40 protein-coding genes and 1 pseudogene (1 of these 41 running past the window's edge) are annotated in these 41,194 nt (G+C 72.6%); 10 read left to right on the top strand and 31 right to left on the bottom strand.

Features of this window, described 5'->3' with window-relative positions:
• Positions 1 to 212: 212 nt before the first annotated feature.
• The 4 genes from ilvN to ACH4LD_RS38910 all read right to left on the bottom strand — a co-directional run bounded on the left by ilvN (position 213) and on the right by ACH4LD_RS38910 (position 7,233).
• Positions 213 to 737 (bottom strand): acetolactate synthase small subunit, encoded by a 525-nt coding sequence (gene ilvN / locus ACH4LD_RS38925; RefSeq protein WP_103811242.1) that lies wholly within the window; start codon positions 735 to 737, stop codon positions 213 to 215.
• Between the two features lie 20 nt (positions 738 to 757).
• Positions 758 to 2,608, bottom strand: coding sequence for an acetolactate synthase large subunit (locus ACH4LD_RS38920; RefSeq protein ID WP_398059030.1), 1,851 nt, complete (start codon positions 2,606 to 2,608; stop codon positions 758 to 760).
• A 243-nt stretch (positions 2,609 to 2,851) separates the two neighbouring features.
• Entirely contained in the window at positions 2,852 to 5,869 is a 3,018-nt protein-coding gene (locus ACH4LD_RS38915) for a putative bifunctional diguanylate cyclase/phosphodiesterase (protein ID WP_398059029.1), read from the bottom strand.
• 386 nt (positions 5,870 to 6,255) lie between these two features.
• Positions 6,256 to 7,233, bottom strand: a complete 978-nt coding sequence (locus tag ACH4LD_RS38910; RefSeq protein ID WP_398059028.1) for a 2-hydroxyacid dehydrogenase — start codon at positions 7,231 to 7,233, stop codon at positions 6,256 to 6,258.
• Positions 7,234 to 7,308: 75 nt separating this feature from the next.
• Between ACH4LD_RS38910 and ACH4LD_RS38905 the strand changes: the two genes are divergently transcribed.
• Together ACH4LD_RS38905 and ACH4LD_RS38900 are read left to right on the top strand one after the other, a co-directional pair.
• Entirely contained in the window at positions 7,309 to 8,307 is a 999-nt protein-coding gene (locus ACH4LD_RS38905; RefSeq protein WP_132791206.1) for an aldo/keto reductase, read from the top strand.
• Positions 8,308 to 8,664: 357 nt separating this feature from the next.
• Positions 8,665 to 9,831 carry a PQQ-dependent sugar dehydrogenase gene (locus ACH4LD_RS38900; RefSeq protein WP_398059027.1) on the top strand — a complete coding sequence of 389 codons (1,167 nt, stop codon included), beginning with the start codon at positions 8,665 to 8,667 and terminating at the stop codon, positions 9,829 to 9,831.
• A gap of 35 nt (positions 9,832 to 9,866) precedes the next feature.
• On the opposite strand, the gene ACH4LD_RS38895 is transcribed toward ACH4LD_RS38900, so the two are convergent.
• From ACH4LD_RS38895 to ACH4LD_RS38865, 7 genes and pseudogenes are all read right to left on the bottom strand, one after another.
• A complete protein-coding gene (locus tag ACH4LD_RS38895) occupies positions 9,867 to 10,073 on the bottom strand; it encodes a DUF6191 domain-containing protein (protein WP_103811248.1) in 207 nt (68 codons plus the stop codon).
• Positions 10,074 to 10,110: 37 nt separating this feature from the next.
• The gene (locus tag ACH4LD_RS38890; RefSeq protein WP_398059035.1) at positions 10,111 to 13,149 is read right to left on the bottom strand and encodes an AAA family ATPase; all 3,039 of its coding nucleotides are present in this window, start codon (positions 13,147 to 13,149) and stop codon (positions 10,111 to 10,113) included.
• A gap of 116 nt (positions 13,150 to 13,265) precedes the next feature.
• On the bottom strand, positions 13,266 to 13,457 hold the full coding sequence (locus ACH4LD_RS38885; RefSeq protein ID WP_398059025.1) for a hypothetical protein: 192 nt from the start codon (positions 13,455 to 13,457) through the stop codon (positions 13,266 to 13,268).
• A 243-nt stretch (positions 13,458 to 13,700) separates the two neighbouring features.
• Positions 13,701 to 14,330: a hypothetical protein gene (locus ACH4LD_RS38880; protein WP_398059024.1), complete on the bottom strand. Its 630-nt coding sequence runs from the start codon at positions 14,328 to 14,330 to the stop codon at positions 13,701 to 13,703.
• Between the two features lie 35 nt (positions 14,331 to 14,365).
• Complete coding sequence (locus ACH4LD_RS38875; protein ID WP_398059022.1) at positions 14,366 to 14,938, bottom strand: GNAT family N-acetyltransferase; 573 nt, start codon at positions 14,936 to 14,938, stop codon at positions 14,366 to 14,368.
• Positions 14,916 to 15,218: pseudogene (locus ACH4LD_RS38870) on the bottom strand (MMPL family transporter); the annotation flags it as partial. The pseudogene ACH4LD_RS38870 and the gene ACH4LD_RS38875, both read right to left, overlap by 23 nt.
• 22 nt (positions 15,219 to 15,240) lie before the next feature.
• The gene (locus ACH4LD_RS38865) at positions 15,241 to 15,549 is read right to left on the bottom strand and encodes a hypothetical protein (protein WP_132791215.1); all 309 of its coding nucleotides are present in this window, start codon (positions 15,547 to 15,549) and stop codon (positions 15,241 to 15,243) included.
• 76 nt (positions 15,550 to 15,625) lie between these two features.
• Between ACH4LD_RS38865 and ACH4LD_RS38860 the strand changes: the two genes are divergently transcribed.
• The gene (locus ACH4LD_RS38860; protein WP_398059020.1) at positions 15,626 to 16,423 is read left to right on the top strand and encodes a methyltransferase domain-containing protein; all 798 of its coding nucleotides are present in this window, start codon (positions 15,626 to 15,628) and stop codon (positions 16,421 to 16,423) included.
• A 48-nt stretch (positions 16,424 to 16,471) separates the two neighbouring features.
• Here ACH4LD_RS38860 and gatB read toward each other — a convergent pair whose 3' ends face one another.
• The 6 genes from gatB to ACH4LD_RS38830 all read right to left on the bottom strand — a co-directional run bounded on the left by gatB (position 16,472) and on the right by ACH4LD_RS38830 (position 21,053).
• Positions 16,472 to 17,986 carry an Asp-tRNA(Asn)/Glu-tRNA(Gln) amidotransferase subunit GatB gene (gatB, locus tag ACH4LD_RS38855; RefSeq protein ID WP_398059019.1) on the bottom strand — a complete coding sequence of 505 codons (1,515 nt, stop codon included), beginning with the start codon at positions 17,984 to 17,986 and terminating at the stop codon, positions 16,472 to 16,474.
• Positions 17,987 to 18,002: 16 nt separating this feature from the next.
• Positions 18,003 to 18,242 (bottom strand): hypothetical protein, encoded by a 240-nt coding sequence (locus ACH4LD_RS38850; protein WP_103811255.1) that lies wholly within the window; start codon positions 18,240 to 18,242, stop codon positions 18,003 to 18,005.
• Positions 18,239 to 19,741, bottom strand: a complete 1,503-nt coding sequence (gene gatA, locus ACH4LD_RS38845; protein WP_398059017.1) for an Asp-tRNA(Asn)/Glu-tRNA(Gln) amidotransferase subunit GatA — start codon at positions 19,739 to 19,741, stop codon at positions 18,239 to 18,241. Before gatA ends, ACH4LD_RS38850 begins: the two co-directional genes overlap by 4 nt.
• 5 nt (positions 19,742 to 19,746) lie before the next feature.
• Complete coding sequence (gatC, locus tag ACH4LD_RS38840; protein ID WP_004925108.1) at positions 19,747 to 20,043, bottom strand: Asp-tRNA(Asn)/Glu-tRNA(Gln) amidotransferase subunit GatC; 297 nt, start codon at positions 20,041 to 20,043, stop codon at positions 19,747 to 19,749.
• A gap of 93 nt (positions 20,044 to 20,136) precedes the next feature.
• Positions 20,137 to 20,631 carry a cupin domain-containing protein gene (locus tag ACH4LD_RS38835; protein WP_398059015.1) on the bottom strand — a complete coding sequence of 165 codons (495 nt, stop codon included), beginning with the start codon at positions 20,629 to 20,631 and terminating at the stop codon, positions 20,137 to 20,139.
• A gap of 50 nt (positions 20,632 to 20,681) precedes the next feature.
• Positions 20,682 to 21,053: a DUF4267 domain-containing protein gene (locus ACH4LD_RS38830; RefSeq protein ID WP_132791227.1), complete on the bottom strand. Its 372-nt coding sequence runs from the start codon at positions 21,051 to 21,053 to the stop codon at positions 20,682 to 20,684.
• 95 nt (positions 21,054 to 21,148) lie between these two features.
• Here ACH4LD_RS38830 and ACH4LD_RS38825 point away from each other — a divergent pair, with 95 nt between their 5' ends.
• Positions 21,149 to 21,727: a TetR/AcrR family transcriptional regulator gene (locus tag ACH4LD_RS38825; RefSeq protein WP_398059014.1), complete on the top strand. Its 579-nt coding sequence runs from the start codon at positions 21,149 to 21,151 to the stop codon at positions 21,725 to 21,727.
• 50 nt (positions 21,728 to 21,777) lie between these two features.
• Here the strand turns inward: ACH4LD_RS38825 and ACH4LD_RS38820 are convergent, their stop codons facing one another.
• From ACH4LD_RS38820 to ACH4LD_RS38800, 5 genes are all read right to left on the bottom strand, one after another.
• Positions 21,778 to 24,015 (bottom strand): putative bifunctional diguanylate cyclase/phosphodiesterase, encoded by a 2,238-nt coding sequence (locus ACH4LD_RS38820; RefSeq protein ID WP_398059013.1) that lies wholly within the window; start codon positions 24,013 to 24,015, stop codon positions 21,778 to 21,780.
• 259 nt (positions 24,016 to 24,274) lie between these two features.
• The gene (ligA, locus tag ACH4LD_RS38815) at positions 24,275 to 26,470 is read right to left on the bottom strand and encodes an NAD-dependent DNA ligase LigA (RefSeq protein ID WP_398059012.1); all 2,196 of its coding nucleotides are present in this window, start codon (positions 26,468 to 26,470) and stop codon (positions 24,275 to 24,277) included.
• A gap of 15 nt (positions 26,471 to 26,485) precedes the next feature.
• Positions 26,486 to 27,493: a methionine synthase gene (locus ACH4LD_RS38810; protein WP_398059011.1), complete on the bottom strand. Its 1,008-nt coding sequence runs from the start codon at positions 27,491 to 27,493 to the stop codon at positions 26,486 to 26,488.
• A 31-nt stretch (positions 27,494 to 27,524) separates the two neighbouring features.
• On the bottom strand, positions 27,525 to 28,223 hold the full coding sequence (locus tag ACH4LD_RS38805; RefSeq protein ID WP_132791240.1) for an SDR family oxidoreductase: 699 nt from the start codon (positions 28,221 to 28,223) through the stop codon (positions 27,525 to 27,527).
• Positions 28,224 to 28,263: 40 nt separating this feature from the next.
• Positions 28,264 to 28,794: a TIGR00730 family Rossman fold protein gene (locus tag ACH4LD_RS38800; RefSeq protein WP_132791243.1), complete on the bottom strand. Its 531-nt coding sequence runs from the start codon at positions 28,792 to 28,794 to the stop codon at positions 28,264 to 28,266.
• A gap of 66 nt (positions 28,795 to 28,860) precedes the next feature.
• Between ACH4LD_RS38800 and ACH4LD_RS38795 the strand changes: the two genes are divergently transcribed.
• Both ACH4LD_RS38795 and ACH4LD_RS38790 read left to right on the top strand, forming a co-directional pair.
• Positions 28,861 to 29,184 carry a DUF427 domain-containing protein gene (locus ACH4LD_RS38795; protein WP_171152588.1) on the top strand — a complete coding sequence of 108 codons (324 nt, stop codon included), beginning with the start codon at positions 28,861 to 28,863 and terminating at the stop codon, positions 29,182 to 29,184.
• 63 nt (positions 29,185 to 29,247) lie between these two features.
• Positions 29,248 to 30,030: an alpha/beta fold hydrolase gene (locus tag ACH4LD_RS38790; RefSeq protein ID WP_398059010.1), complete on the top strand. Its 783-nt coding sequence runs from the start codon at positions 29,248 to 29,250 to the stop codon at positions 30,028 to 30,030.
• 30 nt (positions 30,031 to 30,060) lie between these two features.
• Here ACH4LD_RS38790 and mnmA read toward each other — a convergent pair whose 3' ends face one another.
• Positions 30,061 to 31,191 carry a tRNA 2-thiouridine(34) synthase MnmA gene (gene mnmA / locus ACH4LD_RS38785; RefSeq protein ID WP_398059009.1) on the bottom strand — a complete coding sequence of 377 codons (1,131 nt, stop codon included), beginning with the start codon at positions 31,189 to 31,191 and terminating at the stop codon, positions 30,061 to 30,063.
• A 106-nt stretch (positions 31,192 to 31,297) separates the two neighbouring features.
• Between mnmA and ACH4LD_RS38780 the strand changes: the two genes are divergently transcribed.
• Positions 31,298 to 31,984, top strand: a complete 687-nt coding sequence (locus ACH4LD_RS38780; protein WP_398059034.1) for an N-acetylmuramoyl-L-alanine amidase — start codon at positions 31,298 to 31,300, stop codon at positions 31,982 to 31,984.
• On the opposite strand, the gene ACH4LD_RS38775 is transcribed toward ACH4LD_RS38780, so the two are convergent.
• From ACH4LD_RS38775 to ACH4LD_RS38765, 3 genes are all read right to left on the bottom strand, one after another.
• Positions 31,977 to 33,146 carry a cysteine desulfurase family protein gene (locus ACH4LD_RS38775; RefSeq protein WP_398059007.1) on the bottom strand — a complete coding sequence of 390 codons (1,170 nt, stop codon included), beginning with the start codon at positions 33,144 to 33,146 and terminating at the stop codon, positions 31,977 to 31,979. The two genes, ACH4LD_RS38780 and ACH4LD_RS38775, sit on opposite strands and share 8 nt — an antisense overlap.
• A gap of 420 nt (positions 33,147 to 33,566) precedes the next feature.
• Positions 33,567 to 33,851 (bottom strand): DUF4190 domain-containing protein, encoded by a 285-nt coding sequence (locus ACH4LD_RS38770; RefSeq protein ID WP_103811269.1) that lies wholly within the window; start codon positions 33,849 to 33,851, stop codon positions 33,567 to 33,569.
• Positions 33,852 to 33,903: 52 nt separating this feature from the next.
• Positions 33,904 to 34,071, bottom strand: a complete 168-nt coding sequence (locus ACH4LD_RS38765; protein ID WP_014675136.1) for a hypothetical protein — start codon at positions 34,069 to 34,071, stop codon at positions 33,904 to 33,906.
• Positions 34,072 to 34,216: 145 nt separating this feature from the next.
• Between ACH4LD_RS38765 and ACH4LD_RS38760 the strand changes: the two genes are divergently transcribed.
• On the top strand, positions 34,217 to 34,843 hold the full coding sequence (locus ACH4LD_RS38760; RefSeq protein WP_132791255.1) for a TetR family transcriptional regulator: 627 nt from the start codon (positions 34,217 to 34,219) through the stop codon (positions 34,841 to 34,843).
• 27 nt (positions 34,844 to 34,870) lie between these two features.
• Here ACH4LD_RS38760 and ACH4LD_RS38755 read toward each other — a convergent pair whose 3' ends face one another.
• Entirely contained in the window at positions 34,871 to 35,833 is a 963-nt protein-coding gene (locus ACH4LD_RS38755; RefSeq protein WP_398059006.1) for a helix-turn-helix transcriptional regulator, read from the bottom strand.
• A 101-nt stretch (positions 35,834 to 35,934) separates the two neighbouring features.
• Here ACH4LD_RS38755 and ACH4LD_RS38750 point away from each other — a divergent pair, with 101 nt between their 5' ends.
• Entirely contained in the window at positions 35,935 to 36,534 is a 600-nt protein-coding gene (locus ACH4LD_RS38750) for a TIGR03086 family metal-binding protein (protein WP_398059005.1), read from the top strand.
• On the opposite strand, the gene ACH4LD_RS38745 is transcribed toward ACH4LD_RS38750, so the two are convergent.
• Positions 36,521 to 37,384 (bottom strand): thioesterase family protein, encoded by an 864-nt coding sequence (locus ACH4LD_RS38745; protein ID WP_132791264.1) that lies wholly within the window; start codon positions 37,382 to 37,384, stop codon positions 36,521 to 36,523. The two genes, ACH4LD_RS38750 and ACH4LD_RS38745, sit on opposite strands and share 14 nt — an antisense overlap.
• A gap of 165 nt (positions 37,385 to 37,549) precedes the next feature.
• On the opposite strand from ACH4LD_RS38745, the gene ACH4LD_RS38740 reads away from it, so the two are divergent.
• Positions 37,550 to 38,809 carry an alpha/beta hydrolase gene (locus tag ACH4LD_RS38740; RefSeq protein WP_398059004.1) on the top strand — a complete coding sequence of 420 codons (1,260 nt, stop codon included), beginning with the start codon at positions 37,550 to 37,552 and terminating at the stop codon, positions 38,807 to 38,809.
• Here ACH4LD_RS38740 and ACH4LD_RS38735 read toward each other — a convergent pair.
• From ACH4LD_RS38735 to ACH4LD_RS38725, 3 genes are all read right to left on the bottom strand, one after another.
• Positions 38,718 to 39,377 (bottom strand): trimeric intracellular cation channel family protein, encoded by a 660-nt coding sequence (locus tag ACH4LD_RS38735; protein WP_103811275.1) that lies wholly within the window; start codon positions 39,375 to 39,377, stop codon positions 38,718 to 38,720. The genes ACH4LD_RS38740 and ACH4LD_RS38735 overlap by 92 nt on opposite strands.
• 47 nt (positions 39,378 to 39,424) lie before the next feature.
• Positions 39,425 to 40,816 carry a M1 family metallopeptidase gene (locus tag ACH4LD_RS38730; RefSeq protein ID WP_132791270.1) on the bottom strand — a complete coding sequence of 464 codons (1,392 nt, stop codon included), beginning with the start codon at positions 40,814 to 40,816 and terminating at the stop codon, positions 39,425 to 39,427.
• Between the two features lie 98 nt (positions 40,817 to 40,914).
• A protein-coding gene (locus ACH4LD_RS38725; RefSeq protein ID WP_398059003.1) for an ABC transporter ATP-binding protein crosses the window boundary here: on the bottom strand, positions 40,915 to 41,194 show its final stretch. Its footprint extends 1,535 nt past the window's final position; the window shows 280 of its 1,815 coding nt (coding positions 1,536-1,815); its start codon lies beyond the right edge, outside the window; it ends in the stop codon at positions 40,915 to 40,917.

Here is a 41,194-nt window from a genome sequence, read left to right as displayed (position 1 = left end):
GGGCGTGGCCCTGGCTGCCGTAGCCGATGACCGCGACCTTGCGGCCCTGGATGATGGACAGGTCGGCATCGGCGTCGTAGAACAGCTCGGCCACTTTGGGTTCTCTCCTTGTGTGCAGGTGGTGCGTCCCACCGTATGACGGCGGGCGGGAAGGAAGTTCGGGGGTCTCGGCATACGGGCGGCCGTTGATCGCCGGCCGCCCGTTCCCAGTCTTACGCCGTCCGGTCGAGAGCGCGCAGCGAGCGGTCCGTGATCGAACGGGCGCCACGGCCGATCGCGATCGTGCCGGACTGGACCAGCTCCTTGATGCCGTACGGCTCCAGCATCTTCAGCATGGCGGACAGCTTCTCGCCGGAACCGGTGGCCTCGATGGTCACGGCCTCCGGGGAGACGTCGACGGTCTTGGCGCGGAACAGCTGGACGATCTCCACGATCTGCGAGCGGGTCTCGTTGTCGGCGCGGACCTTCACCAGAACGAGTTCACGCTGCACGGCCTGACCGGGCTCCAGCTCCACGATCTTCAGCACGTTGACGAGCTTGTTGAGCTGCTTGGTCACCTGCTCCAGCGGCAGGTCCTCGACGCCCACCACGATGGTGATGCGGGAGATGTCGGGGTGCTCGGTGACACCGACCGCGAGCGAGTCGATGTTGAACCCGCGCCGGGAGAACAGTGCGGCGATGCGGGCGAGGATGCCCGGCGTGTTCTCCACCAGGACGGAGAGCGTGTGCTTGGACATGTCTTCTTGCTCTTCCTCGCTCAGTCGTCTTCGTTGTCGCCGAAGTCGGGGCGGACGTCCCGGGCGGCCATGATCTCGTCGTTGGAGGTGCCGGCGGCGACCATCGGCCAGACCATCGCGTCCTCGTGGACGATGAAGTCCACGACGACCGGGCGGTCGTTGATGGAGTTGGCCTCCGCGATGACCTTGTCCAGGTCCTCCGGGCGCTCGCAGCGCAGGCCCACGCAGCCCATCGCCTCGGACAGCTTCACGAAGTCCGGCACGCGCGTGCCCTTGGCCTCCGGGTTGATGTCGTCGGGGCCGCTGTGCAGCACGGTGTTGGAGTAGCGCTGGTTGTAGAACAGGGTCTGCCACTGGCGGACCATCCCGAGGGCGCCGTTGTTGATGATGGCGACCTTGATCGGGATGTTGTTCAGGGCGCAGGTGGTCAGCTCTTGATTGGTCATCTGGAAGCAGCCGTCGCCGTCGATCGCCCAGACGGTACGGCCGGGCTGCCCGGTCTTCGCGCCCATCGCGGCCGGCACCGCGTAGCCCATCGTCCCGGCGCCGCCGGAGTTCAGCCAGGTGGCGGGGGTGTCGTACTGGATGAAGTGCGCGGCCCACATCTGGTGCTGGCCGACGCCCGCCGCGAAGATCGTGCCCTCGGGGGCGAGCTGCCCGATGCGCTCGATGACCGCCTGCGGGGAGAGCGAGCCGTCCTCGGGCTGGTCGTAGCCGAGCGGGTAGGTCTCGCGCCACCGGTTCAGGTCGCTCCACCAGGCGGTGTAGTCGCCCCGGTGGCCCTCGCTGTGCTCCTTCTGGACGGCCTGGACCAGGTCGGCGATGACCTCGCGGGCGTCGCCGACGATCGGCACGTCGGCTTCGCGGTTCTTGCCGATCTCGGCCGGGTCGATGTCCGCGTGGACGATCTTGGCGTAGGGGGCGAAGCTGTCCAGCTTGCCGGTGACGCGGTCGTCGAAGCGGGCACCGAGGGCCACGATCAGGTCCGCCTTCTGCAGCGCGGTGACGGCGGCGACGCTGCCGTGCATGCCGGGCATGCCCAGGTGCTGCGGGTGGCTGTCGGGGAACGCGCCGAGCGCCATCAGCGTGGTGGTGACCGGGGCACCGGTCAGCTCGGCGAGGACCTTCAGCTCGGCGGTGGCGCGCGCCTTGAGGACGCCGCCGCCGACGTACAGGACGGGCCGCCGGGCGGCGGTGATCAGCTTGGCGGCCTCGCGGATCTGCTTGGCGTGCGGCTTGGTCACCGGACGGTAACCGGGCAGGTCCAGGACGGGCGGCCAGGAGAAGGTGGTCTTCTTCTGGAGGATGTCCTTGGGGATGTCGACCAGGACAGGTCCGGGGCGGCCGGTGGAGGCGATGTGGAACGCCTGCGCGATCACCCGCGGGATGTCCTCGCCCTTGGTGACCAGGAAGCTGTGCTTGGTGATCGGCATCGTGATGCCGACGATGTCCGCCTCCTGGAAGGCGTCCGTGCCGATCGCGGAGGACACCACCTGCCCGGTGATCGCGACCAGCGGCACGGAGTCCATGTTGGCGTCGGCGATCGGGGTGACCAGGTTGGTGGCGCCGGGACCCGAGGTGGCCATGCAGACGCCCACCTTGCCGGTGGCCTGCGCGTAGCCGGTGGCGGCGTGGCCGGCGCCCTGCTCGTGCCGGACCAGGACGTGCCGCACCCGGGTGGAGTCCATCAGCGGGTCGTACGCCGGCAGGATCGTGCCGCCCGGAATGCCGAATACCGTGTCCGCGCCGACCTCCTCAAGGGAGCGGATGAGGGACTGCGCACCCGTGACGTGCTCGACGGGGGCGGACTGCTGTCCTCCGGAACGGGGCCGCGGCTGCGGATGGTGGGCCCCGGTGGCCTGCTCGGTCATCGGCATTCTCTTCTCGATGCTGAGGGTTTTTGCGAGGTTCGGGCGGATTTCGAGCGCTGCACGAAAGGCACTCGTGCAACAAAAAACCCCTCGTGCCGCAAGGCAAGCGAGGGGAGCGCGCCGGTGAGGTCGCTGGGGATTCCGGATCGTCCTCCGGTGGGTCCCAGCTCAGCCGACGCGCTGTCCAAGTACGAGAATTCGGGTGCGCATGGCACTGACCCTCCCCCCGGCACGCACCACGTGTCAAGTGGGTGGGACGGGAGTCTCAGAATGTGAGCGAAGGGCACCGCCGCCTCCGAAGACAGCCGGGACACCTCCGGTGTACACCCTCTCGGGCTCCCTCGCGCTGCCCGCGAACGCCGGTTCGGCCGGGGCGTGCGGCACCGGGTAGTGGCCGGATCCGAGCGCCCGGCGCAGCCGGTACTCGTCCAGCGGACCGGCGAACGCCATGCCCTGCCCGTGGGTGCAGCCCATCGCGCGCAACGCGACCACCTGCTCGGGCAGGTCCACACCCTCGGCGACCGACTGGAGCCCGAGATCCCCGGCGATCCGCAGCAGACCACTGGTGATCTTGTGCAGGCGCGCCGACTCCACCACGCCCTCGACCAGACCGCGGTCGAGCTTGAGGATGTCCACCGGCAGCCTTCTGAGGGCCGTGATGGCCGCGTAGCCGCTGCCGAAGCCGTCCAGCGCGATCCGCACCCCGAGCCGGCTCAGCGCGGTCAGCCGCCGCTCCAGCTCGTCCAGGGAGACCCGGGGATCGGTCTCGCACAACTCGATGACCAGCGCCCCGGGCGGCAGCCCGTGCCGGGTCAGCAGCGCCTCCACCGAGCCCAGCGGCATCGAGCGGTCCAGCAGCCGCCGGGCGCTCATCCGGACCGCCACGGGGACGACGATCCCGGTCGCGGCCCGCTCGGCCGCCTGCTCCACGGCCTCCCGCAGGATCCAGCGGTCCAGCTCGGCGGTCTTGTCACCGTCCTCGGTCACCCGCAGGAACTCGGCCGGTGTGAACAGCACCCCCTGCGAGGAGCGCCAGCGGGCCTGTGCCGAGACCGCCGTGATCCGGCCGTTCTGCAGGCACACCACGGGCTGGTGCAGCAGCGCGAACTCGCCGTCGTGCAGCGCGGCACGCAACCGCGTGGCCAGCTCCGCCTTGCGGACGACGTCCTGCTGCATCTGCGGCTTGTACAGCTCGACCCGGCCCTTCCCGGCCGACTTCGCGCGGTACATCGCCAGGTCGGCGTTGCGCAGCAACTCGCCCGCCCCGAGGCCCGGTTCGGCGAAGGCGACGCCGATGGAGGCGTTGACCCTGACGTCGTTGCCGTCGATGGCGTACGGGTGGGAGAGGGTCATCCTGAGGCGGTCGGCGAGCTCCAGGATGTTCCGCTCCCGGGCGGCCCGGTCCCGGGTGCCGTCCCCGACGATCAGGGCCGCGAACTCGTCGCCGCCCAGCCGGGACGCCGTGTCCCCCTGCCGGACCGCGTCCTGGAGTCTGCGGGCGGCCTGGATGAGCAGTTCGTCCCCGGCCTGGTGCCCGATCGTGTCGTTGACGGCCTTGAAGCCGTCCAGGTCGATGAAGAGCACCGCCGTACCCCGCAGGGCGGCGCCCCGGTCGGTGGCCCGGCGGCCGGACAGGGCCTGCTGCACCCGCTTGGTGAACAGCGCGCGGTTGGGCAGGTCGGTCAGCGGGTCGTGCTCGGCGTTGTGCTGCAGCTGGGCCTGCAGCCGCACCCTCTCGGTCACGTCCCGGCTGTTGAAGATCAGCCCGCCGTGGTGCCGGTTGACGGTCGACTCGACGTTGAGCCAGCCGCCGTCGCCGGAGCGGAACCGGCACTCGATGCGGGTGGTGGGCTCCTCCAGCGGGCTGGCGGCGAGGAAACGGCGCACCTCGTGCACCACGCAGCCCAGGTCCTCCGGGTGGATGAGCCCGGCGAGCTCGGTGCCCACCAGCTCCTCGGCGGGTCTGCCGTACACCCCGGCGGCGGCCGGGGAGACGTACCGGAGGATGCCGTTGGGCGCTGCGATCATGATGACGTCGCTGGAGCCCTGCACCAGGGAACGGAAGTGGTTCTCCTTCTGCGCCAGTTCCTGGGTGAGGGTGATGTTGTCCAGCAGCATGATCCCCTGCCGGATGACGAGCGCCAGCACCACGGCGCCCGCGGTGATCAGCACCACGTGATCGGGCCTGCGGCCGTTCAGGACGTTGTACAGGATGCCCAGGGTGCACACGGCGGCGGCGAGGTACGGGGTGAGGGCGGCGAGGGAGCCGGTGAGCGGCCGGCCGGACGGGTACCGGGAGTGCTCGCCGCCCGGCGCGGACAGGGGCAGGTTCCGGCCCGTGCTCCGCCGGCCCGGCATGTGCTCGTGGACCACGCGCGTGTGCCCGTCCGCCGCGCGCGCCTCCCGCGCGCGCCGGCGCCGGGGCGCGGCCCAGGGCGCGTAGGCGAGCAGCAGTGAACCGGCGAACCAGCCCGCGTCCAGCAGTTGCCCGGAGCGGTAGCTGCTGTGCAGCAGCGGCGAGGTGAACAGGGCGTCGCACATCACGGTCAGCGCGAGCGCGCCGATCGCGGTGTTCACCGCCGTACGGTTGCCCGGGGCACGGCGGAAGTGCAGGGCGAGGACCATGCTGACGAGCGCGATGTCGAGCAGTGGGTACGCCAGGGACAGCGCGGCGTGCGCCACGCTGGAGCCTTCGATCCGGGCCGCCTGGGCGAGGGCGAGGCTCCACGAGAGGGTGAGCAGCGAGCCGCCGATCAGCCAGGCGTCCAGCCCCAGGCAGATCCACCCCGCCTTCGTCACCGGCCGCTTGGCGAGGACCAGCAGGCCGACGATGGCGGGCGGTGCGAAGCAGAGGAAGAACAGGTCGGCGTAGCTGGGGCTGGGCACGGGGCGGTCCAGCACGACCTCGTACCAGCCCCAGACCGCGTTGCCCAGCGCGGCCATGAGCGAGGAGAGGGCGAACAGCAGCCAGGCCGAGCGGAAGCGCACGCGCCGGCTGCGCGCGTACAGGAAGCAGGAGACGGCGGCGGTGCCCGCCGCCGCGCTCAGACCGAAGTCGCCCATGATCAGCGCGACTTGACTCGCACCCCAGTCGAACGCGGCTCCGACGGCGTAGGCCGCGCAGATCAGGGCGAGGACGAGTTGTTCCATCAGCCGGGTGTTGTCGCCGATGGACGGCCGGCGGGGCGGCGGCACCTCGTGCGGGTGCGGTGCGCGCGCCGCTCCGTCGAGGGTGGTCGTCACGGAGGGCGGGGCGCTCACCGGGGCCTCCCGGTGAGCGCCGCTCCCGTGTCCCGACGGTCCCGGTGCGCTGGGTGCGCATGCCTGCGACGACCGCTGTGCCTGCGCTGGTGGTGGCTGTGGTGGCTGGTGTGGTGGCCGCGCCTGCGCGCGGCCGTGCGCCAGGGTCGCCGTCGGCGGCTCCGCCGCGTCGGATCGTTCGTCCATAGGCCGTGCATCGCCCGTCGCCCCCCTCACGAATCTGAAATGTCCATCCCCGGCGCCGAGTGGTCAGCGGCGCAGCCCCTGTCGGGGACGATACACCAGTATCGTCACTCAGGGACATAGCCTCTCTACGCTCCGTGACGACCAGCGGCGATACGGGCACGGGCCGCGTCCGAAAGGTTGCGGAGGGTGCCGGAAGCGGCCTAGCGCCCGTTTGCTCCCCTGGTTTCGGGTCCGGTCGTAAGGATCACGTTCCGCAGGGGCCGCCGGTTCACGAACCGGGTCAACTGGTCCGCGAGCAGCCTCCCGGCGCGGGGCAGGAAGGCCGAGGAGGGTCCGCCGACATGCGGGCTGATCAGCACTCCGGGCGCCTGCCACAGGGGGTGGCCGGGGGGCAGCGGCTCGGGATCGGTGACGTCCAGGGCGGCGGTGATCCGGCCCCGCTCCAGCTCGGCGAGGAGCGCCTTGGTGTCCACGACGGGCCCGCGCGCGACGTTGACGAGCAGCGCGCCGTCCTTCATCCGGGCGAGGAAGTCGGCGTCGACGAGCCCCCGGGTCTCCTCCGTCAGCGGGGTGCAGAGGATCACGACATCCGCGTCTGGAAGCAGAGGAAGCACATCGGCGATCGGATGCACTGGACCGCGCGCGGTTGTGCGACCGGAGCGCGCAACGCGCGCCACCCGCGCGACCTCGAACGGCACGAGCCGGTCCTCGATGGCGGCACCGATGGCCCCGTACCCGACGATCAGCACGCTCTTGTCGGCGAGGGCGGGGTGGAAACCGCCCTCCCAGCGCTCCTGTTGCTGGGCACGGACGAAGCCGGGGACGCCGCGCAGCGCGGCGAGGGTGAGGGTGAGCGCCAGCTCGGCCGTGCTCGTCTCGTGCACCCCGCGCGCGTTGCACAACCGCACGCCCGGCGGAATCACCGAGAGCTGCCCGGTGATGTCGTCGACGCCGGCGGTGAGCGTCTGGATGAGCCGCACGTTCGTCAGGTGCTCCAGGGGACCCACCCGGACCGACAGCCGCTTCATGTACGGCACCACGTACACGGCGCACTCCGCCGGGTCGCCGGGGTACGGCTGCGCGCCGTCCTCTCCCCCGTCCCAGAACAGGTACCGGGGCCCCTCGGGCAGCCCCTCGATCTCCTCGGGCGGAATGGGAAGCCACACGTCTGCACTCATGCCAGGAGGCTATGTCAGGCACGTCCGCGCGCAGAGGTTAGGTTGGGGGCCGGGCTGAGGGAGGTTCACGAGCAGGTGGAGCGCAGGACGATCGGCGCGGGGGCGCTCGCGGTGGGGGCCGTCGGACTCGGATGCATGCCGATGAGCTGGGCGTACAGCGGATCGCGACAGCGGGGTGACGAGTCGGTCAGAGCGGTGCACCGGGCGCTGGACCTGGGCTGCGACCTCCTGGACACCGCGGACATGTACGGCCCGTTCACCAATGAGCTGCTGCTGGGCCGGGTGCTCAGGGAGCGGCGCCGGGACGCCTTCGTGTCCACGAAGGTGGGACTGCTGGTGGGCGATCAGCACATCGTGGCCAACGGTCGCCCCGGCTATGTGCGGCGGGCCTGCGACGCCTCGCTGCGGCGGCTCCAGACCGATGTGATCGACCTGTACCAGCTGCACCGCGCCGACCCGGAGATACCCGTCGAGGAGACCTGGGGCGCGATGGCGGACCTGGTGCGGGCCGGCAAGGTGCGGGCCCTCGGTCTGTGCGCGGTGGGGGCGCGCGGGGGGCGCCGCCACGGCGCCGGGCTGTACGACACGACGCTGCGCCAGTTGCAGCGGGTGCAGCAGGTGTTCCCGGTGGCCGCGGTACAGGCGGAGCTGTCGGTGTGGTCGCCGGAGGCGCTGCGGGAGCTGCTGCCGTGGTGCGAGGCGCGCGGTGTGGGCTTCCTGGCGGCGATGCCGCTGGGCAACGGCTTCCTGACCGGCACGCTGACGCCGGGCGAGGGCTTCGAACCGGACGACGTACGCGCCCGGCACCCCCGGTTCACCGCCGAGATGATGGCGGCCAACCAGCCGATCGTCGCGGGCCTGCGACGCATAGCCCGCCGGCACGGCGAGGACATGACCCCGGCCCAGGTGGCCCTGGCCTGGGTGCTGGCGCAGGGCCGGCACGTGATCGCCCTGCCGGGCACCAAGCGGGAGCGCTGGGCGGCGCAGAACGCGGCGGCCGCCGGGCTGCGGCTGACCGCGGAGGACCTGGCGGAGGTGTCCGGCCTGCCGGCCGCCCAGGGCTCGTGGGACTGAGCCACGGTGTCGGAGCCACCGGCCGCCCAGGAGCCGCGGGCCGAATGTCCGGGGCGCCGGCCGCCCAAGGGATGCGGGAGCGAAGTGCCCCGCCAACGGCCACCTGGTGGCCATAGGACCGATGCCCGGCCAACGGCCACCTGACGGCCATGGGACCGATGCCCGGGCTCACGGTCACCCGACGGCCGTGGACCGAAATGCCCGGGCTGCCCACCGCCCGAGGGACGCCGGCCGAGGTTTCCGTGGTCGGTCGTCGGGGATCGGGAACCCGAGGGGGTGCGGCCGGTGTATGAGAGGGGGAGCGTGCCGTCGGGCCCGCCTGTGGAGCGCCACCGGACCGCCGCGGCGAAGGGAACCATGATCGTGCGACGTAGAGCTGTGCCTGCCGGGCTGGCCGTGGCCGCCCTCCTGCTGACGGCCGGCTGTTCCTCCGGCGGCGGGGACGCCCCGGGCGGTGCGCCGGGTGCGACGACCTCCGGGGCCACCGCTTCCGGGCGCGGATCCGCCCCGGCCGCGCCGGTACCTCCGGCCAAGGGCTCGGTGAAGGTGCTGCGCACGGTGGCCGAGGGTCTGAAGACGCCGTGGGGGCTGGCTCCGCTGCCCGGCGGCGGTCTGCTGGTCTCCTCCCGGAACGAGGGCACGATCAGCCGGATCGACGAGCAGACCGGCCGGACGACCGAGCTGGGCACGGTCTCCGGGGTGTCACCGGCCGGCGAGGGCGGCCTGCTGGGCATCGCCCTCTCCCCCGGCTTCGCCTCGGACCACATGATCTACGCCTACTTCACCTCGGCCTCGGACAACCGCATCGTCCGCATGCTGTACGACGAGCGGAAGCCGGCCGGTGAGCAACTGGGCGCTCCCGACACGGTGTTCAAGGGCATCCCCAAGGGCTTCATCCACAACGGCGGCCGGATCGCGTTCGGCCCCGACCGCATGCTGTACGCGGGCACCGGGGAGAGCGGGGAGAAGGGCCTGGCGCAGGACAGGAAGTCGCTGGGCGGCAAGATCCTTCGGCTGACCCCGGACGGCGAACCGGCTCCGGGCAACCCGTTCCCCGGCTCGCCCGTGTACTCGTACGGCCACCGGAACGTCCAGGGTCTGGCCTGGGACGACAGACAGCGGCTGTTCGCCTCGGAGTTCGGGCAGGACACCTGGGACGAGCTGAACGCGATCAAGCCCGGTGACGACTACGGCTGGCCCCGGGCCGAGGGCAGGTCCTCCGGCACCGGCTTCCACAACCCGGTGGCCCAGTGGCACACCGACGACGCCTCCCCCAGCGGCATCGCCTACGTGAACGGCGTGATCTGGATGGCGGGCCTGAAGGGCGCGCGCCTGTGGCGCGTGCCGCTGAACGGCACGTCGGCCTCGGCCGCCCCGCAGGCGTTCCTGACGGGCGCCTACGGCCGCCTCCGTACCGTCGTCCCGGCGGGCGGTGACAGGCTCTGGCTGGTGACGAGCAACACGGACGGCCGCGGCCATCCGAAGAAGGGGGACGACCGGGTGCTGGAGGTGCGGGTGCGGTGAGCCGCGCGCCCGCTCGCCTTCGATGAGCCGTGCGGCTACTCGTCCTCGGTGAGCGCTTCTGGCTCCGGCTCGGCCGGCGCCGTTCCCGGTAGGCGTATCACCGCCTTCCCGGAGGTCAGGTCTATGGGGCCGCGGCCGGGGTCGTTGTCGCCCACGTCCTCGCGGGTCAGTTCCAGCCGGTTCTGCTCGTCCCGGGTGTGCTTGCGGCCGGGCGCGAACAGTTCCTCGAAGGCGTTGAACACGGCTCCCCCTCACTGCCGGTTTTCTCCAGCGTAGGTCTCAGCCCGGTGTTTCGGCAGTGAGCGTCCCGGCGGCGAACAGCCCCAGCCGGTGGGCCACCGCCGCCGCCTCGCCCCGGCCCGAGACGCCGAGCTTGCCGAGGATGTTGGAGACGTGGACGCTCGCGGTCTTCGGGGAGATGAACAGTTCCGCGGCTATCTGACGGTTGGTGCGGCCGGCCGCGACCAGGTGCAGGACGTCCCGTTCGCGGCTGGTGAGGCCGAGCGCCGCGGCCGGGTCGGCGGGGCCCTGGCGCGGGGCGCCGGTCAGGGTCAGGCGGGCGCGCTGGGCGAGCCGGGCGACTGCGTCGGCGAGGGGCCGCGCGCCGAGGTGGGCGGCGACCGCCGCGGCCAGCCGGAGCAGTTCCACCGCGCGCTCGCGCTCGCCGTCGCCGCCCTGTGCCAGCAGTGCCGCGGCCAGGCGGTGGCGGACCCGGGCGAGGGCGTAGGGCCGGTCCAGGCACTCGAAGGCGGTGACGACCGGGGACCAGATGTCGGCGGTGTCCCGGCCCTCCGCGCGGAGCAGTTCGGCGCGTGTCCACTGGCCGTAGGCCTGCCAGAGCGGGACGCCGGTGGTGAGGGTCCGTACGGCCGTCGAGAGGCGGTCGAGGGTCTCGGCGCGGCCGGGCAGGGCGGCGGGCAGGGTGCGGGCGTCGGCCTCGGCCGTGGCGGCGGCCAGCAGCAGCGGCCAGCCGTAGCAGTGGGTGCCGGGCGGGAAGCCGGCGTCCAGGGCCGGGAGCAGTGCCGCACGGGCGTCGGTGATCCGTCCCTCGGCGGCGGCGACCCCGAGGGTGATGCGGGCCACGGGCAGGGACTGCTGGGGCATCGGATCATGGCTGCCGTACCAGGCGCGGGCGGCGGCGAGGTGCCGGCCGGCCCCGGCGAGGTCGCCTCGGGCGAGGGCGAGGTGGGCCTGCACCAGGGCGCCCGCGCCACGGGGCATGGCGCCGTGGCCTGCCCGGGTGGCGTGCGCGGCGGCCTCGGCGGCCTCCTGCCACTGGCCGAGCGAGTACAGCGCCTCGGACAGGTTGCCCCACATCCAGGCCCCGGAGTCCAGCAGTCCGTACGCGCGGCAGAACTCGATGCCCTCGCGCAGCAGGGGCACGGCCTCCCGGTCCCGGCCGACGCTCTGCAGCACGGACGGCAGGTTCACGTAGGCGCGGGCCGCGACCTGGTGCATGCCCTCCGCGCGGGTGTCCCGCAGCACCTGCCGCATCTCCGCGAGACCGGCCTCCGGTTCGCCGGACTCCACGGTCAGCCCGCCCAGGGTGAGGCGGGCGTCCAGCTCGGTCTCACGGGCGCCGACCATGCGGGCGTACTCCACGGCCCGCTCGGCGTCGGCCAGGGCTTCGGGGCCCGGCCGGCGCTGCATGGACCATCTGGCGGCGACCGCCAGCACCTCCGCGTGCACCTCGGACGGCGGCAGTCCGCGCACCAGGTCCTGGGCGGTGGCCAGTTCCTGCCGGCCGTCACCGCGCGCCATGGCCTGCACCAGCCGGGAGCGCTGCACCCAGAACCAGGCGGCGCGCAGCGGGTCCGGCTCCTCCTCCAGGAGGCGCAGGGCCCGCTTGGTGATCTTCAGGGCGCGTTCGCGCTCGCCGCCGAAGCGGCCCGCCACGGCCGCCTCGGCCAGCAGGTCGAGGTAGCGCAGCGGTGTAGTGGCGGGGTCGCAGCCGCACGGGGGGTAGACCTCGGCGTAGTCGACCGGGCGCAGGGCGGAGCGGATCTCCTCGGGGGCGCTGTCCCACAGCTCCATCGCCCGCTCCAGCAGCCGCAGTTGCTCGGTGTAGGCGTGCCGGCGGCGGGCGACGACGGCGGCGGCGAGGACGGCGGGCAGCGCCTTCGCGGCGTCGTGGGCGTGGTACCAGTAGCTGGCCAGGCGCATCACGCGGCCGTCGGCGGGGACCAGCGTCGGGTCGGCCTCCAGGGCCTCGGCGTAGCGGCGGTTGAGCCGGGAGCGTTCACCGGGCAGCAGGTCGTCGGCTACGGCCTCGCGGACCAGGGAGTGCCGGAAGCGGTAGCCGTCGCCGGTCCGGGTGACGGTGAGGATGTTGGCGCCGACGGCGGCCCGCAGCGCCTCGATGAGATCGTCCTCGGCGAGCCGGGCCACGGCGGCGATCAGCCGGTACTCCACCGTGGAGCCGCCCTCGGCGACGATCCGGGCGACCCGCTGGGCGCTCTCGGGCAGCGCTTCGACCCGGACGAGGAGCAGGTCGCGCAGGGAGTCGGTCAGGCCGGTGCAGCCGCCCGCCGTGGTGGCGACGGCGAGTTCCTCGATGAAGAAGGCGTTGCCGTCGGAGCGTGCGTAGATCTCGTCCACCTGGGCGGGGTCGGGTTCGGCGGCGAGGATGCCCGCGATCTGGCGGCCGGCCTCCTCGCGGGTGAAGCGGGCGAGTTCGATGCGGCGGACGGTGCGCAGCCGGTCCAGTTCGGCGAGGAGCGGGCGCAGCGGGTGCCGGCGGTGGATGTCGTCGGAGCGGTAGGTGGCCAGGACGAGGAGGCGGCCGGCGCGCAGGGTGCGGAAGAGGTAGGCGAGGAGGTGGCGGGTGGAGGCGTCGGCCCAGTGCAGGTCCTCCAGGACGAGGACGACGGTGTGCTCGGCGGCGAGCCGTTCCAGCAGCCGGGCGGTGAGTTCGAACAGGCGGGCCATGCCCTGTTCGTCGTGGCGGCCGGTGCCGGCCTCGCCGAGGTCGGGCAGCAGCCGGGCCAGTTCCTCCTCCTGGCCGGCCGCCGCCGCGGCGAACTCCTCGGGCAGGGCGTCGCGCAGGGCGCGCAGCGCGGCGGAGAAGGGGGCGAACGGCAGCCCGTCCGCACCGATCTCCACACAGCCGCCGACGGCGACGACGGCGCCGTGCCGGGCGGCGGCGGTGGCGAACTCCTCCACGAGGCGGGTCTTGCCCACGCCCGCCTCGCCGCCGAGCAGCAGCGCCTGCGGCTCGGCCGCGGCGGCACGGGCGAGCGCGTCGTTCAGTGTGTCCAGCTCGTCGGTGCGGCCGACGAACACGGGACTGACGGACCTGTTCTCCACGGGCCCGAGCATCGCACGGGGCCGGGACGGCCCGGCACCGGTTTTCCACAGCCCCTGTGTGATGGTCGTACCGGCCGACGGCTGGGCCGTACCGATGGCCGGAAGGGCCGTACCGGCGGGCGGCAGGGTCATGCGGTGCGTGGCAGCCGGTGCCGGCGGGGGCGGTCGGTATGCGACTCGGCGGCCGGGGCACCGCCGCCGGCGGACTCGGCACGGCGGCCGGCGCGACGGGACCGTACGGCCTCGCGGGCCAGACGGTCCTCCTCGGCCGTGCGACGCAGCTCGGCGGCGCGGAGGCGGTGCAGTTCGAGGTCGTACATGGCGGATCCTCCGGGAGGGACGGTGTCGTGTGCCGCTTTCCGCGACGCCTCCACCCTCGTCTCCCAGGCGGGTCCGCCACATCGGGAGAGTGCCGCATCTTCGGGCGGCCGGCGGGCCGCACGCGCGCGTAAGGGGCCTTAGGGCGGCGGTGACTCGCTGACGCACGCCCTAAGACCCCTCGGGGCTGTGGGGTTCCCGACCCTGAGACCCCCTCGGGGCCGGGGGTTCCCGGCGGCGCCCTCTCAGCCGGTCGAGGGCAGGCCGAGCAGGGCGTCGGAGTACTTCAGGACGGCGAGCAGCAGTCCGATGACGCCGAGCGAGACGCCCGCCCAGGCGACCGACCTGATCCACGGGGCCTGCGGGCGGCCGGGGGCGCCGAACGCGGGCCGGGCCAGCACGACCACGCCGGTGATCAGCGCGGCCAGCGCGAACAGGCCGGCCCACAGGGCGGTGGTGTGCCAGGCGTCGCCGTAGACCTCCTTGATCTGCGTGGCGACACTCGCGGTGGAGGACGTCCGGAGCTGGCCGACGAGCTGCTCGCGCGCGGACGCGACGGTGCCGATCCAGCCGCCGCTGAGCGAGACCAGGCCGAGCGCCGCCGAGACGACGGCGCCGGCGCCCTGGCCGACCCCGGAGGGCACCTTGCCACCGGCGGCTTCCGTCGCATCGCCCGCCTCGCCGCCGTCGGCCTCCGCGATCTCCTCGGCGGCCTGCTCCCCGGCGGCCTTGTCCCCCGCGGTCTGCTCCCCGGTGGTCCGCTCCCCTGCGGTCTGCTCCCCGGCGGGACCGGCCGTCGTCGTCTCGTCGTCCTTGCGCGCCTCGGTGCCGGCCTCAGTGCCGCCCGTGGCGCCTTCCGCTGTCTTCGTTGCCATGTCTGGCACCGTACGGATGCTGTCTGAGAGGTCCCTTAATGATCGTTGTGCGCGCCGCTCGCGTGTGCCGCACGCCACTCGGGCGCGAGCACCGACCAGATCTCGGTGCTGGTGCGCACGCCCCGGTGCCGGTAGTTCTCTCGGAGCACGCCCTCGCGTGTCATGCCGAGCCGCCGGGCCACGTTGATGCTGGGTTCGTTGGCCGAGGACACCTGCCACTCCACCCGGTGCATGCCACGCTCCTCGAAGGCCCAGTCGAGCAGCACCCGCATCCCGCGCGTGACCAGTCCGCGCCCGGCCGCGGCCGGCTCCAGCCAGCAGCCGGCCTCGCAGACCCCGCCCGGGGTGTCCCAGACGCGGAACAGCAGGCCGCCGACGAGCCTGCCGTCCAGCCAGATGCCGTGCAGGCCGCCGGCGTCGGCGGCGCGCTTGTCGGCGTACGCCTTCAGCCACCCGCGGGCGCCGTCGAGGTCGGACACCACGTCGGCCAGACCGATGTGCCGGCCGATGAACTCCCGCCCCCGGCCGATGTTGGCGAGCAGTTCCTCCGCGTGCCAGACCTCCAGGGGCCGTAGTTCGGCGCCGTCACCGAGCGATATCGCGTACATCGTGCCGTTCTTCCTTCCGTAGGTCGTGGACCGGGACCCGGCCGAGCCCGTCCGGCGCAGCGCGGCACCCGGACGGCTCGATACCGAGGCGCGGCAGGCGGCGCTCCAGCCGGCCGGGCAGCCACCAGGTGGCGGCGCCGAGCAGATGCGTCACGGCGGGCACCAGCAGGGTACGCAGGACGAAGGCGTCGAGGGCGACGGCGGAGGCGAGCGCGGTGCCGGACATGGCGATGACGCGGTCGCCGCTGTGAACCGGGCAGGTTCCGAGGAACACAGAGAGTGGCGGCCGAACTGAAGGGGCGTCAGTCGAACTGGTCCCCGAGCGCCATGACCATCGTCCCGGCGATGAGCAGCCACAGGGCCCTGCGGGTACGGCCCTTGGCGCCGAGCAGCGCCGCGAGCGCGCAGACGGCGGCACCGAGGGCGTAGGCCGCGGGCACGCGGGCGGGCGCGGACCCGGTGAGCCGCAGCAGGGAGGCGGCGAGCCCCGCGAGGCAGAGGAGCGCTCCGGTGCCGGCCGCGGTCCACCGGGCCCGCCGGGCGTCCTCGACGTACCCCTCCGGCTCCTCGGTTATCGGGGGCTCGATGTCGGAATCGGTGCGTCCACTCATGGCGGGCGAGCGTACCTTCCCCGGCCCGGAAACCCTGGTGCGGGGCGGCACCTCCGGCTGCTAGGCATGGTTGCTCGTGACCGAGAAAACGAGAACCCCCGACGCGCTCCTCAGCCGTCTCACCCATGCGCGCCACCCCCGCAGCAACGGCTACGACGTCCGCTGGACCATCGAGAACCAGATGGGCCCGCACGCGCTGTGGCTGCTGGAGTGGCTGGCTCCCGCGCTCGGCCTCGACCGGCTGCCGTCCGGCGCCCGGGTGCTCGACCTCGGCTGCGGACGGGCCATGACCTCCGTCTTCCTGGCCAGGGAGTACGGCCTTCAGGTCACCGCGGCCGACCTGTGGGTGAAGCCGGACGAGAACGCCGTACGCGTCGCCGAGGCGGGTGTGGCCGACCGGGTGCTGCCCGTCTTCGCCGAGGCGCACGACCTGCCGTTCGCCGAAGCCTCGTTCGACGCGATCGTGTCCGTCGACGCCTACCAGTACTTCGGCACGAACGACCTGTACCTGCCCACGCTGACCCGGCTGCTGAAGCCCGGCGGGCGGATCGGGGTGGTCGTCCCGTCGGTGCGGGAGGAGATCACCGGGGCCGAGCCGCAGGAGCACCTCAAGGCCCACTGGGACCCCGGGTTCTGGGCGTTCCACTCCCCCGGCTGGTGGCGCCGGAACTGGACGCGCACGGGTGCCGTGACCGTCGAGACCGCCGACTGGCTTGAGGACGGCTGGCGGGACTGGCTGCTGTGGAGCGAGGTGTGCGCCGAGGAGAGCCCGAGCGAGTTCATGGCCGGGCTGGCACGGGACTCGGTGGAGCTGCTGAGGGCCGACCAGGGGCGCCTGCTGGGGTTCGCCCGGGTCGTGGGACGCCGCAGTTAGCCGTACGGCCCCGGAGGGCGTCCCTCCGGGGCCGTACACCGTCTGCCGTCAGCCCTCGCTGACGCCCAGCTTCTCCAGGATCAGCTCCTTGACGCGGGCCGCGTCGGCCTGGCCGCGGGTGGCCTTCATGACCGCGCCGACCAGGGCGCCGGCCGCGGCCACCTTGCCGCCGCGGATCTTGTCGGCGATGCCCGGGTTGCCGGCGATGGCCTCGTCGACGGCCGTACCGAGCGCGGAGTCGTCGGAGACGACCTTCAGACCGCGCTTGTCGACGACCTCGTCCGGGGTGCCCTCGCCCGCGAGGACGCCCTCGATGACCTGGCGGGCCAGCTTGTCGTTCAGGTCACCCTTCGCGACCAGCTCGGTGACCCGGGCCACCTGCTGCGGGGTGATCGCCAGCTCCTCCAGCGCCTTGCCGGACTCGTTGGCGCTGCGCGCCAGTTCGCCCATCCACCACTTGCGGGCGGACGCCGCGTCGGCACCGGCGTCGATGGTGGCGACGATCGGCTCCAGCGCACCGGCGTTGAGGATCGCCTGCATGTCGCCGGCGGAGACGCCCCACTCGGCCAGCAGCCGGGTGCGGCGGGCCAGCGGCAGCTCGGGCAGGGCCGCGCGGATCTCCTCGACCCACTCGCGCGACGGCGCGACCGGCACCAGGTCGGGCTCCGGGAAGTACCGGTAGTCCTCGGCCTCCTCCTTCACGCGGCCCGAGGTCGTGGACCCGGTGTCCTCGTGGAAGTGGCGGGTCTCCTGGACGATGGTCCCGCCGCCGGAGAGGACGGCCGCGTGCCGCTGGATCTCGAAGCGGGCCGCACGCTCCACCGAGCGCAGGGAGTTGACGTTCTTCGTCTCCGAGCGTGTGCCGAACTTGTCGCCGCCCTTGGGCATCAGCGACAGGTTGACGTCACAGCGCATCTGGCCCATCTCCATGCGGGCCTCGGACACGCCGAGGGCCCGGATGACCTCGCGCAGCTCGCGGACGTACGCCTTGGCCACCTCGGGGGCGCGCTCGCCGGCGCCCACGATCGGCTTGGTGACGATCTCGATCAGCGGGATGCCGGCGCGGTTGTAGTCCAGCAGGGAGTGGGACGCGCCGTGGATGCGGCCGGTGGCGCCGCCGACGTGCGTCGACTTGCCGGTGTCCTCCTCCATGTGGGCGCGCTCGATCTCCACGCGGAAGACCTCGCCGTCCTCCAGCTGCACGTCGAGGTAGCCGTTGAAGGCGATCGGCTCGTCGTACTGGGAGGTCTGGAAGTTCTTCGGCATGTCCGGATAGAAGTAGTTCTTCCGGGCGAAGCGGCACCACTCGGCGATCTCGCAGTTCAGCGCGAGACCGATCTTGATCGCGGACTCGACGCCGGTCGCGTTGACGACCGGGAGCGCGCCGGGCAGGCCGAGGCAGACCGGGCAGGTCTGGCTGTTCGGGTCGGCACCGAGCGCCGTCGAGCAGCCGCAGAACATCTTCGTCTTGGTGCCGAGTTCGACATGGACCTCAAGGCCCATGACGGGGTCGTACGACGCCAGCGCGTCCTCGTACGACACCAGGTCGGTCGTGGTGGTCACGGTGAAAACTTCCCTCTCAGCCCAGCAGGACGTCGTCGTCGCCCAGCCGCTTCAGCTCGCGGTAGAGGATGGCGAGGCCGGTGACGATGCCGGCGGCGGTGACGACGGCGTCGACGAGCCGCAGCGTGTCGTTCTCGGCGCGGGCCTTCTTGATCTGCTTCGCGGCGCCGACCGCGCCGAACGCGGTGGCGGCCATGGACAGGTACGTACCGGACCTGGACTTCCTGAAGCCCTTGGCCTTGGTCAGTGCGCTCACAGCGACGGTGCCTCCTCCAGCAGCGGGTGACCCCACTTTTCCACGAAGGCGGCCTCGACGGCGGCGCCCACCTTGTACAGCCTGTCGTCCTTCATCACCGGAGCGATGATCTGCAGGCCGACCGGGAGGTTGTCCTCCGGGGCGAGGCCGCAGGGCAGGGACATGGCCGCGTTGCCCGCCAGGTTGGTCGGGATGGTGCACAGGTCCGCGAGGTACATCGCCATCGGGTCGTCGGCGCGCTCGCCGATCGCGAAGGCGGTGGTCGGGGTCGTCGGGGAGACGATCACGTCGACCTGCTCGAACGCCTTGTCGAAGTCCTGCTTGATCAGCGTGCGGACCTTCTGGGCGCTGCCGTAGTACGCGTCGTAGTAGCCGCTCGACAGGGCGTACGTGCCGAGCATGATGCGGCGCTTCACCTCGGGGCCGAAGCCCGCCTCACGGGTGAGGGAGGTGACCTCCTCGGCGGAGTGCGTGCCGTCGTCGCCGGTCCGCAGGCCGTAGCGCAGGCCGTCGAAGCGGGCGAGGTTGGAGGAGCACTCGGACGGGGCGATCAGGTAGTACGCCGACAGGGCGAGGTCGAAGGACGGGCAGTCCAGCTCGACGATCTCGGCGCCCAGCTCCTTCAGCAGCGCGACGGACTCGTCGAAGCGCTGGATGACGCCCGCCTGGTAGCCCTCGCCGCGGAACTGCTTGACCACGCCGACGCGCATGCCCGCGACGCTGCCGTTGCGCGCGGCCTCGACCACCGGCGGGACCGGGGCGTCGATGGAGGTGGAGTCCAGCGGGTCGTGCCCGGCGATGACCTCGTGCAGCAGCGCCGCGTCGAGCACCGTGCGGGCGCAGGGGCCGCCCTGGTCGAGCGAGCTGGAGAAGGCGACCATGCCGTAGCGGGAGACCGCGCCGTACGTCGGCTTCACCCCGACCGTGCCGGTGACGGCGGCCGGCTGGCGGATGGAGCCGCCGGTGTCGGTGCCGATGGCGAGCGGGGCCATGTGCGCGGCCAGCGCGGCGGAGGAGCCGCCGCCGGAACCGCCGGGGATGCGGGTGAGGTCCCACGGGTTGCCGGTCGGGCCGAAGGCGCTGTTCTCCGTCGACGACCCCATGGCGAACTCGTCCATGTTGGTCTTGCCGAGGATGACGACGTCGGCGGCCTTGAGCCGCTTGGTGAGCGTCGCGTCGTACGGCGGGATCCAGCCCTCCAGGATCTTCGAGCCGACGGTCGTGGGCACGCCCTCGGTGGTGAAGATGTCCTTGAGCGCGAGCGGGACGCCGGCCAGCGGGCCGAGCTTCTCTCCGCGCTCCCGCTTCTCGTCCACGGCACGGGCCTGGGCGAGGGCGCCCTCGCGGTCGACGTGGAGGAAGGCGTGCACCTTCTCGTCGACCGCCTCGATCCGGGCGAGGTGGGCCTCGGTGACCTCCACGGCCGTGAGCTCGCCGGAGGCGATCTTCGCGGCGGTCTCGGCCGCGGTGAGCCGGATGATGTTGTTCTTGTCCGTCATGGCGGTCACTCCTCCCCCAGGATCTGCGGCACCTTGAAACGCTGCTGCTCCTGTGCCGGGGCGCCGGAGAGCGCCTGCTCGGGGGTGAGCGAGGGACGGACCTCGTCCGGCCGCATGACGTTCGTCAGCGGCAGCGGGTGGGAGGTCGGCGGTACGTCTTGGTCGGCGACCTCGCTGACGCGGGCGACCGCGCCGATGATGTCGTCCAGCTGTCCCGCGAAGTGATCGAGTTCTTCGGGCTTCAGCTCCAGACGCGCCAGCCGGGCGAGGTGGGCGACCTCCTCGCGCGTGATGCCAGGCATGCAGCGATCCTCTGGGGTGAGTGTGTGTGGTTTGGGCCCAATCCTATGGGGCGGGGCGGCATGACCGTGAAACGGTTTGCCCCGGCCCCGGTCTCAGCGGCGCCGCCCGTCCCAGGCTTCGCTCCTCAGGAAGTGGTTGTCGTACAGCTCCTGGACCTCCAGCAGGCTCTCCGGGGTGGCCTCGCCGAGGCGGATGCGCTGGAGGTGGCGGAAGTACTCGAAGCGCTCGACGCCCGGGGTGATGACGATGAGCAGGTCCGCGGTGCTGCCGGGGACGGCGGCGAAGGCGTGGGGCCGGTCCGGCGGCACGATGATCAGATCGCCGCGCCCGGCGGTGACGACGTCGTCGCCGGACAGCACCTCGGCCTCGCCGTCGAGCAGGTAGAACATCTCGGCCGAGTTGTGGTGCACATGCGGACGGGCCCCGTCGGCACCCTCGGCGAGCGTGACGCGCACGGTGGACAGCGCGCCGCCGCTGGCGCTGCTGTCGGCCAGCAGCCTGACGGCGACGGGCGCGCCGCCGACGACCTCGGCCCCGGCGTCCCGGACGAGCACGGTGTCGTCGAACTCGGGCACGAACAGCGACATGATGGATCCCCCTTGTGGGTCGGGCCGTGTGTGGGTCGACCGTGTGTGGGTCAGACCGCGAAGAGCAGTCCGGCACTGATCAGTACAACGACCGCGGTGGCGAAGTGGATCCCGAAGGCGACGGCTCTCGCGCCGCCGTTGCGCAGGACTATCAGCGTGTCGGCGAGCGGGACGAGTGCGACGCAGACCATGAACCAGGCCTCGGCACGGGCGCCGGCGAAGGCGAGCAGGGCGAGGCCCACCAGCCCGAAGGCGCCGTCCCTGGATCCCTTGACCGACAGGTACGCGCGGGCGTCGCCGTGCGGATCGGCGGGGACTCCGTAGCCGGCCGCCGCGGGGCCGGGCTGGAACCAGAACCGGTAGCCGAGGAACACGCAGAACAGGTCGAGCAGGACGGCCAGGGTGTACGCGGTGACGGTCATGTGCTGTTCTCCCGCTTCGTTTGCTAGCAGCGCTAGATGATGGAGCGAAGCTAGCAGAGCGTCGACAGATTGGCTAGCGTTGCTAGAATCCCGGCATGTCGATCGAGGCGCGCCGGGAGCGCGAACGAGCCGAACGGGAACGGCTGATCGTCACGGCCGCTCGGGAGCTGGCGGAGGCCGAGGGCTGGGACGCGGTGACCACACGCCGGCTGGCCGCCGGGATCGAGTACAGCCAGCCGGTTCTCTACAGCCACTTCAAGGGCAAGGACGCGATCATGGCGGCGGTCGCGGTGCATGGGTGCGCCGACCTGGCGGCGGAGCTACGGCGGGCCCGCACGGCGGCGCGCGGCACGCGGGAGGCACTGGCGGCGGTGGCGGAGACGTACACGTCCTTCGGCAGGCGCCGGCCCGCCCTCTACGACGCGATGTTCACCCACCTGGTGCCCCTGCCGTACGCCACGGAGGAGGCGCCGGCACCACTGCGGGAGGCCTTCGCCGAACTGCTCTTCGCGGTGGAGCCGATCGCGGCCGAGGACGATGACCCCGGGCTGCTGACGGAGACGTTCTGGGCGGGGCTGCACGGCCTGGTGACGCTGGTGCGGAGCGGCAGGCTGCCGGAGCACGCGCACGGGGCGCGCCTGGCGCTGCTCATCGGGCACTTCGCGGGCGGCTAGGCGCGCGCTTCGCGGGCGGCCAGGCGGGCCGGGGACCCCTCGGCCGCGGACTACTCAGCCGCGGGCAGCGCGGCGCGCGGCCGCTGCCAGCCACGGGAGCCCCGGGCGAGCAGCCAGGCCGTGGTCTCCTCGGGCGGCATCGCCGCGGCGACCAGCCAGCCCTGCACCGCGTCGCATCCCAGGTCCCGCAGCCGCTCCCACGTCTCGTCGTCCTCGACGCCCTCGGCGACGACCAGCAGACCCAGCGAATGCGCGAGGTCCACCGTGCAGCGCACGATCTCCGCGTCCTGGGCGTCGACGGCCAGCCGGGCCACGAAGGAGCGGTCGATCTTCAGCTCGCTGACCGGGAGCCGCCGTAGGTGCACCAGGGACGAGTACCCGGTGCCGAAGTCGTCGAGGGACATCTTCACGCCGTGCCCGGTGAGCCCGGCGAGGGTGTCGGCGGCGCGCTGCGGGTCCTCCAGCAGGACGTGTTCCGTGATCTCCAGCTGGAGTGCTCCGGCGGGGACGCCGTGCCGGGCGAGGCGCGCGGCGACCGATCCGGCGAATCCGGGGGTGTGGACGTCGCGCGGGGAGACGTTGACGGCGACCGGCACCCGCAGGCCCTGTGCGCGCCACCGGGCGACCTGGCCGAGCGCGGTCTCCAGGACGTACTCGGTGAGGTGGGGCATCAGCCCCGAGGACTCGGCTATCGCTATGAACTCGTCCGGCGGCACCTTCCCGCGCTCGGGGTGCACCCAGCGGACCAGGGCCTCCAGACCGGCGACCTGTCCGTCGAAGCGGACCTTGGGCTGGTAGTGGAGCTGCACCTCGTGCGCGTCCAGTGCCCGGCGCAGGTCGCCCAGCAGGCCGAGGCGGTCGGGGGTGTTGGAGTCCCGCTTGGACTCGTACACCTCGACGCCCGTACGGTCCCGCTTCGCCTGGTACATCGCGACGTCGGCGCGGCGCAGGAGCCCTTCGGCGTCGAGCGCGTGGTCGGGGAAGACGGCGACGCCAGCGCTGGCCTCCAGGACGAGGGTGAGGCCGTCCAGGTCGAGCGGGGAGCTGAGGGCGGAGACGAGGCCGCGGGCGACGCGGGTGGCCGACGTCGTGGAGTCGGCTACGGGCAGTAAGACCGCGAACTCGTCACCGCCGAGCCGGGCGGCCTCGGCGCCGCGCGGCAGGGCGAGCCGCAGCCGGTCGGCGATCTGGAGCAGCAGCCGGTCGCCGGCCAGATGACCGAGGGTGTCGTTCACCGACCGGAACCGATCGAGGTCGATCAGCATGAGTGCGGAGCGCGCCCCGATGCGGTCGGCGTCGTCCAGGGCGGTCCAGATGCGCTCCAGCAGCCACTGCCGGTTGGGAAGCCCGGTCAGCGGGTCGCGCAACTGCTCCTCGGCGCGGGCGCGGGCCATCCACAGCGTGGAGTCCAGGGCGATGAGCGGGATGGCGAACAGCGGGAGGAGGATCGGCTGGGCATCGGCGACGACGCACAGCAGCGGCGCGATGCCGAGCAGGGCGACGGCGACGAGGCCCTGCCGGACCAGGGCGGTGCGGGCGACGGTGGGCACCCCGCCGCCGCGCGGGGCGTGCAGGTACCACAGCAGGCCGCGGCTGACGGCGAGGTAGGCGACCGCGACCAGCACGATCTCGGGTGCCGTGGCGACGCTCCAGGTGCCGGGCCGCCAGGGCTCCTCCACGCTCGGGACCCGGCCGAACGCACCGAGCAGCAGGGCCCCGACGCCGATGCCGAGGATGTCCACCGCGCCGTGCAGCACCCCTTGCCGCCAGCGGTTGCGGCGCGCGATGCCGACCAGGACGACGACGGTGAGGCTGACCAGGCCGGCGGGCACCCAGCCGTACAGCAGCAGGACGGCGAGGGTGAGGGCGGCGCCCGATCCGGTGCCGCCCCACCAGCGGGCGCGGCCCAGCATCACGAGGTGACCGACGATGACGCCGGTGAGCAGGGCCAGTGACCAGCCGACCGTGCCGCCGGGGAAGAGGGCGTGGTGGCCGGTGTAGGCGCGGTAGAAGCCGGCGCCGAGGACGAGCCCGGCGGCGGCCACGACGGCCGCGGGCAGGGCGGGCCAGGACAGGTGCCGTTCGGTGTCGGCGCCGGCCAGGCCGGGGGCGGGCGCGACGGCGTGCAGGGGCGTGCGGGCGTCGGTGGCGGTACCCGGTCCGGCCGGGCGCGGCTGCGCGGCCGTGCGCGCGTCGGCCCGTCCGGTCCACCGGTACCCCCGCCACGCGCCCGCGCGGCGGCGCAGACGCAGCCATGAGTCCGGGGCGGCGCTCTCGGTCGGTTCCATTCCCGTCCCTCTCACAGCCGGCGGTGCCCACGCCACGCGGCCCGATGCCCGACAACCATCAGCAGCTCCGCGTCGAAGAAACCCTCTCCGTGCCTCTGGAGGGCACGGAGATGCCCCAGCCGTAGCTGGGCACGGCAGGCGCACACCTCAACAGTAGGCCGCGGAAGGCTTCCACGGGCAGCGGTCTCCGACGGTTGCCCGAATGCGCCCGGGCCACCCGTATGCATCTGATATGCGCCGATCGGGTGGCCTTCAACCGCTACTCCCCGGTCGGAAGCGCGACTTCGGCCGCCGCTTCGGGGCCCTGTTCCAACAGGACACCGAAACCGTCCTCGTTGAGCACGGGAACCTTCAGTTGCATGGCCTTGTCGTACTTCGATCCGGGGTTGTCACCCACAACGACGAATGCGGTCTTCTTCGACACCGAACCGGTCACCTTGGCACCCTGGCGCTGCAACGCCTCCTTGGCGCCGTCCCGGGTGAAGTTCTCCAGCGTGCCGGTGACGACGACCGTGAGCCCCTCCAGCGGACGCGGTCCCTCCTCCTCGCCGGACGACTGGTCCTCCAGGGGGACGCCCGCGGCCTTCCACTTGCGGACGATCTCGCGGTGCCAGTCCTCGGCGAACCACTCCTTGAGCGCGGCGGCGATGATGGGACCGACACCGTCGGTGGCCGCCAGCTCCTCCTCGGTCGCCTGTTCGATGCGGTCGATGGACCGGAACTCGCGCGCGAGGGCCTGCGCGGCCACCGGACCCACGTGCCGGATCGACAGCCCGTTCAGGAAGCGGGCCAGCGGACGGGACTTGGCCGCCTCGATGTTCGCCAGCAGGGCGAGGGTGTTCTTCTTCGGCTCGCCCTTCTGGTTGGCGAAGACCGTGACGACCTTCTCCTCGCCGGTCTTCGGGTCGCGCTTGGGCAGACCGCTGTCCGGGTCGAGGACGTAGGCCTTGATGGGCAGCAGCTTCTCCACCGTCAGGTCGAACAGGTCGCCCTCGTCCGCCAGCGGCGGGTCGGCCGGCTCCAGCGGGCGGGTGAGCGCGGCGGCGGCCACCGCGCCGAAGTGCTCGATGTCCAGGCACTCCCGGCCGGCGAGGTAGGCCACGCGCTCCCTCAACTGCGCCGGGCAGGCACGGCCGTTGGGGCAGCGGAGGTCGATGTCGCCCTCCTTCATGGGCCGCAGCGGCGTCCCGCACTCGGGACACTCGCTCGGCATCACGAACTCCCGCTCGCTGCCGTCCCGCAGGTCGACCACCGGGCCGAGGATCTCCGGGATGACGTCACCGGCCTTGCGCAGGACCACGGTGTCGCCGATGAGCACGCCCTTGGCCTTGACGACCTCCTGGTTGTGCAGGGTGGCGAACTCCACCTCGCTGCCCGCGACGGTGACCGGCTCGACCTGCGCGTACGGCGTGACCCGGCCCGTGCGGCCGACGCCCACCTTGATGTCGACGAGCTTGGTGTTGACCTCCTCCGGCGCGTACTTGTAGGCGATCGCCCAGCGGGGCGCCCGCGCGGTGGAGCCGAGCCGGCCCTGGAGGCGGATCTCGTCCAGCTTGACCACGACACCGTCGATCTCGTGCTCGACGGAGTGGCGGTTCTCGCCGTAGTACGCGATGAACTCCCGCACCCCCGCGAGGTCGTCGACCACGCGGTTGTGCGGGGAGGTGGGCAGGCCCCAGCTCTTCAGCAGCTCATACGCCTGCGAGAGCCGGGTCATGCCCGTGAAGCCCTCCAGGGCGCCGATGCCGTGGACGACCATGTGCAGCGGGCGGGTGGCGGTGACCCGCGGGTCCTTCTGGCGCAGCGAACCGGCGGCGGCGTTGCGGGGGTTGGCGAAGGGCTTGTCGCCCGCCGCGACCAGGCGTTCGTTCAGTTCGAGGAACTTCTCCATCGGGAAGTAGACCTCGCCGCGGATCTCCACCAGGTCGGGCACCTTCTCGCCCTTCAGGCGGTCCGGGATCTCCGCGATCGTCCGGACGTTCGGCGTGATGTCCTCGCCGGTGCGGCCGTCGCCGCGGGTGGCCGCGCGGGTGAGGCGGCCCTTCTCGTAGGTCAGGTTGACCGCGAGGCCGTCCACCTTCAGCTCGCACAGGAAGTGGTACGTCTGGTCGCCCAGCTCCCTGGCGACGCGGTCGGCCCAGGCGGCCAGGTCGTCGTCGTTGAACGTGTTGTCGAGCGAGAGCATCCGCTCGCGGTGCTCGACCGCCGTGAACTCCGTCTCGTACGACCCCGCGACCTTCTGGGTGGGCGAGTCCGGGGTGCGCAGCTCCGGATACCGCTCCTCCAGGGCCTCCAGGGACTTGAGGAGCTGGTCGAACTCCGCGTCGCTGATGACGGGAGCGTCCTTCACGTAGTACCGGAAGCGGTGCTCCTCGACCTGCTCCGCCAGCTGCGCGTGCTTGTCGCGGGCCTCGGCGGGCACCGCCGTCGTCTCCGCCTGCTTGTCGCCGGCCACCGTGTTGTCCTCCCGTTACTCAGGGTTGTCCGCGAGGGATCTCGCCGCCCGGACGCAGTGGGCGAGCGCCTGGCGCGCGTACGCGGGGGAAGCCCCCGCCAGCCCGCACGCCGGGGTCACCGTGACCGCCTCCGCGAGCAGCCCCGGGTGCAGCCCCAGCCTGCGCCACAACGTCCTGACACCCATGACGCTACCGGCAGGGTCTGACAACGGGCCGTCCGTGCCCGGCACGACACCGGTGAACAGCCGCGTACCGCCCTCCACGGCCTCGCCGACCGCCTCGTCGTCACGCTCGGTGAGGAGCGCGAAGTCGAAGGAGACGGCCGCCGCGCCGGCCCGCCGCAGCAGGGCGAACGGCACGTCCGGGGCGCAGGAGTGCACCACCACCGGCCCGCCGGCGTGCGCGCCGACGACGTCCCGGAGCGTGGCCTCCACGATCTGCCGGTCCACGGCCCGGTGGGTGCGGTAGCCGCTCGCCGTACGGACCTGTCCGCGCAGGACGGCCGTGAGGGAGGGCTCGTCGAGCTGGAGGACGATCCGGGCGCCCGGGACGCGGCGCCGCACCTCGGCGAGGTGCAGCCGCAGCCCCTCGGCGAGCGAGGCGGCGAGGTCCCGGCAGGCGCCGGCGTCCGACAGGGCGGCCTCGCCGTTCTTCAGCTCCAGGGCGGCGGCCAGCGTCCACGGCCCGACGGCCTGCACCTTCAGGTCGCCCTCGTAGCCCTGGGTGTACTCCTCCAGGGCGTCCAGGTCCTCGCCCAGCCAGGACCTGGCCCGCTTGGTGTCCCGGCCCGGCCGGTCCCCGATCCGCCACCCGCTCGGCTCCACGCGCGCGTACAGCTCGACCAGCATCCCGGCGGTCCGGCCGATCATGTCGGCGCCGGGTCCGCGCGCGGGCAGCTCCGGGAGGAACGGGAAGTCCTCGAAGGACCCGGTGGCGGTCTTGGCGGCTTCCTGCGCGTCCCCGCCGGGCAGGGAACCGACGCCCGTGGCCCCCGGGAACCTGAACTGGCTGTTTTCGCTCACCAGGGAAGCCTACGGAACCCTCCGCGGGGGGTCAGCGCCCCGGACGTACCGTCAGGTCGTTGATCTCCGCGTCCCTCGGGAGGTCCAGGGCGGTCAGGATCGTCGTGGCGACCGACTCGGGGTCGATCCACTTCGCCGGGTCGTACTCCTTGCCCTCCTGCTGGTGCACCTTGGCCTGCATGGGGCTCGCGGTGCGGCCCGGGTAGACCGAGGTGACGCGGACGCCGTTCGCGTGCTCCTCCTGGCGCAGGGAGTCGGCGAGGGCCTTCAGACCGTGCTTGGAGGCGGCGTACGCGGACCACCCGGCACTGGCGGAGAGGCCGGCGCCGGAGTTGACGAAGATCACATGGCCGCGGGCCGCCCGCAGCTGCGGCAGGAAGTGCCGGGTCAGCTCGGCCGGGGCGATCAGGTTGACGTTGAGCTGGTGGCGCCAGGACTTCGGGGTGAGGTCGCCGACCTCGCCGAGGTCGACGACTCCGGCGATGTGCAGCAGGGAGTCGACCCGGTCCGGGAGCGTCTGGTGGGAGAACGCCCAGGACAGCTTGTCCGGGTCCGCCAGGTCGCCGACGAGGGTGCGCGCGCCGGGGAACCCGGCCGCCAGTTCCTTAGCGCGGCCCGCGTCGCGCGCGTGGAGCACGATCTCGTCCCCGCGCGCGTGCAGCCGGCGGGCCACGGCCGCGCCGATGCCGGAACCCGCCCCGGTGATCACATGAGTAGCCATGCGTGCCATGCTCGCATCAGTGGGCGCCGGGCCCCGCGGCGGTGGCCGCTCATGTCGCGGCCTCCAGGTGGGCGAGGGCCCCGACCGGCTCGTCGGCGAAGAAGACCAGCTCGGCCAGCGGACGCGGCAGAAAGCCCTCGGCCTCCATGCGGCGGAACTGCTCGCGCAGGCCGTCGTAGAAGCCCGCCGTGTTCAGCAGCACGACCGGCTTCTCGGTGCGGCCGTGCTTCTTGAGCTCCAGGATCTCGGTGGCCTCGTCCAACGTGCCGGTGCCACCCACCATGATCACCACGGCGTCGGCCTTCTCCAGCAGCAGCTTCTTGCGTTCGGCGAGGTCGGCCGCGATGATCATCTCGTCGGCGCCGGGCCGCGCCTTGTTCGCCAGGAACTCCACGGAGACGCCCAGCAGCCTGCCGCCCGCCTCCTGCACGCCGTCGGCGACCACCTTCATCAGACCGACGTCGGAACCGCCCCAGACGAGCGTGTGACCGGCCTTGCCGAGCAGTTCAGCGAACTCGCGCGCGGGACGCGTGTAACGCTCGTCGAGGTCGGCGGCGGACAGGAAGACGCAGATGTTCATGGCCTCTACCGTACGGTCCCCGCGCCGGGCGGGAAGAAGCGCGGCCCGTCCCGGCGCTGAACGGGTATGACCCAAGGACACACGATCACGATCCAGAAGAGCGAGCGGCACGTGCGCGTGGTGCGCGGCGACCAGGTGCTCGCGGAGTCCGACCGGCCCCTGGAGCTGCGCGAGACGGGCTGCCCGGTCAGGTACTACATCCCCGCCGAGGACGTCCGCCTCGATCTGCTGACGCCGTCCGACACGCACACCGTGTGCCCCTTCAAGGGCACGGCGTCCTACTGGTCGCTGCCGGACGCGCCGGACCTCGTCTGGGCGTATCCGGACCCCAAGGACGGGGTGGCGGAGATCAAGGACCACTACTGCTTCTACGACACCGAGGTCGCATGACCACCCCCGGCATCGCCGTGTCGTGACCGATGACTGCCGCGCCGTGCGGCAGTCTGCACGGCCATGGACAAGAAGACGACTTCCCGCGACGGCACCCCCCTCGCGTACGGAGTGACCGGCCAGGGGCCCACGGTGATCCTGGTGAGCGGCGCGATGTCCACCGGCGGCACCGTGGCGCCCCTGGCCCAGCGCCTCGCGGACCGCTGCACGGCCGTCGTCTACGACCGCCGGGGCCGCGGCGCGAGCGGCGACACGGCGCCGTACGAGGTCGACCGCGAGATCGAGGACCTGGCCGCGCTGATCGACGCGGTGGGCGGTCAGGCGGCGCTCTTCGGGGTCTCCTCGGGCGGCGCGCTGGTCCTGCGCGCGGCGGCGAGCGGGCTGCCCGTCGACCGCGCGGCGGTCTACGAGGTGCCGTACGCCGACCACCTGGCGGGCGGCGCCGCGCGTGAGGCCACCTACAAGGAGCAGCTGGGCAAGGCGCTCGGCGAGGGCCGGCGTGGGGACGCGGTGGAGCTGTTCCTGCGTCTGACGGGCCTCGGCGAGGAGATGATCCAGCGTGCCCGGGAGTCGCCGATGTGGGCCGGCATGGAGGCCGTCGCGCCCAGCCTCGCCCACGACGACGCGGTCATGGGCGACGGCCTGCTCCCCCGGGACCGGCTCGCCGCGATCGGTGTGCCCGTGCTGGCGGTCGCGGGCGGCGCGAGCCCCGGGTGGATGCGCGCGGCGTCCCGGGAGATCGCCGAGACGGTGCCCCAGGGCACGTACCGGGTCCTGGAGGGCCAGACCCACATGGTGGAACCGGACGTGCTGGGGCCGGTGCTGGCGGAGTTCTTCGCGGGCTAGGCGCGCCGTCCTGGCGGGGCGAGGGCCGGTTCAGACCGCCGCGGCCGTCGCGCGCGTGGTCGACGCGATCGTCGCCGAGCCCACCACGCGCGTGCCGTCGTACAGGACGATCGCCTGGCCGGGGGCGACGCCGCGGACCGGCTCGGTGAACGTCACGCGCAGTTCGCCGTCGACCGGCTCGGCGGTCACCTCGGTCTCGCCGCCGTGGGCGCGCAGCTGGGCGGTGTAGGTGCCGGGGCCCGTGGGGGCGGTGCCGCACCAGCGGGGCTTGATCGCGGTGAGGGCGGTGACGTCCAGGGCGTCGGCCGGGCCGACGGTGACCGTGTTGGTGACCGGGGAGATGTCCAGGACGTAGCGCGGCTTGCCGTCCGGGGCCGGGGTGCCGATCCGCAGGCCCTTGCGCTGGCCGATGGTGAAGCCGTACGCGCCCTCGTGCGTGCCCAGCTTGGCGCCGGACTCGTCCACGATGTCGCCCTCGGCCTTGCCGAGCCGCTTGGCCAGGAAGCCCTGGGTGTCGCCGTCGGCGATGAAGCAGATGTCGTGCGAGTCGGGCTTCTTGGCCACGGCCAGGCCCCGGCGCTCGGCCTCCGCGCGGATCTCCTCCTTGGTGGTGACCGTGTCGCCGAGCGGGAACATCGCGTGCGCGAGCTGCCTCTCGTCCAGCACCCCGAGGACGTACGACTGGTCCTTCGCCATGTCGGAGGCGCGGTGCAGCTCGCGGGAGCCGTCCGGGTTCAGGATCACCTTGGCGTAGTGGCCGGTGCAGACGGCGTCGAAGCCGAGGGCCAGCGCCTTGTCCAGCAGGGCGGCGAACTTGATCTTCTCGTTGCAGCGCAGGCACGGGTTCGGGGTGCGGCCGGCCTCGTACTCGGCGATGAAGTCCTCGACGACGTCCTCGCGGAAACGGTCGGCGAGGTCCCAGACGTAGAACGGGATGCCGATGACGTCGGCCGCGCGGCGGGCGTCGCGCGAGTCCTCGATGGTGCAACAGCCCCGCGCGCCGGTGCGGAACGACTGCGGGTTCGCGGAGAGCGCGAGGTGGACGCCGGTGACGTCGTGGCCTGCTTCCGCGGCGCGCGCGGCGGCGACGGCGGAGTCGACTCCGCCGGACATGGCGGCGAGGACGCGGAGGGGGCGGGTGCGCTGCGGGGTGTCAGTCATAGCCCTTCCAGGGTACGGGGCGCGGGAACCGTGTCGGCCTGGTATCCGTTGACGATCGCAGAGGGTGACGACGGGGCCGGTGACACCGGCGGCGACGGGGGCGGGCATGGGCGCGGCGAAGGACGACACGGACCGGCGGCTGGGGCGGCGGGCCCTGCTGGTCGGCGGGGCCGCGGCGGCCGTGGGCACGGCCGTGCTGGCCCGGGAGGAGCTGTCCCGGCTGTGGTGGCGGATGCCCGGGGTGGACAAGCCGCGGGTGGCGGGCGCGGTGGACTTCCGGGGCGCGCGCTGGGTGGGTGCCTCGGCGGCGAACTACCGGCTCGCGGACCGGCCGTCCGACTACCCGGTGGACCGGGTGGTCATCCATGTCACCCAGGGTGGCTACGCGTCCGCGGTGAAGGTCTTCCGGGACCCGGGGCACGGCGCGGCGGCGCACTACATCGTGCGCAGGGACGGGCGGGTCACCCAGCTGGTCCGGGAGCTGGACGTGGCCTTCCACGCGGGCAACCGGGAGTACAACGAACGCAGCGTCGGGATAGAGCACGAGGGCTTCGTGGAGGACGCCTCGTCCTTCACGGACGAGATGTACGCGGCCTCGGCGCGGCTGACCGCGGCGATCTGCGAGCGGTACGGCATACCCGTGGACCGCGAGCACATCATCGGACACGTGGAGGTGCCGGGGACGGACCACACCGATCCGGGGCGGTTCTGGGACTGGGACCGGTACATACGCCTGGTCCGGGCCGAGCGGGAGAGGGCCGGGGCGCCCGCGTCCCCCCGCGCGGCTACGTGAGCCCGGCCGCGCGGGCGCGTTCCACCGCCGGGCCGATCGCCTTGGCCACGGCCTCGACGTCCGCCTCCGTGGAGGTGTGGCCGAGGGAGAAGCGCAGGGTGCCGCGGGCCAGATCCGGGTCGGTGCCGGTGGCGAGGAGGACATGGCTGGGCTGGGCGACGCCCGCGGTGCAGGCGGAGCCGGTGGAGCACTCGATGCCCTGGGCGTCCAGCAGGAGCAGCAGGGAGTCGCCCTCGCAGCCCGGGAAGGTGAAGTGCGCGTTGGCCGGGAGCCGGCCCCCGGGCGCCGGGTCACCGCCGAGGATCGCGTCCGGTACGGCGCGGCGCACGGCGTCGATCAGCTGATCGCGCAGGGCGCCGATCTCGCGTGCGAACCACTCGCGCTGTTCGGCGGCGAGCCGGCCGGCGACGGCGAAGGAGGCGATGGCCGGGACGTCCAGCGTGCCGGAGCGCACGTGCCGCTCCTGGCCGCCGCCGTGCAGGACGGGTACGGGGGTGTGCTCGCGGCCGAGGATCAGCGCGCCGATGCCGTACGGGCCGCCGATCTTGTGCCCGGAGACGGTCATGGCGGCGAGGCCCGAGGTCTCGAAGTCGACCGGGACCTGACCGAAGGCCTGGACCGCGTCCGCGTGCAGCGGGACGCCGAACTCGGCGGTGACGTCGGCCAGTTCGCGGATCGGCATGACCGTGCCGATCTCGTTGTTGGCCCACATCACGGTGGCCAGGGCGACATCGGCGGGATTGCGGGCGATGGCCTCGCGCAGCGCCTCGGGCTGGACGCGGCCGTAGGAGTCGACGGGGAGGTACTCGACGGTGGCGCCCTCGTGCTCGCCGAGCCAGTGCACGGCGTCCAGTACGGCGTGGTGCTCGACGGGGCTGGCCAGGATGCGGGTGCGGGCCGGGTCGGCGCCTCGGCGGGACCAGTACAGGCCCTTGACGGCGAGGTTGTCGGCCTCGGTGCCGCCGGAGGTGAAGACGACCTCGCTGGGGCGGGCGCCGAGGGCTTCCGCGAGGGTTTCGCGGGATTCCTCGACCGTACGGCGTGCCTGGCGGCCGGATGCGTGGAGGGAGGAGGCGTTGCCCGTGATGCTCAGCTGGGCGGTGAATGCCTCCGCCGCTTCCGGGAGCATCGGGGTGGTCGCGGCGTGGTCGAGGTAAGCCATGGTGAGGCGATTCTACGGCGCCCCTGCGGTGGGCCTCGGCAGCGCGTGGGTGCCGGTGCCGTTGACTTCGGCGGCTCGCGTCGGCCACGCCGGGCTTGATTGCGGCGCACCCGGCACTGCGGGCGCCTCGCGTCGGCCACGCCTGGGCTTGGTTGCGACAGCACCCGGCACTGCGCGCGCCTCGCGTCGGCCACGCCTGGACTCGGTGGCGGCGCACCCGGCACTGCGGGCCGTGCCCACCCGTTCCGCCCTGCGGAACGATTGCCCACGGCGGGGACGGCGGTGCGGCCGGTCCGGTGGGACAACGGTCGTGCGGGTGTCGCGGGGCGACCGGTCGACGGGTGCGGCGGGGCGACGGGTTCGGCGCGCTGGCGGTGACCGTGCGGGTGTGGTCAGGGGCCCGGCCGCGTTGCCGCGGGGTCACAGGCTCCAGGACACCGTGCCCGAGAGTTCCATCGCGATCACCAGGACCGCCAGGTCGGCGAGGCCCAGGGTCAGGCCGAGGTAGGCGCGGCCCCGGCGGGTGGTGCCGCGCCAGAGGGCGACCGCGGCCAGGACGATGGCGATCGGGCCGAGGAAGAGGTTGAGGACGAGCAGGCCGAGGAGGCCGAGGATGAAGGACGCGACGGCCATGCCGTCGGCGTCGCGGGGGCGCGGGCGGGTGTCGGTGCGGGTGCGGCCGGTGGCCGGTGCGGTGAGGTGCATGATGCTCAGCTCCTGAAGTCCTTTCCGGGGGCGGCTGGCCGGGCCTGCGCGGTCAGTTGGCCGAGGTGTGGCGGCGGCGTCCGTGGCGCTCGCGGATCGCGAAGACGCCGAGCCAGACGGCGATGACGGCGGCCAGGACGGCAGTGACGGTCAGCGGTGCGTGAGCGACGGTGCCCAGCACGACGCCGAGCAGCATGAGTGCGGCGACGAGGAACAGCATGGGATCAGATCCCCCCTCCGATATGCCTCGTGTTCAGCCGGTGTGAAGTTTGGGTGAACAGTTGTAGTAACAGTTGTTCACTGACTTCGAGTCTAGCGCTCCCGACGGCTTTTCAATTCCGGAGAACAGTTGTTAACTGGATGACATGAGTCACACCCTCGGCATCCGGCAGGCCCAGAAGCAGAAGACCCGGCAGGCGTTCCTCGACGCGGCGCTCGCGCTGCTGGAGGAGCAGAGCCTGAGCAGCCTGGGCCTGCGCGAGGTCACCCGGGCCGTCGGTGTCGCTCCGACGGCCTTCTACCGGCACTTCCGCTCGACCGCCGACCTCGGTGTGGCCCTGGTCGACGAGGCACTGGGCAGCCTGCATCCGATGGTGCGGACGACGGTGTCCACCACGGGCGACAGCGAGGAACGCATCACGCGTGCCATCGAGTTGATCGCCCGTCACGTAGACGCGTACCCCGCACATGTCCGTTTCATCGCCCGGGAGCGACATGGCGGAGTCCAGCCGGTGCGCGAGGCCATCCGGGCCCAACTGCACCGGTTCGCCGAGGAGGTGAAGGCCGAGCTGGCCAAGGACCCGGAGGCGGCGGGCTGGAGCGACGACGACCTGCTGATGCTCGCGCACCTCTACGTCGACCAGATGCTCATCACCGCCTCGCTGTTCCTGGAGGCGCTGGAGGCCCCGGCACACGAGCGGGAGCGGGTGACGCGACTGGCCACCCGCCAGCTCCGGCTCATCAGCATCGGCCGCGGCCACTGGCTGGATTGAGCCGTCCCGGTACGGACGGGCCCCCGCTCAGCCCTGCTGGTACAGGGCCGTGACGGAGCGGGCCCCGGCCAGCAGTTCCGCGCGGGCCTCGGGCGGGTCCAGGATCTCCACCCGGTCGGAGAACGCGAGGAGTTGGCGTACGGCGCGCAGCGCCGGGTAGGCCAGCCGCGCGGTGACCCACTCGCTCGTGCCGTCGTCCTCGGGCGGAGCCGTCAGCTGTGCGGTGACCATGCGCTGGAACATGTCGAGCAGTTTCCGCCGTACCCGCACGGTGACCTCGATCTCGTTCTCCCGCTCCTCCACCTGCCGGCGCAACAGCTCCCAGACGTCGGCGAGTTCCACCCCGGGCCGGCGCCGTACGGGCTCGTCCAGCAGCCGGGCCGAGCGCACGCGGTCGGCGCGGAACAGCCGGGGCCGGCCGCGCCGGTCGGCGACCAGGTACCAGACCCCGGCCTTGGCGACGAGGCCGTAGGGGTCCACGGTGTACGTCCGCGGTTCCCGCTCCCCGCTGTGCCGGTAGCGCAGCCTCAGGCGCCGGTCGGAGAACACGGCGTCCTGGAGCACGTCCAGGTCGGCCGTCTGCCGCGGGCCGCTCTTCCAGCGGGTGGCGTCGACCAGGACGCGACGGCTGGTGACCTCGGCGGCGGGCCGGTGCGGCGCCGGCAGCGCGGCCATCACCTTGCGCAGGGCCGAGCCGAGGGCCGCGTCGAGACCGAGCGCGGCATGGGCGCCCTGCGCGGCCAGGACGAACAGGGCGCGGGACTCGTCGGCGGTCAGCCCCGTGACGTCGGTGCGGAAGCCGGGGAGAAGTTCGATGCCGCCGTGCCGGCCGCGCTCGGCGTACACCGGGACGCCGGCGGCGGACAGCGCCTCGACGTCCCGGTAGATGGTGCGGACCGACACCTCCAGCCGGTCGGCGAGTTCGGGCGCGGGGACGCGGCCCCGGGTCTGCAGGAGCAGCAGGATCGAGAGCAGCCGGTCGGACTTCACCGCGCCAGGATCGCGCCGCCGTGAAGTGCCGCGCAAATGCTGACGCCAGTTGTCAGGTTATCCGGGCATCCTCGCCTCACCGACCGAGGGAGAGGCACACCATGACCAGCACCGGCTTCATCGACCCGCGACCCGTGTACGTCCGCGCCACCGAGCAGGCGGCCGCCCTGATCAAAACCGTGCGCCCCGAAGACCTGACCCGGCCGACGCCCTGCAGCGAGTTCGACGTCCGCGGTCTGCTGAGCCACGTCGTCGGCGGCACCCGGCGGATCGCGGTGGTGGGCGAGGGCGGTGACGGGCTCGCCGTGCACCCGTCCGCGGACGGCGTCGCGGACGACGGCTGGGCCGCGGCCTACGACGAGGTGCGGGTCCGTGTCCTCAGGGCCTGGGAGAGCGACGAGCGGATGGTGAGCCCGGTGCGGGTACCCTGGGGCGAGGTCCCCGGCCACGCGGCGCTCTCCGGTTACGTCATGGAGATCGTCACGCACACCTGGGACCTGGCCGAGGCGATCGGCGCCACGACTGAACTCGACGCGGAGCTGGCCGGGTTCGCGCTCACGACCGCTCGCGCGGTGCTGCCGGACACTCGTCCGCGCGGTGCGGAGACGCCCTTCGAGGCCCGCCGCGAGGAGCCGGTGGAAGCCGGCCCCTACGAGCAACTGGCGGCCTGGCTGGGGCGCGAGCCGCTCAGCCGAGCCTGACCCGGGCCAGCTGCCGGGACTGGGCGACCAGGCGGTCCGCGCTGTCCCACACCTCGGCGTCCTCCTCCAGGAAACCGCCGGCCAGGTTGCGGGTGGTGATGGACACCCGCAGCGGGCCGGGGGCCGGGCGGTGGCGGACGTGGACGGTGAGCTCCACGGTCGGCACCCAGCCCTTGAGGCCCAGTTCGAAGGCGGTGGGCGGGAGGGCGTCCACGGCGAGGAGCAGCGAGAGCGGGTCGGCGTCCCGGCCGTCGGCGAGACCGAACCAGGCCCGCATCTCGCCCTTGCCGGAGGGCGCGCCGAGCGCCCAGCCGAGGGTGGCGGGGTCGAGCTTGAGCATCAGCCGGTCGGCGATGGCGGAGCTGCCCTCGACCGGGGCGGGCCCGTCCTCGGGGCCGAAGCACTGCTCCAGCGGGGGCATCGCGGGCGGGGTGGCGGTCGTGCGGACGTCGTCGGGGAGGGTGGCGAGGTCGCCGTAGGAGGCGAGGACGCGGATGCGTTCGACCTCGTTGCCCTCGTCGTCGTACTGGAAGAGCGAGGCCTGGCCGGTGGAGAGGGTGCGGCCGGTCCGGACGGTCTCGGTGCGGACGACAGCCGGGCCGGGGCGGGAGGCGGTCAGGTAGTGCGCGGTGACGGAGAAGGGGTCCGGGTGCGGCAGGGTGTCCGCGAGGGCCCGGCCGAGCACGGCCAGCAGGTAGCCGCCGTTGACGGCGCTGATGATGGTCCAGCCGGCCGAGAGGTCGATGTCGTAGACGCCGGGCTCGCGCCGGGTGACCGCGGTGTCGCGGTCGAACTCGCTGTCGCCGGTCAGGGCCCGCGATGGGGAGGGGGCGGAAGCTGCTTCTGGCATGGCTGAACGGTACAGCAGAAAACTACTAAGCGGTAGCTTTCTTGCCGTGGTGCGAGGTGATCAACGGATGATCCGCTCCCGCGCCAGGGTGAGGTTCCGGCAATTTCTCGGTAAGTGTCCGGACTCGTCCACAACCCCCGGTCGCGGATCGCCCTCTATGGGGACATGAGCCTCACCGGGACCCCGTTCCTCTGCACGACCGTGCTGCTGTCGGTCGTCGCCCTCATACTGCCGCTCGTCCTGTGGTCGCGGATGCGCGGGCCCAAGCCGCTGCGGATCACGGCCCGGGTCCTCATGCTGCTGTTCGCCCAGGGCACGGCCGTCACCCTGGTCTTCGTACTGGTCAACAACCAGAACAACCTCTACGACAACTGGGCCGACCTGCTCGGCACCGGCGACCACGTCCAGCAGGCCGCCGACCTCGGCAAGGACGGCACCGGCGGCATCACGGTGACCCGGCTGCCGAAGGTCAGGCAGACCTTCACGGCCGCCGACGGGCCCGGTATGCGCGCGGCCGGCGGAGTCCGCGTCACCCAGCTCAGGGGCCGGGTCTCCGGCGTGAACGCCGAGGTCTACGTCTGGCTGCCGCCGCAGTACGGCGAACCGGCCTACCGGAACAAGCGGTTCCCGGTGGTGGAGCTGCTGCCGGGCTACCCCGGTTCCGCCAAGGCGTGGTTCGGGGCGCTCAGGGTGCACGAGCAGCTGCTGCCGCTGATGAGGAGCGGCCGGGTGGCGCCGTTCATCCTGGTCGCCCCGCGCACCAACCTGCTGGCAGGTGTGGACACGGGCTGCGCCAACATCCCGGGGCAGGTCAACGCCGACACCTGGCTCAGCATCGACGTCCCGAAGATGGTCATGGACAACTTCCGGGCCCAGCCGGCCCCCGGGGGCTGGGCGGTGGCCGGGTACTCGGCGGGCGCGCACTGCGCGGTGAAGCTCGCCGTGGCCCACCCCGACCGCTACCGGGCCGCGGTGAGCATGTCCGGCTACAACGACCCGATCGGCGAACGCGACTCCCTCGCCGCCCAGACCCCCGCCCTGCGCGCCGCGAACAACCCCTGTCTGCTGCTCAGGCAGGCGGCCGTGCCGCCCCGGATCGCGCTGTACCTCTCCGGCGAGTCCGGCGACGGCTACCAGGCGGGCATGGCCCTGGAGGCCGTCGCCAAGGCGCCGACCACCGTACGGGTGGTGTTCCTGCCGCGCAGCGCGGGCGGTCACACGATGGCGCTGTGGCGTCCGCAGGTCGACACCGTCTTCCGCTGGCTGACCCTCCAGATGGGCCAGGGCCACGCCGAGGGGCAGGACACCTCCGTCGCCGGTGCCGCTCCCGGGGCTACTCCTCGGTCACCGTCGACCGGCGGTTCCACGCGCGCGGCGCTCGCCAGTGGAACCGCATCGCGAGCAGGCGCAGCACGAAGGCCGTGATCACGGCGAGCCCGCTGGTGAACGGGGTCAGCACGTCGTAGCGGATGCACAGGACGACCATCGTGGCGCCGACCATCGCCGGGACCGCGTACAGGTCGCGGTCCCAGCGCAGCAGCGAGGGCACCTCGTTGGCCAGCACGTCCCGCAGGACGCCGCCGCCCACGGCGGTGGCGAGGCCCAGCGTCGCCGACGCGGTCAGGCCGAGGCCGTAGCTGTACGCCTTGGTCGTACCGCTGACACAGAACAGGCCGAGGCCGGCCGCGTCGAAGACGAGCACCGCCGCCTGGATGCGCTCCACGTGCGGATGCAGGAAGAAGACGACGAGCGTGGCGAGCAGCGGGGTGACGAAGTACCCCAGGTCCGTGAAGGCGGCCGGGGGCACGGCCCCGATCACCAGGTCGCGGAACAGCCCGCCGCCCAGCGCGGTGACCTCGGCGAGGACGGCGATGCCGAACACGTCGAAGTTCTTCCGTACGGCCAGCAGGGCGCCGGAGATCGCGAAGACGAAGATGCCGATCACATCGAGCGTGTGCTGGACGGAGGGACTGAAGAGTTGCTGGAGCTGCACCCTGACATTCTCACCTGTCGGAGTGCGTGAACCTTACAAAGCCAGGCTCACAGGGCGGGTTTCCCTGTGGTGAACAGCCAGGTGTCGAAGAGATCGTCGAGCTGCTGCCCGCTGACGCGCTCGGCGAGGCGGATGAAGTCGGCGGTGTCCGCGTTGCCGTACCGGTGGAGCTTCGTCCAGGCCGGCAGCAGCTTGAAGAAGGCCGTGTCACCGATCCGCTCGCGCAGCACCTGGAGCGTCATCGCGCCGCGCTGGTAGACGGCGGAGGCGAACATCGTGTCCCGCTGCGGGTCGGCGACCTTGATCTGCCAGAAGGCGGAGTCGGCGGGGCGGGAGTCGTAGCCGGCCAGGAAGGAGTCGTGGGCGCTGCGGGTGCCCTGGTGCTCGGCCCACAGCCACTGGGCGTAGGTGGCGAAGCCCTCGTTGAGCCAGATGTCCTTCCACTGGGCCACGCTCACCGAGTCGCCGAACCACTGGTGGGCCAGCTCGTGCACGATGGTCGACTCGTTGCGCACGGCCGAGTAGGCGGGCTTGCTCTGCACCTCCAGCGAGAACCCCGCCTGCGGCATGTCGTCGACGATCGCGCCGGTCTCCTCGAAGGGGTACGGCCCGAAGACCTGCGACCAGTAGTCGGTGGCGGCGGCTGTGACGGCGTACACGTCGACGTTGTTGCTGTTCTTGAGCACGGGGTCGATCGCGACGTAGATGGGGGTGCCGCCGGGGGTGCGCCCGGTGCGCACGTCGAACTTCCCGATGGTGGCGGTGGCGAGGTAGGTCGCCATCGGCTTCGACTCCCGCCAGTGGGTGTACGTCGAGCCGCCCTTGTCGTACGTCGACACCAGCCGGCCGTTGGAGACGCCGGTCAGGCCCCGGGGAGCCTTGATCCGGATGTCGTAGGTGGCCTTGTCGGCGGGGTGGTCGCTGGACGGGAACCAGGTGGAGGCGGCGTTGGGTTCGCAGGCGACGAAGACGCCGTCGGGGGTCTTCATCCAGCCGTAGTCGGAGCCGAAGACGATCGGTCCGCCGAGGGCCTGCGGTACGCCGCCGTAGGTCACGGAGACGGTGAAGTCCCGTCCCGCGGCGAGCGGGTGGCGCGGGGTGACGGTGATCTCGTCGCCGTCGCGCGTGAACCGCGCGGGTCTGCCGTCGACCTGGACACCGGTGACTTCGAGCTGCTGGAGGTCGAGGTCGAAGGAGGAGAGCTTCTGGGTGGCGCGGGCCGTGAGGGTCGTACGGCCGTCCAGGCGGCCGGTGTCCGGCGCGTAGGCGATGTCCAGGTCGTAATGGCGGGCGTCGAAGCCGCCGTTGCCCAGCCGGGGGAAGTAGGGGTCGCCGATGCCGGGGGCGCCGGGGGTCGGGGCGGAGGAGGCGGCGATGACGAGGAAGGAGGCTGCCGCGGTGGCGACAGCCCCCAGACGTGCCGAACGGGAGAATGCCATGTGTCGTCCCTTTCGAGCGTGCCGATCAGTGGTCGGGCACGGACGACTCTGCACTCTCCCGCTCAGACATGTACATGACTTTACCTAGTTGTCATGCGCTACTTGTCGGTTGACTCCTGGGAGTCGGCACCGGACGCCTTGCCGATGGCCTCGGCCTCGGCCTCGGCCTCGCGGCCGGCCTCCTCGGCGACGGCCTCGGTGTCACCCGAACCCTCCGCCGGGGCGTCGGCCGCGGCACCGGTGGAGGCGGTGGGCTCCTCGGCGGGGGCGTCGGCCGCGGGCGCGGCCTTCTCCGCCGAGACCTCGGCGCCGGGACCGGTCTTCACACCGGAGGCCGCGGCCTTCTCGGAAGCCGCCGCCTCCTTCTCGGAAACCGCC

Source organism: Streptomyces sp. NPDC017676, assembly GCF_044329325.1.
In the GTDB taxonomy this organism is placed as follows: Bacteria; Actinomycetota; Actinomycetes; order Streptomycetales; family Streptomycetaceae; genus Streptomyces.
The sequence above is the reverse complement of the archived record's forward strand: the minus strand, read 5'-3'. Positions and strand labels throughout refer to the sequence as shown.

Excerpts from the sequence above, each read along its gene's own strand:
- ACH4LD_RS38770 (WP_103811269.1), bottom strand. The coding sequence starts at position 33,851 with ATGCACCTCACCGCACCGGCCACCGGCCGCACCCGCACCGACACCCGC.
- ACH4LD_RS38825 (WP_398059014.1), top strand. The coding sequence starts at position 21,149 with ATGTCGATCGAGGCGCGCCGGGAGCGCGAACGAGCCGAACGGGAACGG.
- ilvN (WP_103811242.1), bottom strand. The coding sequence starts at position 737 with ATGTCCAAGCACACGCTCTCCGTCCTGGTGGAGAACACGCCGGGCATC.
- ACH4LD_RS38790 (WP_398059010.1), top strand. The coding sequence starts at position 29,248 with ATGGACAAGAAGACGACTTCCCGCGACGGCACCCCCCTCGCGTACGGA.
- mnmA (WP_398059009.1), bottom strand. The coding sequence starts at position 31,191 with ATGACTGACACCCCGCAGCGCACCCGCCCCCTCCGCGTCCTCGCCGCC.
- ACH4LD_RS38885 (WP_398059025.1), bottom strand. The coding sequence starts at position 13,457 with ATGTACGACCTCGAACTGCACCGCCTCCGCGCCGCCGAGCTGCGTCGC.
- ACH4LD_RS38805 (WP_132791240.1), bottom strand. The coding sequence starts at position 28,223 with ATGGCACGCATGGCTACTCATGTGATCACCGGGGCGGGTTCCGGCATC.
- ACH4LD_RS38740 (WP_398059004.1), top strand. The coding sequence starts at position 37,550 with ATGAGCCTCACCGGGACCCCGTTCCTCTGCACGACCGTGCTGCTGTCG.
- ACH4LD_RS38760 (WP_132791255.1), top strand. The coding sequence starts at position 34,217 with ATGAGTCACACCCTCGGCATCCGGCAGGCCCAGAAGCAGAAGACCCGG.
- ACH4LD_RS38880 (WP_398059024.1), bottom strand. The coding sequence starts at position 14,330 with ATGGCAACGAAGACAGCGGAAGGCGCCACGGGCGGCACTGAGGCCGGC.
- ACH4LD_RS38910 (WP_398059028.1), bottom strand. The coding sequence starts at position 7,233 with ATGAGTGCAGACGTGTGGCTTCCCATTCCGCCCGAGGAGATCGAGGGG.
- ACH4LD_RS38830 (WP_132791227.1), bottom strand. The coding sequence starts at position 21,053 with ATGACCGTCACCGCGTACACCCTGGCCGTCCTGCTCGACCTGTTCTGC.
- ACH4LD_RS38750 (WP_398059005.1), top strand. The coding sequence starts at position 35,935 with ATGACCAGCACCGGCTTCATCGACCCGCGACCCGTGTACGTCCGCGCC.
- ACH4LD_RS38835 (WP_398059015.1), bottom strand. The coding sequence starts at position 20,631 with ATGTCGCTGTTCGTGCCCGAGTTCGACGACACCGTGCTCGTCCGGGAC.
- ACH4LD_RS38730 (WP_132791270.1), bottom strand. The coding sequence starts at position 40,816 with ATGGCATTCTCCCGTTCGGCACGTCTGGGGGCTGTCGCCACCGCGGCA.
- ACH4LD_RS38795 (WP_171152588.1), top strand. The coding sequence starts at position 28,861 with ATGACCCAAGGACACACGATCACGATCCAGAAGAGCGAGCGGCACGTG.
- ACH4LD_RS38780 (WP_398059034.1), top strand. The coding sequence starts at position 31,298 with ATGGGCGCGGCGAAGGACGACACGGACCGGCGGCTGGGGCGGCGGGCC.
- ACH4LD_RS38745 (WP_132791264.1), bottom strand. The coding sequence starts at position 37,384 with ATGCCAGAAGCAGCTTCCGCCCCCTCCCCATCGCGGGCCCTGACCGGC.
- ACH4LD_RS38800 (WP_132791243.1), bottom strand. The coding sequence starts at position 28,794 with ATGAACATCTGCGTCTTCCTGTCCGCCGCCGACCTCGACGAGCGTTAC.
- ACH4LD_RS38865 (WP_132791215.1), bottom strand. The coding sequence starts at position 15,549 with ATGAGTGGACGCACCGATTCCGACATCGAGCCCCCGATAACCGAGGAG.
- ACH4LD_RS38900 (WP_398059027.1), top strand. The coding sequence starts at position 8,665 with ATGATCGTGCGACGTAGAGCTGTGCCTGCCGGGCTGGCCGTGGCCGCC.
- ACH4LD_RS38875 (WP_398059022.1), bottom strand. The coding sequence starts at position 14,938 with ATGTACGCGATATCGCTCGGTGACGGCGCCGAACTACGGCCCCTGGAG.
- gatA (WP_398059017.1), bottom strand. The coding sequence starts at position 19,741 with ATGACGGACAAGAACAACATCATCCGGCTCACCGCGGCCGAGACCGCC.
- ACH4LD_RS38765 (WP_014675136.1), bottom strand. The coding sequence starts at position 34,071 with ATGCTGTTCCTCGTCGCCGCACTCATGCTGCTCGGCGTCGTGCTGGGC.
- gatC (WP_004925108.1), bottom strand. The coding sequence starts at position 20,043 with ATGCCTGGCATCACGCGCGAGGAGGTCGCCCACCTCGCCCGGCTGGCG.
- ACH4LD_RS38920 (WP_398059030.1), bottom strand. The coding sequence starts at position 2,608 with ATGACCGAGCAGGCCACCGGGGCCCACCATCCGCAGCCGCGGCCCCGT.
- ACH4LD_RS38775 (WP_398059007.1), bottom strand. The coding sequence starts at position 33,146 with ATGGCTTACCTCGACCACGCCGCGACCACCCCGATGCTCCCGGAAGCG.
- ACH4LD_RS38890 (WP_398059035.1), bottom strand. The coding sequence starts at position 13,149 with ATGCTCGGGCCCGTGGAGAACAGGTCCGTCAGTCCCGTGTTCGTCGGC.
- ACH4LD_RS38820 (WP_398059013.1), bottom strand. The coding sequence starts at position 24,015 with ATGGAACCGACCGAGAGCGCCGCCCCGGACTCATGGCTGCGTCTGCGC.